Annotated in this window: 50 protein-coding genes and 1 pseudogene (2 of these 51 cut by a window edge); 41 read left to right on the top strand and 10 right to left on the bottom strand. The window is 50.3% G+C overall.

Annotated features, from left to right (window positions below; translation table 11 throughout):
• The 9 genes from PGL02S_RS15065 to PGL02S_RS15030 form a co-directional block, all read left to right on the top strand.
• Positions 1 to 150 carry the 3' end of an FAD-linked oxidase C-terminal domain-containing protein gene (locus tag PGL02S_RS15065; RefSeq protein ID WP_036643545.1) on the top strand. Its footprint begins 1,314 nt before the window's first position, so only the last 150 of its 1,464 coding nucleotides appear in the window; the start codon falls outside the window, past its left edge; the stop codon is at positions 148 to 150.
• Between the two features lie 15 nt (positions 151 to 165).
• Positions 166 to 1,569: a (Fe-S)-binding protein gene (locus PGL02S_RS15060; RefSeq protein ID WP_036643544.1), complete on the top strand. Its 1,404-nt coding sequence runs from the start codon at positions 166 to 168 to the stop codon at positions 1,567 to 1,569.
• Positions 1,570 to 1,783: 214 nt separating this feature from the next.
• On the top strand, positions 1,784 to 2,359 hold the full coding sequence (locus PGL02S_RS15055) for a class I SAM-dependent methyltransferase (protein WP_036643543.1): 576 nt from the start codon (positions 1,784 to 1,786) through the stop codon (positions 2,357 to 2,359).
• A gap of 98 nt (positions 2,360 to 2,457) precedes the next feature.
• Positions 2,458 to 3,081, top strand: coding sequence for a hypothetical protein (locus PGL02S_RS15050; protein WP_036643542.1), 624 nt, complete (start codon positions 2,458 to 2,460; stop codon positions 3,079 to 3,081).
• A gap of 310 nt (positions 3,082 to 3,391) precedes the next feature.
• The gene (locus PGL02S_RS15045; protein ID WP_006212784.1) at positions 3,392 to 4,177 is read left to right on the top strand and encodes a TerC family protein; all 786 of its coding nucleotides are present in this window, start codon (positions 3,392 to 3,394) and stop codon (positions 4,175 to 4,177) included.
• A 179-nt stretch (positions 4,178 to 4,356) separates the two neighbouring features.
• Positions 4,357 to 4,482, top strand: a complete 126-nt coding sequence (locus tag PGL02S_RS28810; RefSeq protein ID WP_255308637.1) for a hypothetical protein — start codon at positions 4,357 to 4,359, stop codon at positions 4,480 to 4,482.
• Between the two features lie 236 nt (positions 4,483 to 4,718).
• Positions 4,719 to 5,465, top strand: a complete 747-nt coding sequence (gene map, locus PGL02S_RS15040) for a type I methionyl aminopeptidase (protein ID WP_006212783.1) — start codon at positions 4,719 to 4,721, stop codon at positions 5,463 to 5,465.
• 324 nt (positions 5,466 to 5,789) lie between these two features.
• Positions 5,790 to 6,602 carry a pyridoxine/pyridoxal/pyridoxamine kinase gene (gene pdxK, locus PGL02S_RS15035; RefSeq protein WP_036643640.1) on the top strand — a complete coding sequence of 271 codons (813 nt, stop codon included), beginning with the start codon at positions 5,790 to 5,792 and terminating at the stop codon, positions 6,600 to 6,602.
• 259 nt (positions 6,603 to 6,861) lie between these two features.
• On the top strand, positions 6,862 to 7,518 hold the full coding sequence (locus PGL02S_RS15030; protein WP_036643541.1) for a YqaA family protein: 657 nt from the start codon (positions 6,862 to 6,864) through the stop codon (positions 7,516 to 7,518).
• Positions 7,519 to 7,643: 125 nt separating this feature from the next.
• Here the strand turns inward: PGL02S_RS15030 and PGL02S_RS15025 are convergent, their stop codons facing one another.
• Positions 7,644 to 8,264, bottom strand: coding sequence for a hypothetical protein (locus PGL02S_RS15025; protein WP_006212779.1), 621 nt, complete (start codon positions 8,262 to 8,264; stop codon positions 7,644 to 7,646).
• A gap of 310 nt (positions 8,265 to 8,574) precedes the next feature.
• Between PGL02S_RS15025 and PGL02S_RS15020 the strand changes: the two genes are divergently transcribed.
• Positions 8,575 to 9,642: an ATP-binding protein gene (locus PGL02S_RS15020; RefSeq protein ID WP_036643540.1), complete on the top strand. Its 1,068-nt coding sequence runs from the start codon at positions 8,575 to 8,577 to the stop codon at positions 9,640 to 9,642.
• 66 nt (positions 9,643 to 9,708) lie between these two features.
• Positions 9,709 to 10,932, top strand: coding sequence for an MFS transporter (locus tag PGL02S_RS15015; protein ID WP_036643539.1), 1,224 nt, complete (start codon positions 9,709 to 9,711; stop codon positions 10,930 to 10,932).
• Positions 10,933 to 11,081: 149 nt separating this feature from the next.
• Here the strand turns inward: PGL02S_RS15015 and rnjA are convergent, their stop codons facing one another.
• Entirely contained in the window at positions 11,082 to 12,800 is a 1,719-nt protein-coding gene (rnjA, locus tag PGL02S_RS15010) for a ribonuclease J1 (protein WP_006212775.1), read from the bottom strand.
• A 185-nt stretch (positions 12,801 to 12,985) separates the two neighbouring features.
• Between rnjA and PGL02S_RS15005 the strand changes: the two genes are divergently transcribed.
• Both PGL02S_RS15005 and PGL02S_RS15000 read left to right on the top strand, forming a co-directional pair.
• A complete protein-coding gene (locus PGL02S_RS15005) occupies positions 12,986 to 13,738 on the top strand; it encodes a YqcI/YcgG family protein (RefSeq protein ID WP_036643538.1) in 753 nt (250 codons plus the stop codon).
• Positions 13,739 to 14,045: 307 nt separating this feature from the next.
• The gene (locus tag PGL02S_RS15000; protein WP_255308635.1) at positions 14,046 to 15,464 is read left to right on the top strand and encodes a glycosyl hydrolase family 18 protein; all 1,419 of its coding nucleotides are present in this window, start codon (positions 14,046 to 14,048) and stop codon (positions 15,462 to 15,464) included.
• Here the strand turns inward: PGL02S_RS15000 and PGL02S_RS14995 are convergent.
• Complete coding sequence (locus PGL02S_RS14995) at positions 15,459 to 16,337, bottom strand: helix-turn-helix transcriptional regulator (RefSeq protein WP_036643537.1); 879 nt, start codon at positions 16,335 to 16,337, stop codon at positions 15,459 to 15,461. The two genes, PGL02S_RS15000 and PGL02S_RS14995, sit on opposite strands and share 6 nt — an antisense overlap.
• A 200-nt stretch (positions 16,338 to 16,537) precedes the next feature.
• Between PGL02S_RS14995 and yicI the strand changes: the two genes are divergently transcribed.
• The 3 genes from yicI to PGL02S_RS14980 all read left to right on the top strand — a co-directional run bounded on the left by yicI (position 16,538) and on the right by PGL02S_RS14980 (position 22,451).
• The gene (yicI, locus tag PGL02S_RS14990) at positions 16,538 to 18,868 is read left to right on the top strand and encodes an alpha-xylosidase (RefSeq protein WP_036643536.1); all 2,331 of its coding nucleotides are present in this window, start codon (positions 16,538 to 16,540) and stop codon (positions 18,866 to 18,868) included.
• Between the two features lie 246 nt (positions 18,869 to 19,114).
• Positions 19,115 to 20,923, top strand: coding sequence for a sensor histidine kinase (locus tag PGL02S_RS14985; protein WP_036643535.1), 1,809 nt, complete (start codon positions 19,115 to 19,117; stop codon positions 20,921 to 20,923).
• Entirely contained in the window at positions 20,898 to 22,451 is a 1,554-nt protein-coding gene (locus tag PGL02S_RS14980; RefSeq protein WP_006212769.1) for a response regulator transcription factor, read from the top strand. Before PGL02S_RS14985 ends, PGL02S_RS14980 begins: the two co-directional genes overlap by 26 nt.
• A 172-nt stretch (positions 22,452 to 22,623) precedes the next feature.
• On the opposite strand, the gene PGL02S_RS14975 is transcribed toward PGL02S_RS14980, so the two are convergent.
• Positions 22,624 to 22,872, bottom strand: coding sequence for a hypothetical protein (locus tag PGL02S_RS14975; protein WP_164762866.1), 249 nt, complete (start codon positions 22,870 to 22,872; stop codon positions 22,624 to 22,626).
• A 102-nt stretch (positions 22,873 to 22,974) separates the two neighbouring features.
• Between PGL02S_RS14975 and PGL02S_RS14970 the strand changes: the two genes are divergently transcribed.
• From PGL02S_RS14970 to PGL02S_RS14950, 5 genes are all read left to right on the top strand, one after another.
• Entirely contained in the window at positions 22,975 to 23,937 is a 963-nt protein-coding gene (locus tag PGL02S_RS14970; RefSeq protein ID WP_006212767.1) for an ABC transporter permease, read from the top strand.
• Between the two features lie 15 nt (positions 23,938 to 23,952).
• The gene (locus PGL02S_RS14965) at positions 23,953 to 24,861 is read left to right on the top strand and encodes a carbohydrate ABC transporter permease (protein ID WP_006212766.1); all 909 of its coding nucleotides are present in this window, start codon (positions 23,953 to 23,955) and stop codon (positions 24,859 to 24,861) included.
• A gap of 99 nt (positions 24,862 to 24,960) precedes the next feature.
• On the top strand, positions 24,961 to 26,673 hold the full coding sequence (locus PGL02S_RS14960) for an ABC transporter substrate-binding protein (RefSeq protein ID WP_006212765.1): 1,713 nt from the start codon (positions 24,961 to 24,963) through the stop codon (positions 26,671 to 26,673).
• A 172-nt stretch (positions 26,674 to 26,845) separates the two neighbouring features.
• Positions 26,846 to 29,254: a glycoside hydrolase family 95 protein gene (locus PGL02S_RS14955; protein WP_235187468.1), complete on the top strand. Its 2,409-nt coding sequence runs from the start codon at positions 26,846 to 26,848 to the stop codon at positions 29,252 to 29,254.
• Between the two features lie 86 nt (positions 29,255 to 29,340).
• Positions 29,341 to 31,374, top strand: coding sequence for a beta-galactosidase (locus PGL02S_RS14950; protein WP_036643533.1), 2,034 nt, complete (start codon positions 29,341 to 29,343; stop codon positions 31,372 to 31,374).
• Between the two features lie 168 nt (positions 31,375 to 31,542).
• Here PGL02S_RS14950 and PGL02S_RS14945 read toward each other — a convergent pair whose 3' ends face one another.
• From PGL02S_RS14945 to PGL02S_RS14930, 3 genes are all read right to left on the bottom strand, one after another.
• Positions 31,543 to 32,118 carry a dihydrofolate reductase family protein gene (locus PGL02S_RS14945; RefSeq protein ID WP_036643530.1) on the bottom strand — a complete coding sequence of 192 codons (576 nt, stop codon included), beginning with the start codon at positions 32,116 to 32,118 and terminating at the stop codon, positions 31,543 to 31,545.
• A gap of 246 nt (positions 32,119 to 32,364) precedes the next feature.
• The gene (locus PGL02S_RS14935) at positions 32,365 to 34,002 is read right to left on the bottom strand and encodes a response regulator transcription factor (protein ID WP_036643527.1); all 1,638 of its coding nucleotides are present in this window, start codon (positions 34,000 to 34,002) and stop codon (positions 32,365 to 32,367) included.
• Positions 33,980 to 35,764, bottom strand: a complete 1,785-nt coding sequence (locus tag PGL02S_RS14930; protein ID WP_255308634.1) for a cache domain-containing sensor histidine kinase — start codon at positions 35,762 to 35,764, stop codon at positions 33,980 to 33,982. The genes PGL02S_RS14935 and PGL02S_RS14930 overlap by 23 nt, the downstream gene beginning before the upstream one ends.
• Positions 35,765 to 35,942: 178 nt before the next feature.
• Here PGL02S_RS14930 and PGL02S_RS14925 point away from each other — a divergent pair, with 178 nt between their 5' ends.
• The 4 genes from PGL02S_RS14925 (at position 35,943) to PGL02S_RS14910 (ending at position 41,213) form a co-directional block, all read left to right on the top strand.
• Positions 35,943 to 36,824: a carbohydrate ABC transporter permease gene (locus tag PGL02S_RS14925; RefSeq protein ID WP_006212759.1), complete on the top strand. Its 882-nt coding sequence runs from the start codon at positions 35,943 to 35,945 to the stop codon at positions 36,822 to 36,824.
• Positions 36,825 to 36,845: 21 nt separating this feature from the next.
• Positions 36,846 to 37,664 carry a carbohydrate ABC transporter permease gene (locus tag PGL02S_RS14920; RefSeq protein WP_036643633.1) on the top strand — a complete coding sequence of 273 codons (819 nt, stop codon included), beginning with the start codon at positions 36,846 to 36,848 and terminating at the stop codon, positions 37,662 to 37,664.
• 67 nt (positions 37,665 to 37,731) lie between these two features.
• Positions 37,732 to 39,018, top strand: coding sequence for an ABC transporter substrate-binding protein (locus PGL02S_RS14915; protein ID WP_006212757.1), 1,287 nt, complete (start codon positions 37,732 to 37,734; stop codon positions 39,016 to 39,018).
• 155 nt (positions 39,019 to 39,173) lie between these two features.
• The gene (locus PGL02S_RS14910) at positions 39,174 to 41,213 is read left to right on the top strand and encodes a beta-galactosidase (RefSeq protein WP_063455961.1); all 2,040 of its coding nucleotides are present in this window, start codon (positions 39,174 to 39,176) and stop codon (positions 41,211 to 41,213) included.
• A 308-nt stretch (positions 41,214 to 41,521) separates the two neighbouring features.
• Here the strand turns inward: PGL02S_RS14910 and PGL02S_RS14905 are convergent, their stop codons facing one another.
• Positions 41,522 to 41,860: a hypothetical protein gene (locus PGL02S_RS14905; protein WP_255308633.1), complete on the bottom strand. Its 339-nt coding sequence runs from the start codon at positions 41,858 to 41,860 to the stop codon at positions 41,522 to 41,524.
• Positions 41,861 to 42,054: 194 nt separating this feature from the next.
• Between PGL02S_RS14905 and PGL02S_RS14900 the strand changes: the two genes are divergently transcribed.
• Entirely contained in the window at positions 42,055 to 42,960 is a 906-nt protein-coding gene (locus PGL02S_RS14900) for a hypothetical protein (RefSeq protein WP_036643521.1), read from the top strand.
• On the top strand, positions 42,957 to 43,508 hold the full coding sequence (locus PGL02S_RS14895; RefSeq protein WP_036643519.1) for a hypothetical protein: 552 nt from the start codon (positions 42,957 to 42,959) through the stop codon (positions 43,506 to 43,508). The genes PGL02S_RS14900 and PGL02S_RS14895 overlap by 4 nt, the downstream gene beginning before the upstream one ends.
• A 59-nt stretch (positions 43,509 to 43,567) precedes the next feature.
• On the opposite strand, the gene PGL02S_RS14890 is transcribed toward PGL02S_RS14895, so the two are convergent.
• Entirely contained in the window at positions 43,568 to 43,747 is a 180-nt protein-coding gene (locus tag PGL02S_RS14890) for a hypothetical protein (RefSeq protein ID WP_006212752.1), read from the bottom strand.
• A 124-nt stretch (positions 43,748 to 43,871) separates the two neighbouring features.
• On the opposite strand from PGL02S_RS14890, the gene PGL02S_RS14885 reads away from it, so the two are divergent.
• From PGL02S_RS14885 to PGL02S_RS14855, 7 genes and pseudogenes are all read left to right on the top strand, one after another.
• Positions 43,872 to 44,666: a sulfite exporter TauE/SafE family protein gene (locus PGL02S_RS14885; RefSeq protein ID WP_081742858.1), complete on the top strand. Its 795-nt coding sequence runs from the start codon at positions 43,872 to 43,874 to the stop codon at positions 44,664 to 44,666.
• A 49-nt stretch (positions 44,667 to 44,715) separates the two neighbouring features.
• Positions 44,716 to 45,576, top strand: a pseudogene (locus PGL02S_RS14880) (aldo/keto reductase); the annotation flags it as partial.
• A 332-nt stretch (positions 45,577 to 45,908) separates the two neighbouring features.
• The gene (locus PGL02S_RS14875) at positions 45,909 to 46,778 is read left to right on the top strand and encodes an ABC transporter ATP-binding protein (RefSeq protein ID WP_036643515.1); all 870 of its coding nucleotides are present in this window, start codon (positions 45,909 to 45,911) and stop codon (positions 46,776 to 46,778) included.
• Entirely contained in the window at positions 46,771 to 48,954 is a 2,184-nt protein-coding gene (locus tag PGL02S_RS14870) for an ABC transporter permease (RefSeq protein WP_063455960.1), read from the top strand. The genes PGL02S_RS14875 and PGL02S_RS14870 overlap by 8 nt, the downstream gene beginning before the upstream one ends.
• A gap of 90 nt (positions 48,955 to 49,044) precedes the next feature.
• Positions 49,045 to 49,734 (top strand): RNA polymerase sigma factor, encoded by a 690-nt coding sequence (locus tag PGL02S_RS14865; RefSeq protein WP_036643512.1) that lies wholly within the window; start codon positions 49,045 to 49,047, stop codon positions 49,732 to 49,734.
• On the top strand, positions 49,715 to 50,557 hold the full coding sequence (locus tag PGL02S_RS14860; protein WP_036643511.1) for a hypothetical protein: 843 nt from the start codon (positions 49,715 to 49,717) through the stop codon (positions 50,555 to 50,557). The genes PGL02S_RS14865 and PGL02S_RS14860 overlap by 20 nt, the downstream gene beginning before the upstream one ends.
• The gene (locus PGL02S_RS14855) at positions 50,550 to 51,407 is read left to right on the top strand and encodes an ABC transporter ATP-binding protein (RefSeq protein WP_036643510.1); all 858 of its coding nucleotides are present in this window, start codon (positions 50,550 to 50,552) and stop codon (positions 51,405 to 51,407) included. Before PGL02S_RS14860 ends, PGL02S_RS14855 begins: the two co-directional genes overlap by 8 nt.
• Before the next feature lie 116 nt (positions 51,408 to 51,523).
• Here the strand turns inward: PGL02S_RS14855 and PGL02S_RS28805 are convergent, their stop codons facing one another.
• A complete protein-coding gene (locus PGL02S_RS28805; RefSeq protein ID WP_387586378.1) occupies positions 51,524 to 51,625 on the bottom strand; it encodes a DUF3949 domain-containing protein in 102 nt (33 codons plus the stop codon).
• A gap of 224 nt (positions 51,626 to 51,849) precedes the next feature.
• On the opposite strand from PGL02S_RS28805, the gene PGL02S_RS14845 reads away from it, so the two are divergent.
• From PGL02S_RS14845 to PGL02S_RS14820, 7 genes are all read left to right on the top strand, one after another.
• The gene (locus tag PGL02S_RS14845) at positions 51,850 to 52,677 is read left to right on the top strand and encodes an SDR family NAD(P)-dependent oxidoreductase (protein ID WP_036643509.1); all 828 of its coding nucleotides are present in this window, start codon (positions 51,850 to 51,852) and stop codon (positions 52,675 to 52,677) included.
• 150 nt (positions 52,678 to 52,827) lie between these two features.
• A complete protein-coding gene (locus PGL02S_RS14840) occupies positions 52,828 to 54,120 on the top strand; it encodes a homocysteine synthase (RefSeq protein ID WP_036643507.1) in 1,293 nt (430 codons plus the stop codon).
• Positions 54,121 to 54,418: 298 nt separating this feature from the next.
• Positions 54,419 to 55,129, top strand: coding sequence for a response regulator transcription factor (locus PGL02S_RS14835; RefSeq protein ID WP_036643505.1), 711 nt, complete (start codon positions 54,419 to 54,421; stop codon positions 55,127 to 55,129).
• A 150-nt stretch (positions 55,130 to 55,279) separates the two neighbouring features.
• Entirely contained in the window at positions 55,280 to 55,393 is a 114-nt protein-coding gene (locus PGL02S_RS29195; RefSeq protein ID WP_006212741.1) for a lariocidin family lasso peptide, read from the top strand.
• Between the two features lie 73 nt (positions 55,394 to 55,466).
• Positions 55,467 to 55,733: a PqqD family protein gene (locus tag PGL02S_RS14830; RefSeq protein WP_006212740.1), complete on the top strand. Its 267-nt coding sequence runs from the start codon at positions 55,467 to 55,469 to the stop codon at positions 55,731 to 55,733.
• Entirely contained in the window at positions 55,730 to 56,197 is a 468-nt protein-coding gene (locus PGL02S_RS14825; protein ID WP_051449332.1) for a lasso peptide biosynthesis B2 protein, read from the top strand. Before PGL02S_RS14830 ends, PGL02S_RS14825 begins: the two co-directional genes overlap by 4 nt.
• Positions 56,194 to 57,671, top strand: the 5' portion of a protein-coding gene (locus PGL02S_RS14820; RefSeq protein ID WP_036643503.1) for an asparagine synthase-related protein. The gene runs 547 nt beyond the window's last position; 1,478 of the gene's 2,025 nt are visible here — the first part of the coding sequence; the start codon lies at positions 56,194 to 56,196; its stop codon lies off the right edge, out of view. Before PGL02S_RS14825 ends, PGL02S_RS14820 begins: the two co-directional genes overlap by 4 nt.

Below are 57,671 nucleotides of genomic sequence, written 5' to 3'. Positions count from 1 at the left end.
ATGAAATCCATCAAGGATGCGATCGACCCGCATCAGATCATGAACCCGGGCAAGCTGTTCGCGGAAACGAGAAAGCGGATCATTTATCAGGATCGAACGGAAGCTGTAGGACGGACGACAACGCAGGATGAGGAGATTCAAACACCGTGAGGGGAGCGAGAGCGCATGAATTCAACCCATGAGAAGCTGGCCCAGTCGCTGAAGCTGACGCTGGATGAGGATCAGCTGACAAACTGTATGCGCTGCGGATTTTGCCAGACCGCTTGCCCAACATTCATCGAGACGGGACTTGAGGCGGCCTCCCCCCGTGGGCGGATTGCACTTATGAAAGCCGTTGTTGATGGCTTGATGGAGCCGGATGAAAGCTTCCGTAGCCAGATGGATCTGTGTCTGGGCTGCAGAGCCTGTGAGCCAGCTTGTCCTTCGGACGTGAAGTACGGCCAATTGATCGAGCAGACCCGCGCTGCCATTGCTGCGGAGAAACCGTATTCGATGCCTGTGCGAATCGTCCGCAAGACCTTCCTGCAAGGGGTGTTCCCGCATCGCAGAAGGCTGAAGCTGATTGGCAAGACGCTTTCCTTCTATCAGAAATCAGGGCTGCAGAAGTTTGCCCGAAACTCAGGGGCCATGAAGCTGTTTCCCGACCATCTTCAGCAGCTTGAGCAGGCACTGCCTGATGTATCGGGCGATGGCCTGGAAGAGCTGTGGAGCAAGGCGGGTTTTCCTTACCGGCGTGAAACGACTGACAGCGGTTCAGGGCTCATGGTTATTCCAGCGGCAGGAGATACGGTTGGCCGGGTGGGCATGTTCCGGGGCTGCATTATGGATGTTATGTTTGCACCTACGAACGTAAATACCGTGCGACTGCTCCGTCAGGCCGGGTTCGAAATCGTCATACCGGAGGAGCAGGTATGCTGCGGAGCACTGCATGCCCATGCGGGTGAGATGGGTGATGCCAAGCAGCTGGCCGGTCGAAATATTTGGGCTTTCGGGGAAGCGAACGTTGATTATATCGCAAGCAATGCGGGGGGATGCGGTGCCTTGCTGAAGGAATACGATCATCTGATGCATGCGGAACCGGATGAGCGTCTTTCGCAAGCGGCGGTCCGTTTTGCAGATCAGGTGAAGGATATCTCCGAGCTGCTGCACAACCTGGGCAGGCCGCTTGAGCCGATCCATGCGGAAGCCGGAAAGGACGATGCGGCGGTTGCCGTCACCTATCAGGATTCCTGTCACCTGCGCAACGTGATGAGGGTGCAGGGAGAGCCGCGCCAGCTGATGTCGCAGCTTCCGGGCGTGCAATTGTGCGAGCTTCAGGGGGCAGAGGTATGCTGCGGTTCCGCTGGCATATATAACCTGACCCAGACGGAAATGTCGACAACGCTGCTGGACCATAAGATGGAGCATGTGGAAGCTACCGGGGCCAAGGTCATTGTGACTTCTAATCCGGGCTGCCTGCTGCAAATGAAGTGGGGTATCGAGCGTGCCGGTTTGCAAAATGGCGTAGAGGCCGTTCATCTCGCAGATTTCCTGGCAAAGCAGGTACGAATTGAGGATCAACTCGATTAATTGCACGAATGGGTGTCCCCGTGATCAATGATGATCATGGGGATGCCCTTTTCGTTTTGGGCATAACCGGTTTACATCATCAACGAACAACGGTATGGTAACCTGAGGAAGACGATATGGTAGCCACAGGAAGGGTGGACTCTATGTCCCCTACAGAATTTGTATTTATGTGCTTACATATGAAATGCAATGATACAAGGAGGGAAACAACAAGATGAAGGAAAGCTTTGATAAGACACTCATAGACCGTTTGGAAAGTCCGGAAAGAAAGAGGGAGCTGCCCGCAGCTTCGCTGCTTGAGAGGCTGCAGGTGAGTGGAGAGGTGGATGTGCTGGATATTGGAGCAGGCACCGGATATTTTTCCATACCGGCCGCTGCGCTAACGACAGGCACCGTATATGCTCTGGATACCGAGCCAACCATGCTGCAAATGATGCGGGATCGTGTACGGGAGCAGGGGTTAACGAATGTCAACGTCATGGAAGGGATCGTGGAAAAGCTACCGTTCCAAGAGGGAACGATGGATCGTGTCATCGCTTCCCTCATTCTTCACATCACGGATGAACTGGAGGAGTCCATTCAACAGATTGCACGAGTCTTGCGCCCGGGCGGACGCTGCTTATGCCTGGAATGGCAGGAGGATCCATCGGAGCAGCGGGTTCCTCGTCCGAACCGAATCGACCCGTATGTCATGAAGGACTTGTTGGAGCAAGCGGGGCTGAAGGTGGAGAACATCGAGTACCCAACAGAACGACACTATTTGATGGTAGCCAGTAAACAGCCTGTATGATGCGACCTATAAATCTCTTGCCGGATCGTCCTTCCTTTTATAGACCCAACGGGAACATTTTAGAGGAGAGAGACGTCTAGGGATTGAGGTGATCCTTTATGAGAAATTTCACGGTCATGATCCTGCTTAGCTGTTTGCTGCTGCTTGTGAGTGTATATGCTGTAAAACCAACGGATGTATTCGCCTGTTCTTGCGCTGGACCGCCTACGGTTCCGGAAGGCTTGGAACGGAGCGCTGCTGTATTTGCTGGCAAAGTGACAAAGATGGTTGGCCCGAAGCCAAAGCTGGTGATGTCCTCTACAGATCCGGTCGTTGTGACGTTTGAGGTAACTGAGGTATGGAAAGGGGAGTTGCCACTTAAGACGGAGCTTACAACGGCGATGTCTTCAGCCAGCTGTGGTTATGATCAGTTTGCGGTGGGAAGTGAATTTTTGGTGTTCGGTTATGCACGCTCCGGTCAGCTGCAAACAGGGCTGTGCGACGGAACGAAGCTCCTCTCTGCGGCAGGTAAGGAACTAACCGAGCTTGGCAAGGGGTATTCTCCACAAGAAATACCTAAATCAGGGGATACAGGGGAGAACGCCCTTCCCGAGGAAGTCCCTGCAAGCGAAGGTCAGGGGGCAGGTCAGTCGCCGTTACTGCAGCCTTTTTTGTGGGGAGCTGCAGTCGTTCTCGCAGTTGTACTGTTGGTCTATGCCTGGAGGAAGAAAAGAGAAGTGTAAACGGAATGTAAAATTTTCGGAAATCTATTGGCGCCATTATACAGCCATGCTATAATCCATTTATTCAAGTAAAGGGGAGTAGCAGCCTCAGCAAAGTCGTCAATTCGTGACACGTAACGTGTCTCCGGCTTTGTTGGCAACGAAAGTTGTTTGCGAGACCTTTGCCGATTCGGTAAAGGTTGTTATTCCTGTGAGCTATTTCTGGGTATGATACCTTTATCGCCGATTTTCGGGATAAAGGTTTTTTTGTTTCCTTCAACCTTTTTAAAACGGAATCGGAACATTTCATAACAAGAAGGAGAGATTGCGTTTGGAAATGGGATTGTTGCTTGAATATGGATGGGTACTGATTGTGCTGATTGGACTCGAGGGTATCCTCGCAGCCGATAATGCACTTGTCATGTCCATCATGGTCAAACATTTGCCGGAGGATAAGCGGAAGAAGGCGTTGTTTTACGGATTGGCAGGAGCTTTTGTATTCCGTTTTGCCTCGCTATTCATTATTTCGTTCCTGGCAGATGTCTGGTACGTACAGGCTATCGGAGCCTTCTACCTGTTGTATATCAGTATCAATCATATCGTTAAACAGTTCTTTGTGAAGAAGAAGAAACATCTGAAGGAAGCTGAGACGAAGACCGAAAAATTCTGGGTTACCGTATTGAAGGTAGAGCTTGCGGATATTGCCTTTGCAGTCGATGCGATTTTGGCAGCCGTTGCGCTTGCCTTGACGCTTCCAGAGACCAACCTGCCGAATATCGGGGGGATGGACGGCGGACAATTCCTGGTTATTCTCACAGGCGGAATCATCGGCCTCATCATCATGCGATTTGCGGCGTCGTATTTCGGAAGGCTGCTGGTCAGAAGACCCGGCTTGGAAACGGCAGCTTTCCTGATCGTGGGATGGGTAGGGATTAAGCTGGCCGTATATACGCTCGCGCATCCTGATATCGCTGTACTGGAGAAGACATTTCCGAAGAGCACGGGCTGGAAGCTTGTATTCTGGGGAGTGCTGATCCTGATTGCGGTTCTCGGCTGGTTCCTGTCCAAGGAGAAGAGCGATATGACCGATGAGGAACGGAAACAAGTGGAAAGCTAAGTACTTGGATCCATTTGATATAATAAAGCATAGGAAAAAAGAAAGGATTTGTGATCTCGCGTGTAAAATTATCGTTTCTGCGCATCCTTAATGTATATTTTATTTTATGAGGAGAAACGATTGTCTTGGTTAAATGAAGTTTTAAATGGGGAAAATGGATGCCTGCTTTTATTCTGCTCATGGCTATAGAGAGTCATATGACCTCCTGGATTACGGCAGAGTTGAAGCTGCCCCCGAGAATACAAAATGTATACGCAGCGGCTCTTGTACCTGTTACGTTTAAATCGGAGGGCAGATATTCATAACGGAAATGTTTGAGGTTACCTTAGCTTAAGAGTAGAATAAGATGATGTAGGGCGCTTCAGCTTTTCTTTTTGGAATATACGACTTAAGAAGAAAGCAGATACATCTTGTGCTTGTGAATCAGCCTTATTGGCAGGGGAGTATGGAGGGCAGGTGCCTGTCCTTGGCTCTCCAGCCAGCTAAGGCTTTTTGATTTGGATAGGAGATAACAGCATTTGAAAAAAAGGAGTGAGCAGGATTGATAATCCTCAAAACACAAGAACAAATCGCCAAGATGAATAAGGCTGGAGACATTCTTGCCGAATGTCATCGGCAGATTGCGCAGATGATTAAGCCGGGCGTGACAACACTGGAGATTGACCAGTTCGTGGAGCGTTTCCTGGCAGAGCGTGGTGCGACCCCGGAGCAGAAGGGATATCACGGATATCCCTTTGCCACCTGCGCGTCGGTCAACGATGTGATTTGCCATGGCTTCCCGAGCCATGAACCGTTAAAGGACGGAGATATCGTTACCATTGACATGGTAGTGAAGTATGATGGCTGGCTTGCGGATTCCGCTTGGTCTTACCCGGTAGGCAGCGTATCTGAGGAAGCACAGCACCTGCTCGATGTGACCAAGAAATCCTTGTATCTCGGGATTGAGCAGGCGGTGGTCGGCAATCGGATCGGTGATATCTCTCACGCCATTCAGTCCTATGCAGAGTCGCAAAATTTATCTGTGGTTCGCCACTTCGTAGGGCACGCAATCGGCGAGAACATGCACGAGGAGCCGCAGGTTCCGCATTACGGCCCACCCAATCGGGGGACACGGCTTAAAGAGGGCATGGTCATTACCATCGAGCCGATGCTTAATCTGGGAACGTACCAATGCAAAATTGACTCAGACGGATGGACGGCAAGAACGGTGGACGGCAAATGGTCTGCTCAATATGAGCATACTCTAGCCATCACGAAGGATGGCCCGGTGATTCTGACGGAACAATAAGTTTCTACTCCACTCCATAGGGCCAATGCCTAGCGGGAGTGGGGGAGATATACAAGCTGCAAGAACTCTCACGATGCTCCAACGGAGCAGGCGGGATTGTTCTGGAGAAGCGAAGCTTCGCCTGAAAGCTTTCCAGAGGAAAGCTGGCATCGGAAGCATAGACTTCCCCGGATTCCAACGATATATATTCGTGATTCAGAAGGAAATCTGGGGGCAACAGCGATCGGAAGAACAATCCGCATGCGGAGTGCCCTGCGAATAGACGCCAATAAGATCTTTTCATATAATAGAATAATCATTTTACAAGCGAAGGGAACATGGAACATGACGATACGTAAAGCACTAACAGTAGCGGGCTCGGATACGAGCGGCGGTGCTGGCATCCAGGCCGATCTGAAGACGTTTCAGGAATTTGACGTATACGGTATGACCGCTCTCACCACCATTGTCTGCATGGAACCGAAAACATGGGATCATCAGGTTTTCCCGGTGGCGCTCGATATCGTGGAAACACAGCTGAAAACAGTGCTTGAAGGCATCGGCATTGATGCAATGAAGACCGGAATGCTCGGCTCTGTTGAGATTATTGAACTTGTCTCCCAATATATCGATCGCTATGACTTGAAACGGATTGTCATCGATCCGGTCATGGTATGCAAGGGAACAGATGAGGTGCTGCAGCCGGAAAATACGGAAGCGATGCTGGAATTCCTTCTTCCGCGTGCCGATCTGGTAACGCCAAATCTGTTCGAAGCGTCCCAATTGGCGAAATCCGGTCCGATCACGTCCCTGGATCAGATGCAGGAAGCTGCCGCCATCATTCACGAGCGCGGCGCGAAGAATGTGCTGATTAAGGATAGAGGCAAAATTCGCGAAGGAAAAGCGATGGACCTGCTCTATGATGGAAAGAACTTTGAATGGTTTGAGGCCGATACCATCGTGACAAAGTATACTCACGGTGCAGGCTGTACGTCATCGGCATCCATTACAGCGAATCTTGCCAAGGGATTGACCGTGCGCGAGTCGGTACAGCAAGCGAAGGCCTTCATCACGCAGGCGATTTCAAACGGCTTCCCGCTGAATGATTTTGTGGGTCCGACAAGACATTCGGCACATCGCAGTATATCTGCAAATTAAACAAAATACATTTTTTTGCAAGCTTATTCATTTTTGATTCCGGCTTGCACAATGTGACGAGAAACCTTTCTTTCTGCAAGAAAGGTTTTTTTGTTGTTAGTTGAATTCGATGCATATACTATATAGGAGCAAAGGCATGCTTCTTTATTCACGTATTTCCGCAGGGCTGGAGTGGCTTAGGTCCTTTCCAGTATAATTATGTGCTATAATTTATAAAGGGTCTGATAGAAACAGGAAGAAAATATTTAGGGGTTGAGACATGTTTCAGGTCATTTTGGATTTTTTGAAGAGTTTTGGTCCATGGGGATTGTTTATTCATTCATTTGCTGATGCTGTAATTTTTCCGATACCCGCCTTTTTTCTGCAAGTTTCGCTAAGTATTGTTCATCCGCAGGATGCACTTTGGCTTGCAACTTATGGTTTTATCGGGTGTTTGCTGGGAACGCCATTTGGTTATTTAATCGGAAAGCTGCTTGGGAAGTCGGTATTATACAAGATTTTGAAAAAAGAGTGGATTGACGCTGCAACGAACATGTTTCAGAAAAACGGCGAGGCGGCCATATTGATTGGTTCCTTTACGCCGGTTCCCTTTAAGGTGTTCACCATCCTTTCAGGTTGTTTGAACTTCCCGTTATGGAGGCTCCTGGCGTATGCTGCGATTGGCAGAGCCACCAAGTTTTATGTGGTAGGTACTTTGTTTTACCTGTATGGCAACGCGGCCGAAGGTATGGTTAAGGACGTATCCTTGTATATCGCGCTTATTGCCGTTCCGCTTCTGTTAGTCGGCGTGTATTTCAACCGTAAACGCAAGCGCAAGAAAATGGAGCAGCAGAAGCGGGCTGAAGCGAATTTAACTGTCGTGGAGAAGACACCAGTTGTTCTGGATCAAACCTCGGATCAGACTCCATCAGCCTAAACCTGAGCACGACGTCGGGGAAATCCCGTGAAGAACATATAAAGAAGCAGCCGGGCGATCGCCCGGCTGCTTTTTTTCCAAGATGTTATAGGTTCCTATTTATATCATAGCTAAACATTTCGGTATTAACCCGTTTTCCCGATTCGGAAGAACTTGCCTCTGCCTTTGGTTGTTGCAGGAGCAAAGGTCGGCGTCGGGGACAGCGGGGAGGTCATTTCCTGAGCAAGATAACCATGAAGAGGACCGTGGTAGATTTCATTCAACTGCGGTGAATGGGCGAAATCTTCTGGCGTTACCAAGTGACAAGGTTTGTTCACAGGCCGCAGGCCTGCTTGCTCGAGAACGGTAGCGACAAAGTGAGAGCAGAAGAAAGCATCATCACGATCAATATGAATCCGAAACAATATACCCAGCAGCCCTAGCAGATTATATTTGTAGCGGTTCTGATCACGCATCATCTCTTTGACAAGATTGTGCATGCGTTGATAGTCCTCATTACTGACGCGGCAGCGGTAAACGGCGCATTCCGAGGTGTAGAAGAATGGAGCGCGCAAATTCTCGCGAACCAAACCGCCATCAAACGGATTGTTTGCCTTCTTTCGGCCAAAGCTGTACACTTCGCGTAATTCGGAATCAAACGCAATGGATGCATGGTTTAGTGGGGCCTTCGTGAAATATTGGATCATTCTGCTGAACCAGGTGCCCGTGCCTGTAAGCACAATCCAAATATCTTGTTCCGTGTACATACTCGCAAACTCCTTTGTTAACGGTCCTAACGACTAGCAATTGTAAATGACTTGCTTTCTTTCACAATAAACGAAAAAGCGATGGTGTTCAAGTCAAAAAATACCATTTTCTCTCAGTTTCACTAGAATAGCTCTGGTATTGACACCATATATTAGAAACTCCATAACAATATATTCGCCTTATGTCCAAATTATCCTTTGGTTTGCTTTATTTATATTTTCTAATATAGAGAAGAGGAGAGGAGAAGCAAACCTATATCTCGAAATATGTAAAACGATTTGAACAACGAAGGACAGGAGGATCTCCACGATGATGAATAGTGAATGTCTCAACTATGATTTTATGGTTCAGGCGGTTGAAGTTGCGCCGATCGGAACGGTATTCATCGATTCTGAGGGGAGCATTATCAAGATCAATCCCGCTGCTTGTGTCATACTAGGGTATGAGGCAGAGGAATGTCTGTACCATCCGTACTATCATTGGATTTATCCGGAAGACGTGAATAAGGACAGGGAACGACTGGAGAAATTAATGTCGGGTAAGGCCCTTTCCCTGCAAATGGAGAAGAGGTTGTTACATAAACAAGGCGATATCAAGTGGGTATCCTGCAGGTTAAGCATGGCCCATAGCAGAGATGGAAGAACGCTCGGCTACATAGCTCACTTTACGGATATCACCGATTTAAAGCGAGCCGCCCATCAGGAAGAGGAGAGGCTGATTCAGTCCGATAAGTTGTCGATGGCCGGGCAGCTTGCGGCAGGTATCGCCCACGAAATCCGAAATCCGATGACCTCCATCAAAGGATTTGTCCAATTAATTCGATCCGGTGCAGGTCGGAAGGATCAATATTTCGATATTATCTCTTCAGAGATCGAACGGATTGAGCTGATTGTCAGCGAGCTTCTGTTCCTGGCAAAGCCGCAGAGTGTGAAATTCGAACGTACGGATATCCGGCAGCTCCTGGAGCAGGTGATAACACTCTTGAATACACAGGCTATTATACATAACGTTGAGATCATCACGGATTTCGGAGCGCACGAGGCCAGCGTGGATTGCGATGTGAACCATCTGAAGCAGGTGTTTATTAATTTTATCAAAAATGCGGTGGAGTCCATGCCAGATGGCGGGGAGCTGACCATTCGGCTGGGAAGAGGCGAAGGCCATACCATCGCCATCCATTTCATTGACAATGGCTGCGGGATTCCCGAGTCTATTCTCTCCCGTCTGGGTGAGCCCTTTTTTACGACCAAGGAGAAAGGGAACGGCTTGGGATTCATGATCAGCAAAAAAATGATTGAGGATCACAAGGGGGAGGTTCATGTTTCCAGCAAGCTTCAGGTAGGTACAACCATCACTGTGATCTTGCCGATGGCATAATCCAGCTTGACCAGACGTATTGTTCGCTCTACATTATAGAAAGATATAGGAGAGGGGGCGGTCAATATGGGCAACATGCAATTATTAAAAGAGCCGAAGCGGCGCAAGCTACTGTTCAGCGCGGGACTCAGCTGGATGTTTGATGCGATGGATGTCGGAATGATTTCGTTTGTTGTCGCAGCGCTGGCAACCGAATGGTCGCTAAGCTCGCAGCAGGTTGGAATCCTGACGAGTACAACGTCGATCGGAATGGTATTTGGCGCGGCGATGGCTGGGTTTTTGGCGGACAAATACGGACGGAAGAACATTCTGCTCTGGACGCTGCTCATATTCTCGATAGCGAGCGGCCTTTCCGCGCTGGCTACCGGTTTTATTATGTTATGTTTTATGCGCTTTATCGCCGGCTTTGGACTTGGCGGAGAGCTTCCGGTTGCATCTACCCTGGTGTCGGAAAGTATGCCGGCAAATGAACGGGGAAGAGCGGTTGTACAGCTGGAGAGCTTCTGGGCAGCGGGCTGGATTTTATCCGCACTTATCGCCTATTTTGTCATACCGGATTACGGCTGGCGGGCAGCCTTTGTGATTGGAGCTCTGCCTGCTTTCTATGCACTCTATCTGCGGCGTGCGATTGAGGATTCGCCAAGGTATATACAGCAGAAGGCAAAGATGGCCACGAAGGTGACCTTAAGACAGCGGGTAGCCTCGGTCTGGTCGGTCGAACATCGGCGTACAAGCATTATGCTGTGGGTGCTGTGGTTTACAGTCGTATTTTCCTATTACGGTATGTTTCTGTGGCTTCCGACGGTTATGGTGGACAAAGGCTTCAGTCTGGTCAGGAGCTTTCAGTACGTGCTGATCATGACACTTGCCCAATTGCCAGGATATTTTACAGCCGCCTACTTTATTGAGAAGTTTGGACGGAAGTTTGTTCTGGTTACATACTTGGTGCTTACGGCTCTAAGTGCAATCTGGTTTGGCTATGCCAATACGGAAGCATCACTTCTTGCTGCGGGGATTTCCCTGTCATTCTTCAATCTGGGGGCATGGGGCGGACTCTATGCCTACAGTCCGGAGCTCTACCCGACGAAAGTACGTTCAACAGGGGTTGGGCTGGCGACGTCCTTCGGACGGATTGGCGGCGTGATTGCGCCGCTTCTCGTCGGTGTGCTGAAGCAGAACGGGACCAGCATTGAGTTCATCTTCGTGATGTTCTTTGTGACCATTCTAATCGGGGCTGCGGGGGTATTGATTCTTGGAAAAGAAACAAAAGGGCTGGAGCTTGCGGATTAAGTAATCAGCATCGCAAGCAGCGATAGCTGTTCTGTTATTCACAGCAAGGAACTGAATGTAAGAAAAGGGTGGACCCACAAAGGTATGAAATACCTTGGGTCCACCCTTTTTGTATGGTGATTCTGTTCATGCGGCAGGGCGTGAAGCGTTTATATTTCCATAATGGAAGGCATAATGTACGGGCTTCGGCCGAGCTCCCGCTTGAAGTAACGGTTAAGCGTGTTGTTGGTCATCTGCTCCCAAGCCGCGCGGTTGTATTCACGCTGCTCTCCGGCCTTGTTCAGCTGTTTGCGCAGCATGGCTTCTGCGCGGCGGAGAAGAGGTTTGGAATCCTGCATATAGACAAAACCGCGGGTGATCAGCTCCGGCCCGGACATCAGCTTGCGCGTTTCGCGATTGATGGTAATGGCAACGATGACAACACCATCGTGAGCGAGCTGTACCCGCTCTTCAAGCAATTCCTTTTCATGAGTGCGAAGCTCACCGTTATTAATGTAGACGTCTCCGGAAGGGATGTTCCGGCCTTTCCGCGCGTAGTTGCGGAACAGGGACAGCGTATTTCCGATGTTCATCAAGTAAACGTTGCTGTCAGGAACACCAACCTGCACGGCCAGATGACGGTGATTGAGCATCATCCGGTACTCCCCGTGAATCGGTACGAAATATTTAGGACGCAAACTGCTGATCATCAGCTTGAGATCTTCGCGGCAGCCGTGACCCGAGGTGTGAATATCGAGAATGGATCCGTATTTGACCTCTGCTCCGGCCCGCATCAAGAGATCGATGCTGCGGTTTACATTCTGGGTGTTTCCGGGAATCGGCGAGGAGGAGAAAATGACGGTGTCCTCCGGATGAATTTGAATGGAACGATGGGCACCTGAGGCGATACGGGTCAGTGCCGCATTGGGCTCGCCCTGACTGCCTGTACAAATAATTAGCACCTGGTCGTCCCGATAACGGTTAGCGGCTTTGGCATCGATAAACATGCCGTCAGGGACGCGAATATAACCGAGTTCTTGTCCGATGACAAATACCTTCTCCATACTACGGCCGACAATTGCGATTTTGCGTCCTGTTCGGATGGCAGCCTCAACGACCTGCTGTAACCGATGGACGTTAGAAGCAAAGGTTGCGAACAAAATCCGTCCGGGACATTCCTGGAACAGACGCAGAATGGAGTTGCCCACGGTACGCTCTGAAGGCGTAAATCCGTCGCGCTCGCTGTTGGTGCTGTCGGCCATAAGGGCGAGCACGCCGCGTTTGCCAATATGCAGGATTTTATGCAGATCAGCGGGTCTATCCTCTGGCGTAAAATCAAATTTAAAGTCCCCGGTATGTACGATCGGACCGTATGGGGTTTCTACCACGACCCCGAAGGCATCCGGAATGCTGTGGGTGGTTCTGAAGAAATGAACGGAAAGATGACGGAATGAGATGGTTTCGTCTTCATGAAACACACGCAGATCGCTTTGGTCCAGCAGACGATGCTCTTCCAGCTTCGCACGAACCAATCCGATGGTCAGCGCCCCGCCATAAATCGGCATCTGGATTTGACGAAGGACATAAGGAATAGCCCCGATATGGTCTTCATGGCCATGGGTCAGAAACAGACCCTTCACTTTGTGTTTGTTATCGATTAAATAACGGATATCCGGAATGATGTAATCGACTCCGCTCATTTCGGCATCCGGGAATTTCAGCCCGGCATCGATGAGGATAATCTCATTCTTGAATTCCACACCGTACATGTTTTTTCCGATCTCTCCAAGCCCCCCCAGCGCAAAGATGCGCACAGGCGGAGCGGATGGCCTCGGTTTTTTGGCAGGCTTGGCAGTTTGAATCTGATCTGTTAGCAGGGGTTTAGACATAATGTGAAAGAATCCTCTCTATGGTAATTAAGGCAGAAGCCTGGTCATTTTATATTTCTTCTCTACTTAAGATATCAGAAAGTTCAAGCTTCGTGAAACGCTTTTCGAAATTCATTTGGATTTCGGCCGGGACAGTCACCCATTTTTATCCACTCTTATATGCTGTAGAAAGAGGAGGACTGGTGATGAGCGGTTTAATGAGGTTGGAAGATATGGATGCTATTCATGGATTACCGGAGGACTGGCAGCGTGAAGCGATAATAAAGCTAACCGAGAAAATGACGGACCGTTCCGCCAAATTCCCCTGTATTCCGGCAGTGCAGGGACATGTGCTGAAGCATTTTAGATATGGCTTTATTAATCAGGGCGAATCGCAGGAGGCAGCGGGACAACTGGCCTCACTGCTGCATGAGTTCGGACTCGGCTCCAGAGATTTTGGGCCGTATACTTCACTTGTCGTGTTGATCAACACGGAACATAGCAGGAATGACTTGGCAGGCGTCGAGTACTATGAGCGTTTATTCTGGCAGCTGCTAAGCCGAACAACCGAATACGACGCAGAACCTTGGCCGGAGGGTCTCCCCGAGGAGCCTTCGGAACATCTGTGGGAATTTTGTTATGCAGGCGAGCCTTATTTTGTGTATTGCGGCACACCCGCGCATGAGCTTCGTCAGAGCAGATATTTCCCTTATATGATGCTTGCCTTCACGCCCCGCTGGGTTCTGCAGCAGTTCAATGCCCGGGAAGGGCAAGCAGAACGAACAAAGGCCATGATTCGCCAGCGGTTAGTTGAATATGATCCCGTACCGCCTCATCCGGATTTAAAGTTCTATGGGGCGGAGGATAATTATGAATGGAAGCAATATTTTCTGCGGGATAACACAGAATCGCTGTCAAAATGTCCGTTTGCAAGGCTCCACAAGGAGATCAACAGATAACAAGAAATAACACACTGCTATCATCATACCCTAAATTGTAGTAAGGGTTAACCAAGCTTATCCATTCAAGGCCGTTATTTTGCGAAAATTTGCAGAGTGACGGCTTTTTATTGGAATTATGGATTCATTAGGGTGTAGGATTTTGCCCCTATATAAGTAAATCTTATCCTTTTTGTACAAAGATCCACCAAGTTACACTTAAAGTGCGTTTTATAATTTCATTGGTATAGACCTGGGGAGGTGTATGGAACGAAGCTTTTGTCAGATTTGAAAACGCTTTAATAAGAATAATGGAAGGAGTTGTATGATGATGAACAGCATGTCCAGAACCATGAGAGGTTTTATTCTCGGAATCGTTGCTGTGCTGGTATTCAGTGTATTTCCAGTGTTCAAGGCCCAAGCAGCCGAGGCTTGCACAGAGCCTGCGTGGAGCAGTTCGGCTGTGTATGGTGGAGGCAACATAGTATCCCACAATGGTCATGCGTGGAAAGCGAAGTGGTGGACGCAGGGCGAGGTTCCTGGAACGACCGGACAATGGGGCGTATGGGAGGACTTGGGGGCCTGCAATCCAGGAACACCACCAGTCGATCCGCCAGTGGATCCCCCGGTCGATCCGCCAGTGGACCCACCTGTTGATCCTCCGCTGCCTGGGAGCCGGATGTATGTTGCTTACGCGAGCTCTTGGAATACAAGCATATACGACCTGACTACGGCTAATGTTCCCAATTACATTACCCATGTCAATCTGGCATTTGTAAGACCAGATACCACGTATGCCAAAGGCTCTTATGCATTTGACCAAGCCGTTGCGGGTTTGGAATTCGTGGAAGGAGCAACAACGCCAAACGGCCAGCGTAAATTTACTTCCCAGCAGTCCCTGGACCTTCGAAACAACATCGCGGCGCTGAGAGCCCGCGGAACGAAAGCGTTCCTGTCAGTAGGAGGCTGGTCGTACAGCCAAGGCTCACAGTGGTCCGGATTCAATGCCAAGAACATTGTGGATCTGGCACAGGATTTGGGTGTGGCCGGTGTCGACATCGATTGGGAGTCCAGCGGCAGCAGCTGCAACAAAGGAACAGCCGCTCAGTTCAGCTGCTCCAAGGATGGCGAGATCGCCGGCATTATTACGAGCCTCTATAACGAAATCAATGCAAGGAATGCCAATCTTCAGATCTCCATCGCAGGATGGTCTACGGGCGCTTATTATGTGAAGGGAACGCCGTTTGAGGAAGGCAAAGTTCAGTGGGGTTCCCCTTTTGGAGGCACGATGTACCGTGTCGTCAAGGATCATGGCAGCAAGATCAATTTCATTAATCTGATGTCCTACGATGGGGGCATTTACTACGATCCTCGTGAAGGATATGAATCTTATAAGGCGATATATAACGGGCCGATCAACATGGGCATGCAGATTGCACCGGAGGGCTCCGGCGGCGCTGTCCTGCAGCTAAATGCAGCACCGGGCACGGTGTATGATGCCGAGATGATGAACGGACAGAATAACATCGCAACACAGTATTATAATGTAGAAACGATGGTTAATTACATCAAGAATAAGGGAAAGGCCAATGATGGCTTCATGCTGTGGCAGCTCTGGAAACAGCGGGTGCACCAGCCTGCACCTTCGGGAGCAGCGAACGAGAACAGCGCCGGGCGGTACGTATGCCGTAATTTGCCGCTACCTGGGGATTGCAATCAGACCATACCAAGCTTACCGAAATTATAATTTCTTCCGATACTCCGATGGTGTGCAGTTCATGATCTTTCGGAATACCCGAACAAAATAACTGATGTGTCCAAATCCGACATCGAGTGCGATGTCGGATATTTTATTGTCCGGCTGCCGAAGCAGCTCTGCCGCTTGGCGAACGCGATAGGAGTTCATATAATCCACGGGGGTTTGCCCGGTCATGGATTTAAAGAACCGGCAGAATTGGCCTTCGCTCATCGGAATGAGCTCTGCCAGCTCACTCAGCCGGATGGGGCGGTGGTAATGATTCTGAATGTAGAGAATCACCTTTTTCAAGCGCTCGGTCCTCGTGATATCAGCGGTCTCGCTCCGGCTTCGGTTTGCCAGCCTTCCAGTGGATGCAGCTTCAAACAACATGAGAAACAGATGTCCCTTTATAGCGGCCTCATAACCGGCAGGCTTTTGCTCCGATAACCCAATCATTTCCTTTATATGTCCAAGCAGCCTGTCATCGGTTTCGGAGGTCATCCGTCTTGGGAAGGTTGCCCTCCGCTCCTGAAACGGGATAATCATGCCCTCCTGAACAAGATCATAGTGGGGGCTTGCAAGCATGCCGAAATCGAACACCATGGCGCAGAAGCTGCACCCTTGGTCGCCCTGGGCATGTCCGGTATGGAGGTCGCCTCCGTCGATAAATATCGCTTCACCCGTCCGAACAGGAATATATTCCGAATCAATCTGAAACAGAACCTCCCCTTCCATGACGTAAAAAATTTCCGCTTCTTTATGCCAATGGGAGTCTACCACATGGGCACCGGGGGCAAAGTGATACCAGTAGGCGCCGAACGGAAACCGTTCATTCCCGTGGATGGTGCTTTCTTTTAACGATTGACGAAAAGATTGATCCATATGGAATCCCCCTTGGAAGTGGAATGCGTGAAGTGGAATTAGAATTGAAATCGAAATTGGTAAACCGATAGTTTTCGTCAATATTGTGCTATATATAGATCGAATACTGATAGTATGGGTAAAAATAGATCAGTATAATGACATTATAACGCTTACATCATAAAGTTCAATTTACCAAATATAGAAGGGCGGTATATAGCATGAAATTTACGGACGGCAACTGGCTTATCCGGGAGGGTTACTCCGTTTCGGGAGCGGTTCAGGCTTATGATTTCGCGGTAAAAGGAAACACGCTGACGGCTTATGCATCTACGGCACCCATTCCGGGAAGAGGAGCCACAATTAATGCCCAACTGATCACCGTGCAATTTCATTCGCCGGCACCCGGCGTCATCGGCGTTAAGCTGGTTCACTATGCGGGGGTACGAGATCGCGGTCCTGCATTTCAATTGTATGGGAATGAAGGTGACCACACGGTCATAGAAGAGAACGAGCAGGAGGCTGTTCTTCGCAGCGGCAATCTGAGCGTTGTGATCAGGAAGGGGCCGGAATGGTCGGTTCACTTCTATAGGGGAGGCGAGCGCATCACCGGCAGCAGGGCCAAATCCATGGCGCATATCGTGGAAGACGGCGGACAGGCCTACATGCGCGAAGAGCTGGACCTTGGCGTCGGCGAATGGGTATACGGACTTGGCGAGCGCTTCACTTCGTTTGTGAAGAACGGTCAGGCTGTGGACATATGGAACCAGGACGGCGGCACAAGCTCCGAGCAGGCCTATAAAAACATTCCATTCTACATCACGAACAAAGGATATGGTGTGTTTGTGAACCAGCCGGATCTCGTATCCTTTGAAGTAGCATCGGAAAAAGTGAAGAAGGTGCAGTTCAGTGTGCCAGGAGAGTCCCTGGAATATTTCATCATCGACGGACCGGACCCGAAAGGCGTCCTGGACAAATATACGAATCTGACGGGGAAACCGGCACTGCCGCCGGCTTGGACCTTCGGATTGTGGCTGTCGACGTCTTTTACCACGCAATATGACGAAGACACTGTAAACTCTTTTGTTGACGGTATGCTGGAGCGCGATATTCCTCTGCAGGTCTTCCACTTTGACTGCTTCTGGATGAAGGGGCTCAATTGGACGGATTTCCAGTGGGATGAAGAGGTGTTCCCTGATCCTGAAGGCATGCTGAAGCGGCTGAAAGAAAAGGGACTGAAAATTTGCGTATGGATCAACCCGTACATCGCCCAGCGCTCGCGTCTTTTTGAGGAGGGCCGTGAGAAGGGCTATCTGGTGAAAAAAGAGAACGGCGACGTTTGGCAGTGGAATCTGTGGCAGCCGGGCATGGCGCTTGTGGACTTCACGAACCCGGATGCGTGCGAATGGTACGCAGGATACCTGCGCGAGCTGACGGATATGGGCGTTGACAGTTTCAAAACAGATTTCGGTGAGCGCATTCCGACGGATGTGGTTTATTTTGACGGCTCCGATCCGCATAAAATGCACAATTATTACACCCAGTTATACAACCAAGTGGTATTCAACGTGTTAGTCGAGAAATTCGGCAAGAACGAAGCGGCGGTGTTCGCTCGCTCCGCAACGGTTGGCGGGCAGCAGTTCCCTGTGCACTGGGGCGGCGATTGTTATGCGGATTATGAATCGATGGCGGAGAGCCTGCGCGGGGGCTTGTCCCTTGGTCTCGGCGGCTTTGGCTTCTGGAGCCATGATATCGGCGGTTTCGAAAATACAGCTCCAGCGCATGTGTTCAAACGCTGGCTGGCATTCGGCCTGCTGTCTAGTCACAGCCGTCTGCATGGCAGCAGCTCCTACCGGGTGCCATGGTCTTATGACGAAGAGGCTGTTGACGTTACGCGTTTCTTCACGAAGCTGAAGAGCCGTTTGATGCCTTATTTGTTCCATACAGCTGTGCAAGCATCGGAGCAAGGCGTACCAAGCATGCGCGCCATGTTCCTGGAATTCCCGGACGACCCGGCTGTCGAGATGCTGGATCGTCAGTATATGTTAGGGGATTCTCTGCTTGTGGCACCGGTATTCAGCGAGAAGGGGGATGTGAAGTACTACCTGCCGCAGGGCCGCTGGACGCATCTGTTAACAGGAGACACCGTGGAGGGCGGATCCTGGCGCAAGGAAACGTACGATTTCCTTGGACTGCCATTGTTTGTACGCGGCAACTCGTTTGTTGCCCTCGGTTCGAATGATGCCCGTCCGGAATATGACTATGCAGACGGTGTAGAGCTTGGTCTATATACGCTGGAAGACGGCAGCGAGGCATCCGTCACGGTTCGCAGCATGAGCGGAGAGAGCGAGCTGGTCGTGCGGGCCGTACGCGCAGGAAACCGCATTGACTTTACGGTGGTGGAAGGCAGCGGCAAGCCATTCTCCGTGAGGCTGCACGGGACAGGAGCCGTGTCATCCGTCGAGGGCTCAGGGGCGAGTCTACAAGAGGGTCAGATTCAAGTAGAAGCAGGACAACCAGCGGTGAGCTTCTCAGCAGTGCTGGCAGGATAAGAGTACAACACTTGTCTGTAGAGGTTTCTGGCATGAAGTAGAAGGTTTGCTTATTAAGGAAAAAAACATAGCGAAGATAAGCCCGGACCAGCCTTGTGTTGGAGTCGGGCTTCTTCCATATTTTAGTTGGCCTTGGATGAATGGCAATGCTGATATAATAGGCCTGCGGCAAGCATAAGTGCACTGTTTTGTAATCGCTTTCCTAAAAAAATGCCGAAGACTAGAGGACAGGAGCGAGACGGTCCGATGTTATCCAATTTCATTCAAATTATGAACGACATGAAGATCCGCAACAAACTAATATTGTCCTTTGTTGTTGTGGTTTTTGTACCGGTGGCCATCGTGGGGATATTCCTTACGGGAGAGCTCCGGAAATTCGCTTTGAACAATGCTTTGGAACAGGCTTATCAGAATGTGGACCGCATTAAGAAACGGTCAACCGAAGTTATCAACGTGGCGGACGATTTATCCTATCGCCTATCGTATGATGAGCGTCTGAAGAATGTTGCCAACCGGCAATATGAAAGCGTATACGACGTATTTGTAGCATACAGGGAGTACCCTGACTTGCAGCAGGCCATTCGGATGTATAAGGAAATATCGAATATTCGCTTTTATAGCGACAACCCCACCATGCTGAACAATTGGGAATTCATATACCCGGAGGGTGAAATCAGGAGAACCGAGTGGTATCGGCGAGCCGAAGACAATATCGGCGTCATCTACTGGGATTATGTTCGAGATGAACGGGATCAGAAGGTATACCTCAGCCTGATTAAAGGGGTCGACCTGGGAAGCAAGGACAATCTGGGTGTATTGGTGATTAACGTGAACACCGGCTTGCTGAATACGATTCTGAGCCAGGAAACGTTCGACACGATTATAGTAGACAGCAAGAACAATATCGTTGCGGCCAACCGCCCGGAGCTGTACGGAAAGACTTTGGCGGAAATTCATGATAACAACGGCGCTGTGTACAACGCCAGTGGAAGCTATGAATCCGTCATTGACGATGAAGCCTCCAAAGTTCTGATTGAGCCGTTGAATACGGAATCGGGCGTAAACGGCCTGCGTATTATCTCCATTTTTTCGATCGACAGCATTGTGTCGGATGCCAACCGAATCAGCAAGCTGGCAATGACGGTTATTATTGTGAGTCTGCTGTTGGCCGTTATCCTCATTTACAGCTTCTCTGCGCTGATCTCTAACCGGTTGCTGCGTCTCAGCAAACATATTACGAAGGTGGGTACGGGTAACCTTGGCGTTGCCATGGCCATTGACGGCAAGGATGAAATCGGCCAACTGTCGCGTCAGTTCAACTCCATGGTGGGCAATGTTAACGACCTGATGAACGAAGTGCAGGAGTCCAACGAACAGAAGCGGTTAATGGAGCAGAAGCAGAACGAAATCAAATTCAAAATGATGGCCAGCCAGATCAATCCGCATTTTCTGTTTAACGCGCTGGAGTCCATTCGCATGGAGGCGCATCTCAAGGGTGAGAGTGAAATCGCCAGAATTGTGCGGCTGCTTGGCAAAATGATGCGGAGCAACCTCGAGGTGGGCAGTGGAAAAACAACGATTAAGGACGAGATCGAGATGGTGCAGTGTTATCTCGACATTCAAAAATTCCGCTACGAGGATCGTCTGAAATATGAGCTTCAGGTGGATCCCGATGCGAATCACGTCAGAATCCCGCCCTTGATCATCCAGCCGCTTGTCGAGAATGCGGTCATACACGGGATGGATCACAAGGAAGAGGGTACCTTCATAAGGGTTAGGGTCACGGCCGCCGAAGGGATGCTGCACGTCATCACCGAGGACAATGGAGCGGGCATATCTTTGGACCGGTTAAAGATGATCTATGGCTATTTGAACGATACCGACGAGAAGGACGGCGGACGGATCGGGCTCCGTAACGTTCATGTTCGTCTGCAGCTCACCTACGGCCCTGAAGCGGGGCTGATCATATATAGTGAACCGGGAACTGGAACACGTATTGAATTCAGGATTCCGACAGGAGGAGAGAAGGATGTTGAGAGTGTTAATCGTGGATGACGAACCCAAGCTGCGTGAGGGGTTGAAAAGCATTGTGCCTTGGGGCGAACTGGGGTATCAGATTGTGGGCACAGCAGCGAACGGGAGCGAGGCATTGGAGAAGCACAGACACCTAGCCCCTGATGTGATGCTGGTTGATATTCGAATGCCAGGTATGGACGGATTACGGCTAATTGAAGCCATACGGACCGTGGATGCTGCGATTCATCTGTTGATCCTGAGCGGATACGCTGATTTTGATTATGCCAAGCGGGCCATCTCCCACCGCGTTGACGGGTACCTTCTGAAACCGGTAGATGAAGAGGAGCTTCGCCAATATTTGCTTCAGATTAAGGAAGCGATAGAACAAGAGCAGGAATGGAGGACATTGAACAGAGCAGCTTCCGATATGAGTCGTGAGCAGTTCATTCAAACCTGGTTCAGCCAGGAGAGTAAGCCGGACCCGGCTTGGCGGCAAATCGCCGAGAAGATGGGGCTGTTATGGAATCATTATCAGGTGCTGCTTATCCATGATCATCGGCATGTTGAATCCGGGCAGGAGGGCAGCCATCTGTTGAAAAACAGGCTGATTGAGGCTTTTGAGGAACAGGGGCATGGCGTGGTATTTTCAATGCATGACTATATCGGCATTCTAATGCCGATTCCGGTTCTGACGGCAGGTGGAAGGAAGGAGCTGCTTCAGATGGCGGAAGGAGCTGCAAGTCTTGCAGGCACTGCAATTACATCTTCTCTAGGACGCCAGGCTCACCGTCTGGAGGAGGTCCCAAGCTCTTACCGCTGTGCCAAGGAACGAATTCGCGAACGCTTCTTCTATGCGCCGGGGGAGCTATTATTCTCTGGATCTGAGCGATTTGCGGGTGACATTTCACGCGACGAGCAGCAACCCTATGATCCGTTGCAGTGGATGGAACAGCTCTATTATGCCGTGGATGTGGGCAATGTCGAGGTGCAGCGAAATCTGCTGCGCTCCGCCGCTTATGCCATGGTCCATGAGGGATACAGCGAGGAGGGAATGAAGCGTTCGTTCGTTGCGCTCCTCACCGGCGTGTACAACAAGCTGATGCAGCATCATACCGAGCTCCAGTCGCGGACGAAGGAATATTCGGATCGGATCGCCGCGATATTCCGTCAGCGGACGGCGCATGATTTATGCCAGCATTCATCGCAATTCCTGGAGGAGCTGATCTGGCAGGCAGGCAAGGGGGGGCGGGACCAGGAGATGAAGCGGATCATGGATTTGATCCAGCGCAATTACAGCGAGAATATCAAGCTGGAAACCCTGGCGTCGGTATTTAATTACAACAGCGCTTATTTAGGGAAAATGTTCAAGAATACAACCGGAGAATATTTTAATACCTATCTCGACAAGGTCCGGATCAGCAAAGCCAAGGATTTTTTGAAGCAGGGCATGAAGGTGTATCAGGTCGCGGAGAAGGTAGGTTATACCAACGTGGACTATTTCCACAGCAAGTTTAAAAAATACGTCGGCACATCCCCGTCCAACTACCGCAAGGAGCTGGATCTGTAATTTAGCCGTGCCGTAACGCTGATTCGCACAATGTGACCGAGCCCGGATGTGGCGCCGAGGTTATACAGCCCATTGTGACAGAGTATCGCATGAGTAACCGCAGTGAGCCGGCACACGGCAAATAGGCTTCAAGCAGCTCCGCGCCATAAATACTTTCATATATCGCTGCCCTTTAAGACGCGACTAAGGCACGCGTCTTTTTGTTTTTCCTGTTCCTCCCCCAAGGCATTACCGTGGGAGCCGAATGCTGCGAAGCATAGAGCGGAGGGGCCGGAATCGTATCGGAGAAGCGGCAGCGGTCACCTTTTAAAGCCGGGAAACCACCGCCCCGTGTCAATCGAAGTTTCCCGGGTTTAACAGCGATCGGAGATACGATCCGGACACGGAGCGGTGTAGAGGTCTTTCGCATTTTCACTCCCACCGTTAATGTCTAATTTTTATATGATTTTTAAGCCAATCCTTTGGGTACTTCCCTGCCGCAGCCTGGTTTATCATCAGAATATACAAGAGAGGAGGGGTTGGTTTGAAAGCGGTAACAAAGACAGAAGGCAGCATCCAACCTGCCGCAAAGAGAAAGAAAGGCTTCTGGGCCACTTTCAAAGAGCAGAAAGTACTGTATGGAATGTCGCTCCCATTTATCGTCATTGTGTTCATCTTCAGTTACATGCCGGTATGGGGCTGGTTGATGGCATTCCAGAATTATAAGCCCGGCAGGGGCATATTTGACCAGAAGTGGGTGGGTCTGGACCATTTCATCGCCCTGTTCTCTGACGATAAGTTTTATCTGGTGCTGCGAAATACACTCGCCATGAGTTTCATGGGATTGATTGTCGGATTTACGATTCCGATTCTATTCGCAGTCTTGTTGAATGAGCTTCGTGGAAGCGTATTCAAGAGGACGGTACAGACGATATCTTATCTCCCGCATTTTGTGTCCTGGGTTGTGGTAGCCGGTATCGTAACCAAGATGCTGTCCACAGATGGAGGCGCTGTCAATCAGCTGCTGATGTGGCTGGGCTTCATCGATCAGCCGATACAGTTTATGGCTCAAGGGAATCTGTTCTGGTATATCGTAACGGGTTCAGATATATGGAAGGAAATGGGCTGGAGCGCGATCATTTACTTGGCAGCGATTTCAGGGATTGACCAGGAGCAGTTTGAGGCAGCCAAGGTCGACGGTGCGAGCCGGATTCGCCAGATATGGCATATCACGCTGCCCAGCATCGCTCCTACGATTGCTATTCTGATGATCATGTCGATCGGGCATCTGATCAGTATCGGTTTCGAGAAGCAGTTTTTGCTGGGCAACCCGCTGGTGGTTGATTACTCGGAAGTATTGGATCTGTATGCACTGAACTATGGGCTTGGCATGGGACGTTTCTCATTCGGTACGGCAATCGGGATGTTTAACTCCATCGTAAGTATCATCTTGTTGCTGCTCGCCAACGGGGTGTTCAAAAAATTCACCAAGCAATCCATTATGTAAGGGGAGGGAAGCAGCATGGCACGAACCAAAACAGCATTCAAGCCCACGCTCTCCGACCGCGTGTTTGATATTTTCAATTTTACATTTATGATGCTGGTCATGATTGTCACCCTGTATCCGTTCCTGAACGTTCTTGCGATATCGCTCAACGATTCCGTTGATACGGTGCGCGGGGGAATCTACATCTGGCCACGGGAGTTTACGCTGGAGAACTACGTGCAGATCTTTAAATACGAAGGCTTGATTACCGGTTCAAAAATCACCATTCTTCGAACGCTGGCAGGAACCTTCCTTGGTCTGCTTAGCGGAACGATGCTGGGGTATGTCCTCAGCCGAATGGATTTTCAGGGAAGGAAGTTCATGTCGACCTTTCTTGCACTGACGATGTACTTCTCGGGCGGCATGATTCCGGTGTTCATTCTGATCCGCGACTTGAACATGATGAATTCGTTTCTGGTCTACATCATTCCGGGAATGGTCAGTGCGTTTAACGTATTTGTTATCCGCTCCTTCATCGACAGCTTGCCTTACTCGCTGCAGGAATCGGCAAAGCTTGACGGGGCCAGCGATTTTACGATCTATTACAGAATCATTCTGCCGCTTTGCAAGCCCGTGCTGGCTACCATCGCGTTGTTCCTGGCAGTCGGGCAGTGGAATTCATGGCTAGATACGTATCTCTACAACGGTAACGCTCCCCATCTCACGACGCTTCAATTCGAGCTGATGAAGGTGCTGCAGAGCACGCAGGGGCAAACCAGCGGCATGATGTCCGGGCAGAATATGGCGGAAATCGTGAAGCAGGTCTCGCCGGAATCGATCAAAATGGCAATCACGATTGTGGTCACGGTTCCGATATTGCTCGTCTATCCGTTTCTGCAGCGGTATTTCGTGAAGGGCATGACACTCGGCGCTGTGAAAAGCTAGCATTCATGTACGGTATCAGCAGGGCTTGCGTCCTGTTATACGATAGATTTTTTTGAAAAATTATCAGAACATTTAAAAAATCGATTAGGGGGTAAAGCAATGAAACACAAGCAGAGATTGTCACTGCTGCTCGCTATGATGATGCTGGCTACGTTCGTTCTTGCGGCGTGCGGCAACGGCGACAGCAGCAATAGCGCCAACGGCGGCAAAGATGGCAGTGGCGGAAGCGATACGCAGCAGGAAGAGAAGCTTGAGCCGATGACCATGACGTATTACAGCGCCGATTCCAATGCGAATTGGGCTAACATGCAGGATGCGGTCGGCAAGAAGCTGACCGAGAAGACCGGCATTACGATTCAGGCCGAATACGCGGTGGATGGCTCCAATCAGAAGCTTCCGCTGATGGTGGCGAGCGGCGAATATCCGGACCTGGTATTTGCCAAGGGCGATGCCAATCTGTTCGTGGATTCCGGCGCGTTTATTGATTTGACGGATTTAATTGAAGAGCATGCGCCGAACATCAAGAAGGTATACGGTGACTACATGAGCCGTCTGAAGTGGAGCAACGAGGACGAGGCTATCTATGTGCTTCCGACACTTGCAGCGGTGGACCATCAGATGCTTGATGCGGGCGGCACGTTCCAGATCCAGCATGAAGTGCTGAAGGAACTCGGATACCCGGAACTCAAAACCGTGGAGGATTACGAGAAAGCGTTGAAGGATTATTCCGATAAACATCCGACCATTGACGGACAGCCAACGATTCCGCTCACGCTGAATGCGGACGGATGGAGAATTATGATCTCCGTCACCAATCCGGCCTTCATCGCGACCGGCGCATCCGATGACGGTGAATATTATATCGACCAGGAAACGGTGGAGGCGAAGCTGCACTACAAGCGCCCGGAGGAGAAAGAGTATTTCCGCTGGTTGAATCATATGAACGCTACAGGACTTCTGGATAAAGAAACCTTCGTACAGAAAACGGACCAATACGAAGCTAAAATCTCCTCCGGCCGCGTCCTTGGTGTCATTGACCAGGAGTGGGGCTTCGGCAATGCAACGAATGCGCTGAGATCCGCCGGCAAGGAAAATCGCACGTATGCAAGATTCCCGATCCAGCTGGACGAGTCCAGTAAGGATGCAACGTTCCAGAACGCGGGCTACGTCGCAGGATGGGGTGTGGGAATTACGACATCCGCGAAGGATCCTGTTCGGATTATCAAGTTTCTGGATTATTTGGCCTCAGAGGAAGGGCAAGTTTTGATGAACTGGGGAATTGAAGGCGAGCATTACGACGTCGTGGACGGCAAACGCGTCATTCCGGAAGACGTGCAGGAGCGCAAAACCTACGATAATGCCAACTTCACCAAAGAAACGGGAATCGGCTTGTACAATGCCATGTTCCCTCGTTACGGCGACGGTGTGAAGGATTCGACAGACAACTACTATACAACGAACTTCCCGGAGACCATCATCGAGAACTATACGCCATCCGCCAAGGAAACGCTGAAGGCCTACGGCGTGGAAATGTGGAAGGACCTGTGGCCGAAACAAGAAGAATTCGAAGTGAAGCCATGGGGCGTGGCTTACAACATTCCGGTACCAAGCGACTCCAATATCAATATTACCTACAAAAAAGTGGAGGAGATTACCCGCAAACGCATTCCTGAAATTATTCTGGCCGATCCGGCCAAATTCGATGGGCTGTATGATCAGTTCATTAAAGAGCTGAACAGTGCAGGTGCAGAAAAAATGGAACAGGAATATACCCAGCTGGTACGTGACCGCGTCAAACTTTGGAACGATTAAAGGAATAGGGGAATAGAAGGGGCCGGCTGCATGCGGCCCCTTTTGCCGCTATCTGAAGGCCGGGATTGTATAGCTGCGTCCTTTTGCTCATCGCAGAAATACGGTTGGGGGTTGAAGGATTTGAAGAACTCTTCGAGAAGACACTTATCAACAGGAATAAGGAGGGATTACAGTGAATCCAGCGTTTACAGTGAATCCAGCGAAGCAATGGACCTCAAAGCTATGGTACCGGGAACCGGCAGCCAAGTGGGAAGAAGCGCTCCCGCTCGGGAATGGCCGGCTGGGTGCAATGGTGTTCGGGGGAGTAGAGGAAGAGCGCATTCAATGGAATGAGGATACACTCTGGTCCGGATTTCCAAGGGACACGAATAATTACGAGGCACGACGGCATTTGGCAGCCGCAAGGAAGCTCATCACATCCGGGCAGTACAAGGAAGCGGAGGAGCTGATTGAGGACAAGATGGTGGGAAGGGGCACGGAGTCCTTCCTGCCGCTAGGAGATCTGTTGATCAGACAGTCGGGAATTCACGGCCACCGGACGGAATATCGGCGCGAACTGGATTTGGATACGGGGATCGCGTCCGTTCGCTTTCAGTCCGGCGGTTCGGCTACCTATGCCAGGGACATGTTCATCAGTGCCGTTGACCAGGTAGCGGTTATACGCTGTGCGAGCCCGAATAACGAAGACATCCGGCTGGATATCAGGCTGAGCTCTCCGCTGCGGCATGGTACACGCCGCTGTGCGGAAGACGGGTCCCTGGTGTTATATGGACATGCTCCAACCCATATTGCTGACAATTACAAGGGCGATCATCCCGGGTCGGTACTCTATGAAGAGGGGCTCGGCATACGGTATGAGATGAGGCTGCTGGCCTTGGCGGACAGCGGTCAGGTGACGGTGGATGACCGTGGCATGCACATCAACGGGAGCGGCCCGGTCACCCTGCTGATTGCGGCGGCAACGAATTTTGCAGGCTTCGACCGTTCTCCGGGCTATGGAGGAATCGATCCGTCCGTTATATGCAGGAAGAGACTTCAGGACGCGGTACAGCATGGATATGAGGAACTGCGCGCGAGGCATGTGAAGGATCATCAAGCGTTGTTCCGGCGTGTGGATCTTCGGCTTGAAAGCCTGGATTGTGAGCGGTCCACAGAGAGTGCGGCGACCGACGAGCGCATGAAAGCGTACAGGGAAGGGCAGGAGGATCCGGCACTGGAGGCACTGATGTTCCAGTTCGGAAGATATTTGCTCATGGCGAGCTCCAGGCCGGGAACACAGCCTGCACATCTGCAGGGGATATGGAATCCGCATGTACAGCCGCCATGGAATAGCGATTATACAACGAATATCAATACCGAGATGAACTATTGGCCGGCAGAGACAACTCATCTGAGCGAGTGTCACGAGCCGTTGATACAGATGATTCGGGAGCTTAGCGTGAGCGGGCGCCGGACCGCAAAGATTCATTACGGAGCCCGCGGATGGGTTGCCCATCATAATGTGGATCTATGGCGCATGGCAAGCCCGAGCGATGGGAGAGCGATGTGGGCTTTCTGGCCCATGGGTGGCGCGTGGCTGTGCCGGCATTTATGGGAGCGTTATCAATTTCAGCCAGACCTTGAATATTTGCGGGGAACGGCATATCCGTTGATGAGGGAAGCGGCGCTGTTTTGCCTGGATTGGCTCATTGAGGACGGAAAAGGCTATCTGGTGACCAGTCCGTCAACATCACCGGAGAATCAGTTCCTCACCGCGGAAGGCGTGCCTTGCAGCGTGTCTGCAGGCTCCACCATGGATATGGCCATTATTCGCGATTTGTTCCATAACTGCATAGAAGCGTCGCAGCTCTTGGGGCAGGATGCTGGTCTGCGGGAGGAGTGGGAGTCGGCGGCTGCACGGCTGCTCCCTTACGGAATGGACGGGGAGGGCAAACTCATGGAGTGGAGCGAGCCTTATCGGGAAGCAGAGCCTGGTCATCGGCATGTGTCCCATTTATATGGACTCTATCCGGGTTCCGATATTACCCTTCAAGGCACGCCGCAGCTAGCGGAGGCCGCATATCGCACGCTATCGTCCCGCATCAGCAATGGAGGCGGACACACGGGCTGGAGCTGTGTGTGGCTCATTAATTTGTTTGCCCGGCTCCGGCAGTCGGACAAGGCCTATGGTTATATCCGGATGCTGATTTCCCGCTCGATGCACCCTAATCTGCTTGGAGATCATCCTCCGTTCCAGATTGATGCGAATTTTGGAGGGACTGCAGGACTTGTGGAAATGCTGCTCCAGAGTCATCTGGGGGAGCTGCACCTGCTCCCTGCGCTGCCCTATGCATGGAGGGAAGGTTCCGTAAAGGGCTTGAAGGCACGCGGCGGATTTATCATCAATATGGAATGGAGCCAGGGGCTTCTCATTTCGGCAAGCCTGACCTCAACCCATGGTCAGCATTGCAGGCTGAATTACCTTGAGTCTCTTATCGTTACAAGGGAAGACGGAAGTGTTGTGAAGACGCAGGAGAATGGTGCGTTTGAAACGGTGATCGGGAGCACTTATTATATTACGCCGGTTACCAACAAGGCCTGATCGAACAAGGGCAAGGGCTGCTCATGAATGGACCGTTCGAGTTGAATGTATACCGGATCTAAAATCTTAAAGGAGCTGAGTCCAATATGATTAACGAGAAGTTACCCAAAATGTGGTATGGCGGCGATTATAATCCGGAGCAGTGGGATGCGGATGTCTGGAAGGAAGATGACCGCATGTTTAAACTGGCGGGTATCGATGTAGCTACCATCAATGTATTCGCCTGGGCTTTAAGTCAGCCGGATGAGGAAACCTATGATTTTGGCTGGTTGGATGAGACGATAGACCGGCTGTACAGCAATGGAGTGTACGTCTGTCTGGCAACCAGCACAGGCGCACATCCGGCCTGGATGGCGCGTAAATACCCGGATGTGCTGCGTGTCGATTATGAAGGACGGAAACGCAAATACGGCGGCCGCCATAATTCCTGTCCGAACAGCCTCACCTACCGTAAATACGCAACGATTATGGCCGGGAAGCTGGCGAAGCGTTATAAGGATCATCCGGCCGTCCTGATCTGGCACGTATCGAACGAGTATGGAGGTTACTGTTACTGCGACAACTGTGCAGCAGCATTCCGTACCTGGCTTCAGCAGCGTCACGGGACGCTGGATGCCGTAAACAAGGCATGGAATACCCGTTTCTGGGGCCACACCTTCTATGACTGGGAGGATATTGTTGTGCCTAACGCTCTAAGCGAGGAGTGGTCCCGCAGCCGGACCAATTTCCAGGGCATATCCCTGGATTACCGCCGTTTTCAGTCAGACAGCCTGCTGGAATGCTATAAGCTGGAGCGGGATGAATTGAAGCGGATCACGCCGGATATTCCGGTGACCACCAATCTGATGGGCTTCTATCCGGAGCTGGATTATTTCAAATGGGCCAAAGAGATGGATGTTGTATCCTGGGACAACTACCCGTCGCTGGATACTCCGTTCAGTTATACTGCCATGGCACATGCCTTGATGCGTGGGCTTAAGGGCGGACAGCCCTTTATGCTGATGGAACAAACGCCAAGCGTGCAGAACTGGCAGCCGTATAACTCCGCCAAGCGTCCGGGCGTTATGCGATTATGGAGCTACCAGGCGGTCGCCCACGGTGCGGATACGGTGATGTTCTTCCAACTTCGCCGCTCGATCGGTGCCTGCGAGAAATATCATGGAGCCGTCATTGAGCATGTGGGCCATGAGCATACACGCGTGTTCCGCGAGTGCGCGGAGCTGGGCAAGGAGCTGCAGCAGCTGGGGGACCGAATTCTGGATGCCCGTTCCGATGCCAAAGTTGCAATCATCTATGACTGGGAGAACCGATGGGGCATTGAGCTGTCGAGTGGTCCGACCGTGGCCCTCCATTACGTGGATGAGGTCCATAAATATTATGATGCCTTGCATCAGCTGCATATCCAGACGGATATGATCAGCGTTGAAGAGGACTTCAGGAAGTATGAGGTAGTCATCGCACCTGTAATGTACATGTCGAAGCTGGGATTCGCAGAGCGCGTTGAGGCTTTTGTAGCGCAAGGCGGAACGTTTGTGACAACCTTTTTCAGCGGTATTGTGAACGAGAACGATCTGGTGACGCTGGGCGGTTATCCCGGAGAGCTGCGCAAGGTCATGGGAATCTGGGCCGAGGAAATCGACGCGCTGCTTCCTGGCCAGCACAATCAGATGGTGATGCGAGGACGGCAGGGCCGTCTGGAAGGCACCTATGACTGCGGAATTCTGTGCGACGTGATTCACACAGAGGGAGCGGAGGTTGTTGCCGAATATGGCTCAGATTATTATCAGGGCATGCCGTCGTTAACCGTCAACGCCTTCGGGCAAGGGAAAGCATGGTATGTGGCGACAAGCCCGGAACCCAAATTCCTGAAGGATCTGATGCAGACCATCTGCAACGATCATGGCATTGAACCGGTCCTGAAGGCTCCTCAAGGCGTCGAGGTAACAAGACGCATCAAGGAAGATAAAGCATTCACCTTCGTGCTTAATCACATGCCAGAGAGCAAATCCGTTCCCCTGGACGGGGATACCTATGTGGACCTGCTGACAGGGGAGGAGCATCGGGATACCTGCGAAGTTCCGGCACGAGGCGTGATGATATTAGAGCAACGGATGGGGTAGAGAGAGCATGAGGACTTTTTGGTGAAAAGCAAATAGGATAGGGGTCGTTTTTGGAAAAGTCTATGTTAAATTCTAATCTGATTTGTGACCATAAGAAAACCGCCTTTGTGAAAAGGCGGTTCATTGAGCTATCGTCTCCCGTTAACGTAATCACCTTAAGTGACAAGGTCATCTTACCGTCTGGTAAACGAGACCTATGGCTCCAGAATCAAAGGTCTTGTTTTCGATTAGCTTAAGATTAATTTTCTCCTTGAGACCTTGGAATAACGGCAATCCCTTACCGATCAGGACGGGAGAAACCGTAATTTTATACTCATCAATTAAATCAAGCTGCATAAGGTGGTGTGCGAACCTAGGACTGCCGAGGATGACCATATCCTTGCCTGGCTGCTGTTTGAGGTTATTGATCTCTTCCTCGACATCTTCTTTCACCAGTCTGGAATTATTCCATTCAACTTTCTCCAGCGTTGTGGAGAAAACGATTTTGGCTGTATTTTCGATCCACTCGGCATGATTCCGTTCATGTTGCGAAGCGGATGGGTTCGAAGGCACAGAGGGCCAGTAACTGTGCATCATCTGATAAGTCCCACGTCCCCAAATGACAGTGTCGGCAGTACTCAGAATTTCTTTCGCATGTTTCTCCAAATCAGCATCGTAGGAAACCCAGCCAATGTCCATTTCACCATTCGGCCCTTCTACAAAACCGTCAAGCGATGCGTGCAGAAATAGAACGAGTTTTCTCATTTTCAGTTCTCCTTAGTTTATGAGGGATATCTACATTATAAATTAACTACATCTTAGCAGAATTCAACTCGGGTTGTTTCTTATGGATTGCTGATCTCAAACCTGCCCTTTTCGACAACGTCTGAGAGATTTGACGTTGCAATAATTTTTTCAATTGTTGAAGCGCCGTAATCTGACGATCCACTTGGGTATGCTCGGGTTTTACAAGTAAAAATTTCAATTTAAGGTGCAGGTGAATTAGACGGGTCACGTATAACTGCCCGTTAGCTTGCGGAACTCCTTGGGGGAAATGCCCTCTTGCTTCTTAAATACAAGACTGAAGTATTTCTCGTTCTTGAAGCCTACCATCTCGGAGATCGCTGCCATCTTCAGGGCCGGGTTTTGCAGCAGGATTTTGGCTTTGGAGATGCGGATCCGGTTTAGATGCTCCGGGATGTTAATCCCGTGTTTTTGCTTGAATTTGCGGGAGATGTACTCCCGGCTTACGTGAAAACGGTTTGCAATATCATACAGGGATACATCGTTCTGATAATTCTGCTCGATAAAGGCCGTAATGTCATGGATCAGGTCTTGACCCGTTTGCTTCTGGGACTGCACAAGCGAGGCCAGCAGGCTCATCAGCGCTCCCCAATGCTGCTGCCACTCCGCCAGGGAGCATATATACTTGTCCGGGCTTGGCCGCTCCATGTTGGCGCTTTCTTCTTTGTATAATTTCAATAGTGTTTCAGACGAAGGGTTTGCAGCTTCATGAATGACATGGTTGGCGAATCTTTCAATTTCCCGGTCCCAGCGCTCCAGAAGCTCCGGCGTGAGGATGCCGCTTTTGCGGATGGTCGCTATCCAGGTTTCTACTGCTTCGGCGATGGGTCCGGGTTGCCCGCTAAGGATAGCAAGCCTCCATGAATCTTCAAATCCGCTGAACTGCACGCCATTATGATGATCGGCAGCGGCGAGATGCTGTTTTTCTCCATCATGGATGAAATGGTTCAGCAACGTTAAATCACGCGAATGAAGGGCAGCCGAGCTGCGGGCATACAATTCGGGAATGTCTTGGGGGTACCGGCCGTCAGAACTGATGCCAAAATGCATGTGGCGCGACAAGGTGCGGTGCATCCCCTGATTGATCTCTTGAAGCCTCGTAGGCAGCGTGGCAAGCTGATCCCACAACAGAATAACCAGCTGGTGCGGAGAACCGAAGTGACGGAAGGCGATCCCGGTCCGGTCCTTTTGCAGAAATTCATTGCATATATTCAGCAGGGCAAACATGAGCAGGTCCAGATGGCGGCCGAAGCGGTTAAAAAGCGCATGATCGGTCTTGTCCATCTGCATGACGGCCAAGCGTATGGTCTTCGTGTCCTCCGGTACGATGCCTTCGTCCCTGAGACGGTTGATCACCTGGGAGTGGGCACTCCTGTCATCGATGAGGCTCGACAGCAGCTTCTCCGAATAGACCGGCCGGTACTCGTTCACCTGAACATGCTGCTGCCGCGCCGCAAGGCGCTCCTGCTCTTCGGCCCTCCAGGCCGTGGTTGCTTTGCGGACTGCTTGGTTAATGACGGTCTCCTCGATAGGCTTCAGGATATAGTCCGTGCCGCTGTACCAGATCGTGTTGCGCACGAATTCAAAATCGTCATGCCCGCTGATAACGATGAATTTGATATCCGGGTATTTTTTGTGAATCCATTCCATCAGGTCGACACCGTTCTTGAGCGGCATCAGCATGTCCATCAGCACGAGGTTTGGCCGGAGCTTCGGAATCAGCTCCATGGCCTCCAGCCCGTTGGCTGCTTCTTCAATATCGGTTATCCCGTGCTCTTCCCACTGGACCAGCAGCCGGATGGCTTTTCGCACACGAGACTCGTCATCCACGATTAATGCCTTCATCCGTTTCACCTTCCACATTTATAGTCAGCACAACCCGAAAGCCGTGAGGCTGGTTGTTTTCGATGTTGAATTTGGATTTTCCGCGATAATACAGCCTGAGCCTTGTCATGATGTTGATGAGCCCAATTCCGCTGCTGTCTTCCGCTTCCATCTCGGAATGAACCTGCAGCTGTTCCAAATCCATCTCTTCCATCAATAATAAGTGTTCCTGGAGTGCTTGGAATTTCTCATCCTGCATTCCGTTTCCGTTATCCTCGACCGCGATCTGCACGATGGAGGCCGAGAGGCGGCGGCTTTTTAATGCGATGTAATTGTCTTGTGTCAGAGGGTTCATCCCATGCTTGAAAAAGTTCTCGATCAGCGGCTGAACCAGCATCTTCGGTATCAACACCTGCAAAGTCGACTCATCCACATCGTAACGGAAGTCGAACTGATTCTCAAATCTCTCTTTTTGCAGCTCGACATAATCGTGGATATGATCAAGCTCTGTGCTCAGTGTGACCGGTTTGTCGGTGTTGTACATGCTGTATCTCATCATTCGGGCCAAGGCCGAGATCAGGGAGTAAATCCTCTTCATCCCATGCTCCAGCGCAAGCGTTCCGATCGTTTGCAGTGCATTGTTCATAAAATGCGGGTTTACCTGGGCCTGCAGCGCCCGGAGCTGATTGGTCCGGTTCGCGAGTTTCAGCTTATATTCCTGCAAAATAAGGTTGTTGATCGTATCCATCATGCTGCCGAATCTGCGATGCAGGGTTCCGATTTCGTCTTTGCGGTCGGAGGAGATATCAACGGTCATTCGTCCGCTTTTCACTTGGCTCATGAGTCCAACCAATTGTCGAATCGGTGCTGTGATGTACACCGAGATCCAGATCATGGCGATGATGATGAGGATCAAGGACACGCCTAACAGCGAAATGTTGACAAATGCCGCTTTTTCCGCGCTGCTCAGAATATAGGAGGACGGAATTTCCTTAATCATTGTCCAGTCGCTGACAGACGTCTTGATATTGTTATATAAATAGATTTTGTTGTTATATTCGAAATGACCTTCCTTGTGGCCGGATTCCTTTATTTTGCTATACCAGTCTTCCTGGATCTGCCGACCCAGCGTGGTTTCGTTACCGGAATACATGACATGACCGTCTTCATTCACAATATAGAGCTGCTCATGCTCGGGCTGAAACAGCTGACCGCTAATTCGGCTGAGGAAATTCATATTCAGATCAATGGCGAGAATACCCAATCGTTCCGAAGAAGGGACTCGTTCAATGACTCGGTACATCGTGAATACTTGTTGATCGGCTTCATAAGGATAGGCTAATTGAAAGCCGTATGTGTGAAGGGGATGGGGAGGCTGAATGGACACCGTATGGTTCTTTAGATCGGGTATTTCGGGATAAAGTGCGACATCGCTTGTCTTTCTGGCGATATCCTGCGCGAACAACGTAGCTTCTCTTTTGCCGTCAACATAGAGATAGACCTGCCTTGCGCCGCTTATAGCTTTATTGATCGATTGCAGCGTAGCGGATTGCCTGCCGCTGGCATTGATATTCTCGTGGCTGTAATAGAGGCTGCGGAAAAAATCCGGATCCGAATAAACCGTAAGGGAATTACGGTTCATGTCTTCCAGATAGCTCTCCAAATTCAACCGTCCCTGATAGAGAAGGTTCATATTCTCAACAACCGCCCGTTCCTTGAGCGAGTTGGTTGTCATGACATAACTGATGATCATGGAGATGGTGGTCGGAATGATGGTAGCCATGATCATGAAGGTAATTAATTTAGTGCGTATGCTGTTCCAGTTCAATATTTTCACCGCCGATCAATTTTCTATACCAATTAGTTCACATCCTATGGTAGTGCCAGGGTCTTCATCTTAGCATAATTAAATCATAGAGAAATGGATAGAGAAACGATAGGACGAGCGGAGGGGGATTTACATGAACAGCAAGAGAACGGCTGCCTTGACGCAGCAGTTGGTTTATATCGGACCCGCGCTGCTGTTTTTCGGTATTACGATCATTATCCCATTTGTGATGGGGATGTATTACTCGTTCACCAACTGGAATGGTGTATCGGGGAATGTCGAATGGGTGGGGCTGGACAATTTCAAACAGATTTTCACAAATGACAGCGCATTCGCACAGTCGTTCTGGTTCACCACCAGGTTTACGATCGTGGGTGTGCTTCTAACGAATGTGGTCGGTTTTTTCCTGGCCTACTTCTTGACAAAAAACATCCGGGCGCGCAACTGGCTGCGGACGATCTTCTTTATGCCGAATGTGATCGGCGGATTGCTGCTCGGTTTCATCTGGCAGTTTATCTTCGTGAAGGGCTTTGCAACCGTTGGCGAGGTTACGGGAATTCCGTTCTTTAATCTTCCATGGCTGGGAGACGAAGTGACCGGCTTTTGGGGGATTGTGATGGTATTCGTATGGCAGTCGTCAGGCTATCTGATGGTCATCTACATTGCGTCCATTACGAATGTATCCAAGGAAGTGATGGAAGCCGCTGAAATTGATGGGGCGAACCGCTTCCAGGTGCTGAAGAGCATCATCGTTCCGCTCATTATGCCAGCGGTCACCGTCTGTTTGTTCCTGGCGATCTCATGGTCATTCAAAATGTTCGATTTGAACCTGTCCCTCACAAAAGGCGGACCGTATCGCTCCACGGAGTCACTGGCCATGAATGTGTACAACGAGGCGTTCCTGAATAACCGGTATGGACTCGGGACAGCCAAATCTTTGATTTTCTTCCTCGTTGTTGCGGTCATCACGCTCATTCAAGTCCGATTAACGAAACAGAAGGAGGTTGAAGCTTAAGTGAGAACGAAGAAACCTCCGATGTCGGCTTCCCATATCGTATTGCAGATTGTTATGGTGGTTGTGGCTCTGATCTTTCTGGCGCCTTTTTATTTCCTGCTGGTGAACTCGGTTAAATCGCTGGGGGATATTATGGTGGATGCGGCCAATTGGCCGACTGCGTTTCACTTTGACAATTACAGCAAGGCATGGGAAATGACCCGCTTCCCGGAAGCATTCACGAATTCCATCATCATTACGGTCATCAGCAACCTGATCATCGCCTTGCTGAGCGCGATGGCCGCTTACCGGATGGTTCGGTCCAATACAAGATTCAATCGCATCGTGTTCATGCTGTTTGTATCCGCTATGGTCATTCCGTTCCAATCCATTATGATTCCACTTCTTCAGGTCATTAACTTCCTGGGCGTTAACAACAGCATCGTAGGCTTGATTCTCAGCTATCTGGGCCTCGGCATACCGCTGTCGGTCTTTCTGTTCCATGGTTTTGTGAAGGGGATACCACTTGAAATCGAAGAGGCTGCTACGGTGGACGGAGCTTCCCCGTTCAAGGTATTTGCCAGGATCGTTTTGCCTATGCTGAAACCTATGATGGTGACGGTCATCATCCTGAACTGTCTCTGGGTCTGGAATGACTACCTGCTGCCATCCTTGATCCTGCAAAGTCCGGAGCTGCGTACCATTCCGCTCGCAACCTTTGCATTCTTCGGGCAGTACTCGAAGCAATGGGACATGGCGCTGCCGGCTCTGGTGCTGGGCATTACGCCGATTATCATCTTCTTCCTGTCATTGCAGAAGTATATCGTTGAAGGCGTCGCTGCCGGCTCCGTTAAGGGGTAGGGCAGCCGGACGTTTCCTACATTGGTTTTCCATCATTTATATATAAACATTACTAGGGGGTAGTAAGATGAACAAAATGAAATTATCACTTGTGATGCTGCTGGCTTTCTCCATGCTGCTGGCAGCGTGCGGCGGCAAGTCGGAGGGAAGTCAGGGAGGGAGCTCGGACGGGGCCTCTGGTGAAGTCAAGACGGTTAAGATTTTCCAATTCAAAACCGAAATCGTGGATGGCTTGAATGAGCTCAAGGTGGAATTTGAGAAGGAATACCCGAACATCAAGCTGGATATTCAAACGGTAGGCGGCGGTGCGGACTATGGCGCTGCACTGAAGACCAAATTTGCGTCCAACGATGCGCCTGATATTTTCTCCAATGGCGGCGATGCCGAGATGGAGATGTGGATCGACCGTCTGGAGGACTTGTCCGACCAGCCTTGGGTGAACGATCTGGTCGAGATGGCGAAGGAGCCGATGACCAAAGACGGTAAAGTATACGGCATGCCGATGAACCTTGAAGGATGGGGTTATATCTACAATAAAGATTTGTTTGAGCAAGCAGGCATTACCGAGCTCCCGAAAACCTATGCACAGCTGGAGGAAGCTGCGAAGAAACTGGAAGCTGCTGGCACCACTCCTTTTGCGAACGCTTACCAGGAGTGGTGGTTGATCGGCAACCAGGGCATTAACCCGGCATTTGCCCAGCAGGATGATCCGAATGCATTTATTCAGGGCTTGAATGACGGAACGCAAAAATTTGCAGGCAATGCGAAGTTCGAAGAGTGGGCCAAGCTGATGCAGTTGACCTTGGATCATGGCAACAAGAACCCGCTGACTACGGACTACAACACGGCGATTTCCCTGCTGGCCACCGAAAAAACAGCCATGATGCAGAATGGCAACTGGTCCCAAACCGAGATCGATGCCATCAACCCTGATCTGAATCTCGGCTATCTGCCGATGCCGCTTGGCGACAATGCGGAGCAAAATGATAAGCTGAACGTGGGCGTTCCTGCGAACCTTGTTATCAACAAGGATTCCGCATCGAAGGAAGAAGCAAAGATCTTCCTCAACTGGTTTGTCACATCCGATATCGGTAAAGAGTACATCGTGAAGAAATTCAAATTCATTCCGGCATTAACAACCATCGAAGCGACGCCGGAAGATATGGGCGACCTGGGCTCGGCTGTGTGGGAATACGTCCAAGCCGGAAAAGTGCTGCCAAGACAATCTGCCAAGTTCCCTGACGGGGTAGCGCAGGAATTCTCAGGCTCCATGCAGGCGTTCTTTGCAGGCAAGTCCGACGCAAACAAGATGCTTGAAGACATGCAGACGTCTTGGGACAGCCTGAGCAAGTAAGCGGCAGGTAGTGCTCGTAATGTGTAAGTAGATCTTTCATAAGAGGTATGATCCCTTGTTCTTAGATACAAGGGATGGTGCCTCTTTTCTTTTAGACAGATTATCAACATCGATTGACGTTTTTCTTATTGGACACTCATAAAGGAGGCAATTCTATGATAAATCAGCGTGTTCCGAAGATATGGTATGGCGGAGACTATAACCCCGAGCAATGGGATAAGGCCACGATGGAAGAAGATCTGCGGATGTTTGAGCTGGCAGGGGTCGATGTGGCAACTCTCAACGTATTCTCCTGGGCAAAAACACAGCGCGATGAGCATAGCTACGATTTCACATGGCTGGATGAAATTATGGATCGTCTGGCAGAGGAAGGGGTCCATGTCTGCCTGGCAACAAGCACGGGGGCGCATCCTGCCTGGATGGCCAAGAAATATCCGGACATTCTCCGAGTGGATTACGATGGACGCAAGCGCAAATTCGGAGGGCGCCACAACTCATGTCCAAACAGCCCGACGTATCGCAAATATTCTGCGCTGATGGCGCGCAAGCTGGCTGAGCGGTACAAGGATCATCCGGCACTCGTGATCTGGCATGTCTCCAATGAGTATGGCGGCTATTGTTATTGTGATAACTGCGAATCGCAGTTCCGTATTTGGCTGAAAGAGCGTTACGGGACGCTCGATAAACTGAATGCCGCCTGGAATACCGGATTCTGGGGCCATACCCTTTACGAGTGGGACGAAATTGTGGTGCCGAATGCACTCAGCGAAGAGTTTGGCGGGAACCGGACGTTCTTCCAGGGGATATCGCTGGACTACCGTCGCTTCCAGTCGGACAGCCTGCTTGCTTGCTATCGCCTCGAACGGGATGAACTGAAGAAGATTACCCCGGACATGCCGGTGACCACGAATCTGATGGGCTTTTATCCGGAGCTGGATTACTTCGAGTGGGCGAAGCATATGGATGTTGTGTCCTGGGACAACTATCCCGCAATCGATACGCCGGTAAGCTTTACGGCGATGTCCCATAACCTGATGCGGGGCTTGAAAAGCGGCCAGCCATTCATGCTGATGGAGCAGACCCCGAGCGTTCAGAACTGGTCGCCTTACAATTCCGCGAAGCGCCCCGGCGTGATGAGATTGTGGAGCTACCAGGCTGTAGCCCATGGCGCAGATACGGTGATGTTCTTTCAGCTGCGCCGTTCCGTGGGGGCCTGCGAGAAGTTCCACGGCGCGTTGATTGAGCACGTGGGGCATGAGCATACCCGCGTCTTTCGGGAATGCGCGGAGCTGGGCGCAGAGCTGCAGCAGCTCGGAGACCAGCTGCTCGGTTCCCGCTCGAACGCCAAGGTGGCGATTATGTATGATTGGGAGAACCGCTGGGCGCTGGAGCTTTCAAGCGGACCTTCCAAAGCCCTGAACTATGTGGACGAGGTTCATAAATACTACGACGCGCTGTACCAGTTGAATATTCAGACCGATATCATCGGTGTTGAAGAGGATCTGGGCAAGTATGATGTGGTGGTTGCGCCCGTAATGTATATGGTGAAACCGGGTGTAGCCCGGCGTGTGGAGCAATTCGTATCCCGGGGAGGAACCTTTGTGACCACTTTCTTCAGCGGCATCGTCAACGAGAACGATCTTGTGACCCTTGGAGGTCATCCTGGCGAGCTGCGCCACGTGATGGGAATCTGGGCTGAAGAGATCGATGCCCTACTTCCTGGGCAGCACAATCAGATCGAATGGAATCAGGAATGGGGATCACTGCGTGGAAGTTATCCTTGTGGATTGCTGTGCGATGTCATCCATGCGGAGACAGCGGAGGTTCTGGCTGGGTACGGTTCTGATTTCTATAAAGGAACTCCTGTTGTAACCAGGAATAGGTTTGGAGAGGGACTGGCCTATTATGTAGCCAGCAGCCCGGATTCGAAGTTCCTGCAGGGCTTTCTTGCTAATCTGTGCGAAGAGCAGGGGGTGAAGCCGCTGCTGAATACACCAACCGGGGTAGAGGTTACGGAACGGGTGAAGGATGGAGGTTCCTACCTGTTCGTATTGAACCACAACGCCGAAGAGATGACGTTCGATGCAGGTTCTGCCAAGCTATTCGATCTTCTGAGCAACCGGCAGGTTTCAGGTCATGTTACGATTCCGGGAAGGGACGTTATGATCCTGAAACGGTCCGCTGCCCAGTCTTAAACAGGTCCAGGAAGAGAAAAAATGGGACTCTGGTTAGGTGGCAGAAGCCTGCGCTGCTTGCTGAGTGCCAGCGCGAAACGGCCCATCGCTATATGCTGGGACCGAGGGCCGTTCAGACGCGGGATTGGCCATCCCTGCGATGCATGGAGATGTCCAGAAACATATGTGGAGATACAAGCGAGAATAGGGATGTTGTGTAGCCTTTTTATGTACCTTTTCGTTCGTTTGAGCACCAGCGTGCAAACAGCCTAAAAGAACCGCCAGATGAATCATGCTGGCGGTTCTTGGCGTTTTTCAATTCGGCTGCGTCAGGTTGCCTTGATGGTGTAAGTACCACGCTCCGTTGTGAGTACGACATGATTGTCGTGGATCTCCGCAGCTTTAAGCCCATCCAGCCCGATGACATAGGCGTTGGTTGGCAGCGGTGCTGTGTGGCCCGCAGTCATGACAACACCGGAACCGTGCAGCAGCAAAGCGCTGCGATCCCCATAACCGTCAATGGACGGCTCCTGATGCTGATGATGCTCCAATCGTTCCAGCTGTAATTCAATCTGGTCCTGATCTTTGTCTTCTTCCTTGGATATGTGAAGGGTGTGGCTGCTCTTGGATTCAAGCCAATTCGTAATTTCTTCGATGGATGGATTCATCATGGACACCTTCCTTGATTTCGATTGCTTCAAATAGTCTGTCCATGAATCGACTTCCTTATTTCAAATTTCAATTCGAGAGCCCCTCCGGAGAAACGCACCGAAAAATTAACGCTGTGCAAACCCCCTTATTATATTTACGTGTTAATATAGTTAAAGAATATGAACAAACGCATGATACATAAGGAGGGGCCATGAGCAAGAAGTGGTATTATGTGCTCGCCATCCTGCTGGTTGCCTGCAGTTGGATCGGAAATGTCTGGTATTATGAAGCCAATCAACTGGGAAGTACGGTATTCCTTGCGCATCATGTTGAGACATCGGATAGGGAAGGGCACGTGTTTGACTTGTATTATATAGAGGACAAACGAGCCGATAAGACCCTGAGCACCATTCGGATCGAGGGTTACCCTGAACAGATCGTGACACCTTATCCCAAATATGCAGAGTACCAAAGGCAGTATCTAGGGAAAATGATGGTGAATTTAAATAACCCTGCTCGAGGGCAGGGCGTGGCGGAAGAGCTGCTTAAGGAGCCAGTGCTTGTCCGCGAGATCACCGCGCTTTACTCCGATGGAACCTCGGAACAGGTGGACGTAGGCGAAATTTACATTTGGCCTGGTACATATAACGAAGTCAAACCCGTGGAGTGGACCTCCGTTGGATCCTCGTCGGATCACTCGGGATACAACTCCGCGGTCATCAAGCGGCCGCTTCAGTTAACAGCGTTCTCCTCGAAGTTTCTGGATATCGCAGAAGAAGAAGGAGCTTTGCAAATCTATGCCGATATCCCGGGTCAAGTGCTCGGTATCAGTTACCGCCCGCTGCCCTCGGAATTACAGATGGAACAGAGCGGTATGCCTATTCAGGAGATACAGCTTCCAGCGAAGATGAATCAAGGGGACTCTTTTAGGATCAGCCATCAATTTAATATGCCGTCTCGTGAGAAGAGTATGCAGGTGTATCAGTTAATGCTGAGAACAACGTTTACGGAGGAAGGACAGGGCACCTGGCAGGAAGATACGATCATACCTTATCATCCAAGTCCGACCGATAAAGAAATGACGGCATATGTCCGCGAAAGAAGGAAGGGATTATGAGAAGAGCTTGGTATCGTATACTCTGGGGGCTGCTCTTTGTACTCATCGATCTGAAGGTTGAAATGGTGGATATGCTGCCCGATATGCTGGGGTATCTGCTGATTGCCTCAGGGTTATGGCGGCTGCAGCGATTGAACGGATATTTTAGGCTGGGACATCTGTCGGCTTGGCTGCTGCTGGTGTGGTCGGCGGCTTCATTATTTTGGTTCCCCGAGGTCGCAATGGGCAGCGTGCACATGCAATCGGTTAAGAACCTGTTCATTCTACTGCCTGCCGTGCTCCTGCATACGGCATTGATTTACGGTATCTGCAGAGGGATTCAAGCTCATTATACAGGCACGGAATCCGAATTGGATAGGAAAGCCCGCTTCCGGCTGCACCTGTTTATGGCTGGGCAGCTGTTATTGCTTATCCTGTACCCATTCATGCTGAATCTGGATTCGGGGGATATGATGTCTGTTATTTTCATCTGCTCACTTCTGGTGATGGTTGCTGAAATTACAGTTCTGTTTCTCGTTAGGTCAGCGGGAGGGGAATGGAATGAGTAAGTAAATGGATTAGAGACGGTATGAGCGATTGGGATGGTTTGTGCCGGGTTTAGGCTGATTTAACTGTTGTCTTTACTGGGATGATAAACAATTGTAACGCCCAACTGATTATATATTTCCTCGGTGTAGTGGTGATCCGGGCAATGCTTGATCGTAGCCATGTCTTCCTGCTTGGAGATCAGCTTCTGCTCGCAGTCAGGACATCGGTCCTGGAAGAGAAATTTCAGCTTGTTTAACATGATCGCCACACACCTCCCTGATTTCCGATATAAATACTTGGGTTTTATTATAAATCAACAACGAGGTACATTCAATAGCAATGTGCCCGTAAAACGATATCAAATGAAACGGAGATCGATCACCTTGATAGTGCAGCTTGTAGTCATGATCTTTATAGGTATCATTGGTTCCTTTTTCTCTGGGCTGCTGGGTATTGGCGGGGCTATCATTAATTTCCCATTGCTGCTGTATGTTCCCTCCTGGTTTGGATTGGAGGCTTTCACTTCCAAGGAAGTGGCATCCATTAGCATGCTTCAGGTATTTTTCGCCTCATTGTCAGGCATGATAACCAACCGGATGAGTTCGCGCGGAAGTGAGTCATACGTTCACAAGCCATTGGTTATTCAGATGGGGGCCAGCACGCTGGTAGGCAGTCTGATCGGGAGCTTGTCGTCGATGCTGATGACCAGCGAAACGATCAACGTCGTTTACGGTTTCCTGGCGGTGATCGCTGTGTTATTAATGATTGTGCCGACACGGGCGTCCATGGAACAGAGGTCGGTGAGCGAGGTTACCTATCATTCAGGGATTGCAATGGGAGCCGCGTTCATAGTCGGAGGCATTGCCGGGATCGTTGGTGCCGGAGGCGCTTTTATCCTCATCCCCATTATGCTCACGGTTCTAAAAATACCGACTCGGATCACCATTGCATCCTCACTTGCTATCGTATTTCTGTCTGCAGTCGGCGGTGTTATTGGCAAAATCGTTTCAGGCGGCATTCCGTTCTGGCCTTCCCTGTTTGCCGTTGTGGGGAGCCTGCTGGGTGCGCCTATCGGCGCCATGATCAGCCGCAGGCTGAATGTTCGTCTGCTGCGATATGCCTTGGCGATTCTCATTGCGGTAACGGCGTTCAAGATCTGGATCGATATTTTAGGGTAAGTAAAGGGGTAGAACCTTATTCATCATAAATAAGAGGAGGATATCGAACATGAGAACCAATCAGCTGGGATCTTCAGAATTGTATGTAAGCGAAATTGGGCTGGGCTGCATGTCATTGGGAACGGATGAAGGACAAGCGGTGAAGCTGATTCATGAAGCGCTTGATCAGGGCGTGAATTTCTTGGACACGGCGGATTTGTACGATAAGGGTCGTAATGAAGAACTGGTCGGCAAAGCCGTTCAAGGCCGGAGAGAGGATGTCATTATCGCTACTAAAGTAGGCAACCGGCGTGTTGAAGGTCAGGATGGCTGGGTATGGGACCCCTCCAAAGATTACATAAAATCAACCGTCAAGGACAGTCTTCGCAGGCTGGGTACGGATTATATCGATCTGTATCAGCTCCATGGAGGAACGCTGGATGATCCGGTGGAAGAGACGATCGAAGCTTTTGAAGAGCTGAAGCGCGAAGGATGGATTCGCTATTACGGGATTTCGTCCATCCGTCCGAATGTCATCCGTGAATATGTGAGTAAATCCAATATCGTCAGTGTCATGAGCCAATACAGCATCCTGGACCGGAGACCGGAGGAAGAGGTGCTCGATCTGCTGGCGGAGAATGGGATTTCCGCCATTGCGCGGGGTCCCGTTGCCCGGGGGATCTTGTCGGATCGGGGCCAATCCAAGGTAGAGAAGGGTTACCTGGACTACAGCAAAAATGAGCTGCTGGACATTCTGAAGAGACTTGAAGAGTATGGAAATGGCGCGGATCTGACTCATACGGCCATTCGCTATGCGTTAAGCCATGCAGCCGTTGCCTGCACGATTCCCGGCGCAAGCTCGCTTGAACAGCTGCTGCATAATATTGCTGCAGGTACTGTGGAGAAGCTGTCGCCGCAAGATATCCAGACGATTCAGGCTATAACCCGCGCGAACCAGTATGAAGCGCACCGGTAACGCAAACAGCACATGAATGATCGATCCCGTTAATCATTTGGGACGTGAAATATTTACGCCTTGAAGGATTGCGGATGAACATTGCCGCTGCATGTTATACTAATAAGATCAGAACCCATTAGATTATGCCCGCAATCCGTTTTTAGGATCACGGGCTTTTTTGCACCTTATAAATAAATTGGCTTTAGAACGGTGAAAATTCAAACTTTTTGAGAAGGCGGTTCGTTCCAATTAACGTAAACCGCGCGGGCTTATCCCATAATCGTAAATGGTGAAAGGATTCTAGAATGATTACCATTGAACATCTATCCAAAACCTATCGCAAGGGCGCATGGGCGCTCTTGGATGTTTCTCTACAATTTGATAAAGGCATGACCGGTCTGCTGGGACCCAATGGCGCTGGCAAAACAACGCTGATGCGTATCCTGTCGACCTTATTGTCTCCAACCTCCGGGCAGGTAAGAATGAACGGGATATCGCTTGGACGGCCTGAGGAGATTCGGCAGATGATCGGTTATTTGCCGCAGCACTTTCATATTTACCCGCAGCTGACTGGCAGGGATTATCTGGATTATGTTGCCGCTATGAAGGGGATTACCGATCGAAACGCAAGGATGAAGGAAATCTCCAGGCTGCTTGAGATGGTGAATCTCCAAGAGAAGGCCGACAAGAAAGTGCGCACATACTCCGGTGGAATGAAGCAGCGGCTGGGCATTGCCCAAGCGCTATTAGGATCCCCGGACGTTCTGATCGTTGACGAGCCGACATCCGGGCTTGATCCTCAGGAGCGTGTCCGGTTTCGTAACGTGCTGACTCGGTTTAGCATCAACCGGACCGTGCTGCTGTCAACCCATATCGTAGCCGACATCGAGAGCAACTGCCGGCGTATCGCCGTTATGAACAAGGGGAGGCTGGTCATGACAGGGAGCCTGGCTGAACTACAGGCCTGCGGTCAAGGGCAAGTATGGGAAGCCGTGATGAGCCCGGACGAATTTGCCTTGATTGATCCCATGTCCGTAGTGTCCACCCGAACGGTTCCGGAAGGCATCTTGTGCCGCTTTATCAGTCCAACTGCGCCGGTTGAAGGCGCGTTTGCGGCTGATCCTTCTTTAGAAGACGGTTATCTGGCCTTGCTGCGGAGGGATCGCCATGCATAAATGGTGGAGGCACAGCCTCCTGGAACTTCGGCTCCTGTTCGGCAATCCTCTGTTTGCCTCAATGCCAATCATCTATGCCGTTTTGTTTATCGTCATGATGCTGCAAGCGGCCAGCGGCAACGGGGCAGACCATAATCTGTACACGGCTGCGTATTCCTTCCATATGCTGGGCCATACGATGACGCTGGGCCCGGCTATGCTGATCGGCATTTTGTCCATCCGAAGAGACATCAGCCGCCGATCCTTCGAATGGAATCACAGCTTGCCTGTACCCTTCTTTACATTGCTGTCATCGAAATACGTGGTGAGCCTGCTGTACTTTTCCCTGTTCACGCTGTCCACGTCGGTTAGCAAAGGCATTGCCAGTGAAATTGCGATCATGCACACGATGCAAATTGCAGTGCAGTATGAAGTTTCCTATATGGTAACTCTGGCGCTCGCGATGCTTCTCGGAGCGAGCATTCCGAATCGGATTGTTTATTTGATCGGTTTCTGTGCATGGATGTTCGGAACTTTTTTCATGGAGATTTATATCATCAGCGAACTGAAATGGCTTCCGGCTCAAGTGTTCCATCTCAATCAATTCTTTCTGCAGTCCAACCGGTATGAGTATGAAAATTGGGGATACGGCTTGTTAACCGAGGATATACAGCTGGCCCGGTGGTTCGTGCTGGCCTTCACCCTCATGCTGCTTACCGTGTGTTTGTTCTTGTTAAACCGCAGGCGTCCAACGATGCTCTTGAGGGCAGGCTGGGTTGTCGTGCTCGGCGCTTTTGTGTTAACAGCGATTGCCGCGGTACCTTACAGTACGATCTGGTCGGAACGATATGCCCAAATTGATAACAGGCTGGAGGACCCTTCGGTTTCCTATGTTAATGATACGGAAATCGGATCGATTTACAGGGTTTCCTCCTACGATATCAAACTGAAACGACTGCCGAATGATGAACTTCTGGTTACGGCGAGGCTGAATATACCACTCTCTGAAGAAGTATCGGGTAAGAAGCAGCTTCCGCTGACCCTGAACCGGATGTTCAAGCTGGACCGTGTCCAGCTCCAGGGAGTGGACGCTCCATACCGCAGACAAGGAGAGCGGATTTCGGTAAGTATGGCGGGCGTTGCGAATGGAAACGACATTCAAGCAGAGCTGACATACAGAGGTCATGTTATGGATTTTATGCCCGGATACTCCAGCGAAGAATTTGCCGCCTATAGTGTGGGACCCGAAGTTAAGCTGGAGGGACATATGGCCTGGTACCCGCTGCCCGGGCATCAGAATGTATACTTGAAGAATCCGGAGGAAAACAATCGGCCAACCGAAATGTATCTTGGCGGGGAATACGGCGTCATGCGTTATTCTATCGGCGATATGCGGCTGGAGGTGGAAGGCTACCCGGTTCCCTTGTATACGGGGATGAAGGAGCTGGAACGAAGGCCGGGCTATCAGCGGTTTGAGGTCCAGGGGACCGAACAGAATGTTTCCCTGTACGGAGGCAAGTTCTGGAGGGAGATTCGCTTGAATCAATTTCCGGTCATGGTTGTGACAACCCCATATCTGGAGAAAACATCAAAATTGATGCTGCGTGATCTGAAGAAAAAACACGACTATTTTGCCAAATGGGTACCCGAGTTTAAAGGCAGTGTGGACAAGATTTTGTATCTGGGTCAAGGATTTAGATATCCTCGGGTAGACCATTCGTTGATTCTCTCCTCTCACCAATACACGTATAACATCAGCAATCTGTCAGGCGAGTGGATGAATTCCATTCTGTTTGGCAACCAGGATGCCATTTATAATTATTATGAACATCCAGAGAGAGATGTTCGCGGAAAGATCAGCAGTCTGTTCTGGTACGTGTATTACATTGAAGAGAAAGGGCTCAGCGATAAGGAATTAAGATCGGCGTATCTCAATTTGCGTTCGGTACAGCAGCTGCTGTTCAAAAACGGGGACGGCAGCGACCCTCAGAACAAAATCGGCATCAGCATGGCCAAGCAAGTCAGAAGGGCATTGGAAGAGGGCAGAGGGCACCAGGTCAAAGAACTGCTGGTGCATTTTTACCAACAAGGGGTGCGGCTGCCCGATACCGAGCGGAACAAATTCCTGGACCCGGAGAAACCGATCACATACAAGGAGTGGCAGCAAAAGTGGGATGCCATGATGAATGTCAAATAATGACGACTATGCACATGCACACGGTCGGTTATAATTGAGAAATAGATAAAATGGGAAGATTAGAAATGCATATAGAAAGGGGGGGAAGGCATGATTTCTGATCAGCAGCTGACCGAACGCATGGCGGCCGGCGACCAGGAAGCATTCGAAATGTTGGTGACCAGGTACCATGGACCTCTGCTCAGTTATACAACCCAGCGGCTTGTTGACAGGCAGAAGGCTCAAGATATCGTTCAGGAAACCTTTATCCGGCTCATACGGCATCTGAACCAGCACGGGACACTGGAACATGTTCGCTCCTGGTTATACCGCGTCGCCCTGAATATGTGCAAGGATTACTGGAAGAGCGCATCGTACAGGTCTGAGGGGCTTGCAGGCGAGGAGATGCCTGATGCATACGATCCTGCACCCGGTGCCGAGGAGCTTGTGGAGAGGCAGGAAACGTCACTGGAGATAGCCGCATCGCTGGAGAGCCTGCCCGATATACAACAGGAAGTCATATCCCTTCGATTCTTTCATGATCTGAAGCTGCAGGAAATCGCAGACCTGGTTGACCTCCCCTTAAGTACGGTAAAAACACATCTATATAACGGTTTAAGAAAGTTAAAGAAAACGTTGTCCATGGAGCATTCCGATTTGGTACCCGTGAATCCGCGCCAGCGGACACGGGAGAAAAGTCCTCAAGAACAGGTCAGGAGCCGCTCCAAATCGGAAGAGTCAGATTCGCAGTGCAAAGTAAAAGAAAGTGAGGTGTATCTCCATGGATCATCCATTCGATAACGAATTGAGAAGACTTGAAGACGAGCTGCGGGGTCCCCTTAGACGAGCTGCCCTTCCATCGCCGTCACCGGATGAGACGGCCCATCTCATTGCATCCCTTCAGGGAGAGTTCAATCAGCTCAAGATTGAGCCCGAGTCCCCCAAGCTGGATTTTAATCCACAGGTGGACCCGCCCTCATTGAAACAGATCCTACGGAGCCAGATTCGTTTGAATCAAAGATCCATCCTGCTCACAGCCGGGGCGGTATTCTGCATGCTCGTCCTGCTGATTGACCCGGAATACCCGTTGGATCAGTTTGCCGGATTGCCTGGCGGCATTTTTCCATTGATCACGCCTCTGCTGTTGATCGTATCCATGCTGTTCAGCAGCCGAACCTGGGATAAAGGGATGAGAGCTGTAGAGACGCTAACCCCATACCCGCCGGCACTTGTTCTGTATACCCGGCTGCTGCTTGTGACCGGCATTGTCATCGGAATGGCGCTGCTGAGCACGCTTGCCCTCGGGCTTCGATCCATCCAGGCGGAGACCTCTCACTTTTTATTCGGACCCTTTATTCTGGAGTGGATGGGGATTCTATTGGTGACGGGCGGTGCTGCGATGTATATGCTCTTTCGCAAAGGGATGGTGGTATCGCTGATCTCTGCCGTATTGGTCTACGGCATGTGGATTGTCATCCAGGGCCAGATTATCGATCACGGGGTATCGATGGGCGGTAAAATGCTGACGGATATGACCCTGCTTGTTATCGGATTGATCCTGCTTGTCTCCTCCTACGGCCGCAGTCTGAAATTGAACGGAGCCTGGAGAACCGCTAATGATTAGGGTAGAAGGACTGGAACGTCAGGCCGGAACGTATCGGCTTGAAATCGAGAAAGCGGAGATTCATTCCGGCTTGAACCTGATTGTCGGAGCGAACGGCGCGGGAAAAACAACGCTGATCGAGCTGTTGGCCACGCTGCAAGCTCCCGACGCAGGTGAAATTCTGTATAGCGGGCGCAAGGCAGGAGACCATCTTCCGCTCATCCGGAGCCAAATTGGTTATGTTCCGGCTGATATCGAGCTGTACGGGGATATGAAGGTCGGCAAGCTGCTGACCTATATGGCGGAATTGAAAGGCATCTATAACCCGGAAGCCATCGACCGGCTGATGCTGGACTTTAGGCTGGAGCCTGTTCGCAAGAGTAAGGTCAAGAATCTATCGCAAGGGGTACAGCGGCGGATTGCCGTCGTACAGGCGCTTATTGCTTCGCCGTCCTTTCTGTTCCTGGATGAACCCCTGAACGGCATGGATGCAGAGGAGCGCAAATTCCTTATCACCTATCTTACTAAATATGCGCGCGGCCGAATGGTCATCGTTGCTGCCCACGAGTTGAATGAATGGGAGGAAGCAGCAGATACGGTGATTTGGGTTCATCGCGGGCGCATTCGATATATCGGTTCCCCGAGCCAATGGAAGCTGAATGTTGCCTCCAGCGTCTGGGAGGGCGAGGTTGATCTTGAGGCCTTCGAACGGATCCCGCAGGAACTGTTAATTCACTTTCAAATGACGGAAAATAACATGAGAGTCAGGCTGATGGGGAAAAAGCAGCCGGGTGCTGAGTTTATGGAGAAGGCACCGACGCTGGAGGACACTTTTTTCCTACATATGAACGCTTTAGCCAGACGCGGCTGACTGCAGCTCGGATCTTGGAGAATCATCGCCCAAAAAGGGCGATGATTTTTTTGCGTTTCATCCATCAGCGGCAATTCATTTGGACGCTTTATGGTCCCGGTGCCTTCAGTATAATGTCATGAGGCAACCATGGAGGAAGGCCAAAGCCATTCTTGCGTACTGTAATGCAGCTGTTCTTCCTGAAAGGACATGTTGGTGTTATACGCTTCTTGATCGATCCCTTGACTTCGGGGAGCAACTCTCCAATGTGTGCAAATAGCTGTACGTGAATCAAGATCAACTATTCAGGGAATCGAATGGCTCTTCATTCGGATTTTATCTCGGAAAAGCAATCATCCCTCTCAGAACAGGGTAAGGAAGGTTAGGCATGATGAGCATCATTGTTTAATCCACGGCAAGCCACCGTGGCATGAGAGGATGAAATCTGAAGGGAGAGAACGTGATGGGAACCGTAGGTAATCAAGGCTTGGAGAAGGTGGCGTTAGTTACAGGAGCAGGTGCAGGAATCGGAAGAGGGATTGCCAAGGTACTGGCTGAGAAAGGTTACCGGCTGGCGATGACATACAATTCAAGCAAAGACGGCATATTGGACGTAGCAGAGGATATCGGCCACATCTATGGCAAGGAGCCGCTCATTATTCAAAGCGACCTGACCGTCCGCAGTGAAGCGGAGAACACGATCCGCAAGACGGTTGAAGAGTTTGGCCGGATTGATCTGCTGGTGAACAATGCGGGGATCGGCATTTATGACGAGCTGACGGAGCTTGAGGAGGATGCGCTGGACATGACCGTTCATCTTGATTTCAGAGCGCCGATGCTGCTCAGCAAATATGCTGTCAGGGAAATGATTGCACAGGAGATCCCGGGGAATGTTATTTTCATTACCTCTTCCCGCGGGGAGAGGGCCTACCCCAAGGACAGCATCTACGGCGGAATGAAGGCAGCGCTCATACGTGCGGCGCAATCGCTGGCGCTGGAGTGGGCGCCGCACGGCATCCGCGTCAACTGCGTCGCTCCGGGCGCGACTGTCCATAAGCCGGGACAGTCGGCAGTGGATGAGCCGCTGGGTAACAAAATCCCTCTGGGACGGTTAGGTACGCCATCGGATATCGGTGAAGCAATCGCTTGGCTGTGTTCGGATGCGGCATCCTATATTACCGGGATTAATCTCCGTATCGATGGCGGTCTGATTCTGCCCGGCATGCCGGAAGATACGTCTCCCGAGGCAGGATACGGATGGGGCAAGGTCTATAAGAAAGAGAAGGAATGATGGAAGCCCTCATAGGTGATCGAAATAATTTATTATATTCCGATGAAATTAGTTGGTTATTGCTCTTTTCAAACGATGGAAAGTATGAGAGAATGGGAGCAATTATGAATTCATAATACTTTCCATATGAAGAAAAGGGAGGAAACACCCATGTCAGAAGAACGCCAATTTTCCATTGAAACCTTAGCGGTTCATGCCGGTCAGGAGCTTGATCCGACCACCTTATCACGTGCTGTGCCTCTGTATCAGACGACTTCCTACGGGTTTAAAGACAGTGAGCATGCGGCTAATCTGTTCGCACTTAAAGAATTCGGCAATATCTATACACGTATTATGAACCCGACCACGGACGTGTTTGAGAAGCGGATTGCGGCGCTTGAGGGCGGTGCCGGTGCACTGGCGACATCTTCCGGGCAGGCAGCGATTACGTTCTCCGTTCTGAACATAGCGGGTGCCGGTGATGAAATTGTTTCCTCCTCCAGTTTGTATGGCGGCACATATAATTTATTTTCCAATACGCTGGCGAAGCTGGGCATCAAGGTGCACTTTGTGGATTCCACGGATCCGGAGAATTTCCGTAAGGCCATCAATGGCAAGACCAAGGCATTGTTTGCAGAAACGATTGGCAATCCGCAAGGAAACGTGCTGGACGTGGAAGCTGTGGCTGCCATTGCGCACGAGAACGGTATTCCGCTGATTGTGGATAATACCTTCCCAAGCCCGTACTTGCTGCGTCCGATTGAATTCGGAGCGGATATCGTTGTTCATTCGGCCACCAAATTTATTGGCGGTCACGGTACTTCCATCGGCGGGGTTATTGTTGATAGCGGTAAATTCGATTGGACGGCAAACGACAAGTTCCCTGGGCTTACGGAGCCGGACCCAAGCTATCATGGCGTTGTGTATACGGAGGCCGTAGGCCCGATCGCTTATATTATTAAAGCGCGTGTCCAGCTGCTGCGGGATATCGGCGCATCCCTCTCCCCATTTAATTCCTGGCTGCTGCTGCAAGGTTTGGAAACACTGCATCTTCGCGTTGAGCGGCATAGCGAGAATGCGCTGAAGGTTGCCAAGTATTTGGAGAGTCACGAGGCGGTGGAATGGGTGAGCTATGCAGGGCTGCCGAGTCATCCGTCATACGAGCTGGCACAGAAGTACCTGCCAAAGGGCCAAGGCGCCATTCTGACCTTCGGTATCAAGGGTGGAGCTGAAGCAGGGCAGAAGGTGATCGAGAATGTGAAGCTGTTCTCCCACCTTGCCAACGTTGGCGACTCCAAGTCTCTTATTATTCATCCGGCCAGCACCACGCACCAACAGCTGACCGAAGACGAGCAGCTGACAGCGGGCGTGAATCCGGAACTGCTGCGACTGTCTATTGGAACCGAATCCATTGACGATATTCTTTATGATCTGGAGCAAGCCATTGCGGCAAGCCAGGAGTAGAGGTTGTTAATACCACCTTATAATAGAATCAAAGGCACTTTCCTTTTTGAAGGAAGGTGCCTTTTTGTTGTTTTTATCTCTAGAATGACCTGCCGGATAGGGAGAAAATTCAGGAGAGTCAATGCCGATGGGGGAGACGGTCAGAGCGCCGATTGTCCGGAATGGATTGATGACATGTCATATTGATGTTATGATGAAATAAGAATTACAAATATATACTTACATGGAAATTATTTTATATATTGAGAGTGTCGCTATCGAATTTCAAAATCATATAAATTAGAAGAGGTGAACCATCATGAAGATACGAACCCTGCTTATCGAAGATGATCCCGAGTGGATCGATGGCATAAAACTTACAATTGAACAATCGAGGGATATTGTACTGATCGGCGTTCTTTCCGGGAATGAGATCGAACTGCAGATGATCAAGTGCTTGGAAGTGGAAGTCATTGTTATAAACATGAATGCTGATAATGATATGGAAGTGCTCAAAGCAATCGATAGCATTATCGATATTAATGAGAACATTAAAATAATTGTGCTGTCCTCGGTGGAGGAAGATCGCATTATCTGGGATGCCTATCTGCACGGAGCTGTGAATTATGTTGTCAAATCGGCTGTTTGCAGTCGTGCAATAACGAAACTCATCAGGGAAGCGCATGCGAATACATTGGGCATTCACCATACATCGGCACAAGCGATCCGAAGGGAATTCCAACGACAGAGAAAAGAACTATGGAGCAAACTTCTTACCCCGCAAGAAAGAAAAATTCTGTGTTACGTCTATCAAGGAAAGACAACGTCTGAAATTCATCGTATTCTGAATATTGAAGAAAAAACGATTGATAACCATGTGACAAGCATCAACCGCAAGCTTCAGGTCAAAAATCGCAGGGAAGCTGCGCAAGTTGCCAACAAAAAAGGACTGCTGTTGTTTGACGAAATCCGATCCGAGTTCTATTCCGCTTTCAATATATTAGGTCTTATCCCCCTGAATTTTATTTAGGGGGTTTTTAGCATAATGTCCATGCTCGACCTGGTCAATCCGGTTGGATTCCACGATTAAAACTCACGGATTAGAAATAATAGAATGGTTTGTTATTCTAATAATTGTAAACTTCACTTTATGAATAGATTAGGAAAGGAGGAAAGACTCATGAAACTTCAAGCTGGTCAAATCAAAGAATACGGCACTTTTATGAATCTGACGCTTGCCAAGAAGAACAAGCCAGGTGATGGAAAGAACGGCCTTGGCGTGAAAAAAGGATAAGGTTTGAAAACAATGAGAGAGTGACGTTCACTCTCTCATTGTCTAATTTAAAGCTTGTTGAGGTGAGTTCCTTATGATGATAAGTCAAAAAGAAGAGGTTTATACGACGGTACATGACCAAGAGGTTGTTCTTTTGGATATGAATCAAGGGAAATACTTCGGATTGGAGGGAGCGGCAATGGCGCTATGGAATGAGCTGTCGCAAGGTCCGGTCACGACTTCCGCCATTCTGGAAAAATGGAAGACGATTTATGATCAAGCGGAAGACGAGCTGAATTCTCTATTAACCCAATCCTTGGAGGAGCTGACGGCAAAACGTTTGGTTGTGGTAGACACATGATGAACTTCCGAAGAAAATCAGACGATAAATTATACGCCTTGGTCATTCACTCCCTGATCCGCAGTACTCTCAAAGACGGCGATTTCTTGCAATCCTATCGACAGCTTGCTGTGCAGTTGTTTCCTTTTTTTGAGAATGCCATTCGCCGCAAGGAAGTGTCCGTCTCCTCGAAGAGGCTTGATGAGCTGGGGCGGTATTTGATTACCCTGGATGAAGAGGACCAAGTCGTAGCGACTTGCGTGTCCGTGGCTGCCACGGCGCAAGCGATATTGTTCTGTTCGGGTATTCAGGCTGAGCTGCACATCGGGGTGAAGAAAATAGATGAGAAATTGTTTGCCCATGCCTGGGTGAAGCTGCCTGACGGCAGCATGATAGACCCGCAAAACAAATATGGGGATCTGCAAATCATTCGAGTGCTGAAATTGAAAGATGAAGCAGAAAGGTGGGCCGCTTCCGTTATATGAAAATATGGATAGCGATGTGTTCTGGAAACGATGCGGCATGGAGTCAGTGGACGAGCAATTTAGCCGAATGGCTCAAAGACACGATGACCACCTATGCATCAGGCTGTGACGGACCGGTGAGGATGGCGGAGTTTCAGTATCGGTATGAGAGGCATGGAAGAAAGACTCATCAAGAGGGTTTGGGGGCCGCCTGTGTGCTCGATGGATGGCTGAAGCATGCACAGTGCGGTCAGATATGGGGAGACCATATGCCTATGGGCACAAGAAATCAGCTGCTGCAGACCTTTAACCAGCATCCGGAAGGAATGATGCAATCCAGCTCGGGGGATTTTACATTATCCGTATGGGACCGGGAACGAGAGACGTTATGCATCGGCAGTGATGTTTATGGATCAAGGCCTATCTATTACTGGATTAGTCCTGAGCAGGAATTGTTTGTCTCAAGCGACCTCAGAGCACTGCTCCATGTTCACCATATCCCATTTGATATAGACTACGAACGTTGCCTGCTGTACTTAAGCTCCCAATATGCTGTCGGCGAGAATAATTTCGAAGCGAATACGTTCTTTAAGGGAATCTGCAAGATACCCGCGGCAACGATTGCAAGATGGAACAACGGAAGATGGACTTTGAATACATATTGGGGAATGCACAACCTGCTCAACTTGGAAAATATTCAACAGGACGCAGCTCCCATGTTCCGGAATGCCATGATAGAGGCTGTGGGCGATCGTTTGCATCATTCAACATCAATTGTGGAGGTTAGCGGTGGATTGGACTCTGCAGCTGTGCTTGCCGCAGCCATTGCGGGTGGGCATAAGGAGCGGGTTTTAGGCGTGAATATTTCCTTTTCCGGTGAGGATATGGTACAGAGCAATGACATGGATCTTGTGCGGAGATTGTTTCAGGATTTACAGATGCCCTCCATCATCATTCTTGGAGATAACACGTTGAAGATGCCGAATGCCGAACTAGGACGGGATCCTCTGTGGTTTCTGGACGGGCCTGATCCGCGGGCTAACGTGTTAATTAATGAAATGTACACCGCCATTGCCAACGAATTCGGAACGGACGCCGGGTTGACGGGTGAAGGCGGGGATTTTTTATTTACCGGCGAAGAGTATGTGCTCGATTCGTTGATCAGGCAGCGGAAATGGAAGGAGATGCTCCATACGCTGTGGGCCTGGTCTGATCATAAGCTGGGAAAGGCAATTCAACTGGGAGCCGCTTACGGATTAGCCCCGTTTATTCCGGTTGTTAACGACAGGATGTATTACAAATTGGCTTGGTCAGACTCCGAATATGAAATGCCGGAGTATTTTACGCAAGCCCATATGGCCAGGGAACGCAGCGCTCAACGCGATGATTATATGCGATATAAACAGAGTAAGCCCTTCAAATATTGGGGGAAAAGGTACCACTATGACTACACCTGGCCCAGGGCCAGTTATTTGGACGCGGTTGGGGTATCCAT

Origin of the sequence: Paenibacillus glucanolyticus NBRC 15330 (genome assembly GCF_004000885.1) — a bacterium.
Lineage (GTDB): Bacteria > Bacillota > Bacilli > Paenibacillales > Paenibacillaceae > Paenibacillus_AQ > Paenibacillus_AQ glucanolyticus.
This window is presented reverse-complemented; position numbering and strand designations above follow the sequence as displayed.

What these genes read in the sequence shown, in the direction of transcription:
- PGL02S_RS14980 (WP_006212769.1), top strand. Translation starts at nt 20,898, where the DNA reads ATGTTGAGAGTGTTAATCGTGGATGACGAACCCAAGCTGCGTGAGGGG.
- PGL02S_RS14900 (WP_036643521.1), top strand. Translation starts at nt 42,055, where the DNA reads ATGAGCAAGAAGTGGTATTATGTGCTCGCCATCCTGCTGGTTGCCTGC.
- PGL02S_RS15025 (WP_006212779.1), bottom strand. Translation starts at nt 8,264, where the DNA reads ATGTACACGGAACAAGATATTTGGATTGTGCTTACAGGCACGGGCACC.
- PGL02S_RS14935 (WP_036643527.1), bottom strand. Translation starts at nt 34,002, where the DNA reads ATGAAGGCATTAATCGTGGATGACGAGTCTCGTGTGCGAAAAGCCATC.
- PGL02S_RS14965 (WP_006212766.1), top strand. Translation starts at nt 23,953, where the DNA reads ATGGCACGAACCAAAACAGCATTCAAGCCCACGCTCTCCGACCGCGTG.
- PGL02S_RS14895 (WP_036643519.1), top strand. Translation starts at nt 42,957, where the DNA reads ATGAGAAGAGCTTGGTATCGTATACTCTGGGGGCTGCTCTTTGTACTC.
- PGL02S_RS14825 (WP_051449332.1), top strand. Translation starts at nt 55,730, where the DNA reads ATGATGAACTTCCGAAGAAAATCAGACGATAAATTATACGCCTTGGTC.
- PGL02S_RS14860 (WP_036643511.1), top strand. Translation starts at nt 49,715, where the DNA reads ATGGATCATCCATTCGATAACGAATTGAGAAGACTTGAAGACGAGCTG.
- PGL02S_RS15055 (WP_036643543.1), top strand. Translation starts at nt 1,784, where the DNA reads ATGAAGGAAAGCTTTGATAAGACACTCATAGACCGTTTGGAAAGTCCG.
- PGL02S_RS14870 (WP_063455960.1), top strand. Translation starts at nt 46,771, where the DNA reads ATGCATAAATGGTGGAGGCACAGCCTCCTGGAACTTCGGCTCCTGTTC.
- PGL02S_RS14875 (WP_036643515.1), top strand. Translation starts at nt 45,909, where the DNA reads ATGATTACCATTGAACATCTATCCAAAACCTATCGCAAGGGCGCATGG.
- PGL02S_RS14830 (WP_006212740.1), top strand. Translation starts at nt 55,467, where the DNA reads ATGATGATAAGTCAAAAAGAAGAGGTTTATACGACGGTACATGACCAA.
- yicI (WP_036643536.1), top strand. Translation starts at nt 16,538, where the DNA reads ATGAAATTTACGGACGGCAACTGGCTTATCCGGGAGGGTTACTCCGTT.
- PGL02S_RS14865 (WP_036643512.1), top strand. Translation starts at nt 49,045, where the DNA reads ATGATTTCTGATCAGCAGCTGACCGAACGCATGGCGGCCGGCGACCAG.
- PGL02S_RS15050 (WP_036643542.1), top strand. Translation starts at nt 2,458, where the DNA reads ATGAGAAATTTCACGGTCATGATCCTGCTTAGCTGTTTGCTGCTGCTT.
- PGL02S_RS14945 (WP_036643530.1), bottom strand. Translation starts at nt 32,118, where the DNA reads ATGAGAAAACTCGTTCTATTTCTGCACGCATCGCTTGACGGTTTTGTA.
- PGL02S_RS14995 (WP_036643537.1), bottom strand. Translation starts at nt 16,337, where the DNA reads ATGGATCAATCTTTTCGTCAATCGTTAAAAGAAAGCACCATCCACGGG.
- PGL02S_RS15020 (WP_036643540.1), top strand. Translation starts at nt 8,575, where the DNA reads ATGATGAATAGTGAATGTCTCAACTATGATTTTATGGTTCAGGCGGTT.
- PGL02S_RS14920 (WP_036643633.1), top strand. Translation starts at nt 36,846, where the DNA reads ATGTCGGCTTCCCATATCGTATTGCAGATTGTTATGGTGGTTGTGGCT.
- PGL02S_RS14890 (WP_006212752.1), bottom strand. Translation starts at nt 43,747, where the DNA reads ATGTTAAACAAGCTGAAATTTCTCTTCCAGGACCGATGTCCTGACTGC.
- PGL02S_RS28810 (WP_255308637.1), top strand. Translation starts at nt 4,357, where the DNA reads ATGGCTATAGAGAGTCATATGACCTCCTGGATTACGGCAGAGTTGAAG.
- PGL02S_RS15000 (WP_255308635.1), top strand. Translation starts at nt 14,046, where the DNA reads ATGATGAACAGCATGTCCAGAACCATGAGAGGTTTTATTCTCGGAATC.
- PGL02S_RS14985 (WP_036643535.1), top strand. Translation starts at nt 19,115, where the DNA reads ATGTTATCCAATTTCATTCAAATTATGAACGACATGAAGATCCGCAAC.
- PGL02S_RS29195 (WP_006212741.1), top strand. Translation starts at nt 55,280, where the DNA reads ATGAAACTTCAAGCTGGTCAAATCAAAGAATACGGCACTTTTATGAAT.
- PGL02S_RS14845 (WP_036643509.1), top strand. Translation starts at nt 51,850, where the DNA reads ATGGGAACCGTAGGTAATCAAGGCTTGGAGAAGGTGGCGTTAGTTACA.
- PGL02S_RS14840 (WP_036643507.1), top strand. Translation starts at nt 52,828, where the DNA reads ATGTCAGAAGAACGCCAATTTTCCATTGAAACCTTAGCGGTTCATGCC.
- PGL02S_RS15060 (WP_036643544.1), top strand. Translation starts at nt 166, where the DNA reads ATGAATTCAACCCATGAGAAGCTGGCCCAGTCGCTGAAGCTGACGCTG.
- PGL02S_RS14905 (WP_255308633.1), bottom strand. Translation starts at nt 41,860, where the DNA reads ATGAATCCATCCATCGAAGAAATTACGAATTGGCTTGAATCCAAGAGC.
- pdxK (WP_036643640.1), top strand. Translation starts at nt 5,790, where the DNA reads ATGACGATACGTAAAGCACTAACAGTAGCGGGCTCGGATACGAGCGGC.
- PGL02S_RS15030 (WP_036643541.1), top strand. Translation starts at nt 6,862, where the DNA reads ATGTTTCAGGTCATTTTGGATTTTTTGAAGAGTTTTGGTCCATGGGGA.
- rnjA (WP_006212775.1), bottom strand. Translation starts at nt 12,800, where the DNA reads ATGTCTAAACCCCTGCTAACAGATCAGATTCAAACTGCCAAGCCTGCC.
- PGL02S_RS14960 (WP_006212765.1), top strand. Translation starts at nt 24,961, where the DNA reads ATGAAACACAAGCAGAGATTGTCACTGCTGCTCGCTATGATGATGCTG.
- PGL02S_RS14835 (WP_036643505.1), top strand. Translation starts at nt 54,419, where the DNA reads ATGAAGATACGAACCCTGCTTATCGAAGATGATCCCGAGTGGATCGAT.
- PGL02S_RS14930 (WP_255308634.1), bottom strand. Translation starts at nt 35,764, where the DNA reads ATGGCTACCATCATTCCGACCACCATCTCCATGATCATCAGTTATGTC.
- PGL02S_RS15005 (WP_036643538.1), top strand. Translation starts at nt 12,986, where the DNA reads ATGAGCGGTTTAATGAGGTTGGAAGATATGGATGCTATTCATGGATTA.
- PGL02S_RS14855 (WP_036643510.1), top strand. Translation starts at nt 50,550, where the DNA reads ATGATTAGGGTAGAAGGACTGGAACGTCAGGCCGGAACGTATCGGCTT.
- PGL02S_RS14915 (WP_006212757.1), top strand. Translation starts at nt 37,732, where the DNA reads ATGAACAAAATGAAATTATCACTTGTGATGCTGCTGGCTTTCTCCATG.
- PGL02S_RS14950 (WP_036643533.1), top strand. Translation starts at nt 29,341, where the DNA reads ATGATTAACGAGAAGTTACCCAAAATGTGGTATGGCGGCGATTATAAT.
- PGL02S_RS14925 (WP_006212759.1), top strand. Translation starts at nt 35,943, where the DNA reads ATGAACAGCAAGAGAACGGCTGCCTTGACGCAGCAGTTGGTTTATATC.
- PGL02S_RS14910 (WP_063455961.1), top strand. Translation starts at nt 39,174, where the DNA reads ATGATAAATCAGCGTGTTCCGAAGATATGGTATGGCGGAGACTATAAC.
- PGL02S_RS15015 (WP_036643539.1), top strand. Translation starts at nt 9,709, where the DNA reads ATGGGCAACATGCAATTATTAAAAGAGCCGAAGCGGCGCAAGCTACTG.